The organism is Streptomyces sp. MCA2, from assembly GCF_023544705.1.
GTDB lineage: Bacteria > Actinomycetota > Actinomycetes > Streptomycetales > Streptomycetaceae > Streptomyces > Streptomyces decoyicus.
Genome location: NZ_JAMJFM010000014.1, coordinates 113743 through 170665 on the forward strand (window position 1 = coordinate 113743; position 56923 = coordinate 170665).

51 protein-coding genes and 6 pseudogenes (1 of these 57 cut by a window edge) are annotated in these 56923 nt (G+C 68.5%); 28 read left to right on the top strand and 29 right to left on the bottom strand.

Annotated features, from left to right (window positions below; all coding sequences use genetic code 11):
* Positions 1-12 precede the first annotated feature (12 nt).
* The 3 genes from M8I34_RS14345 (at position 13) to M8I34_RS14355 (ending at position 4565) form a co-directional block, all read left to right on the top strand.
* Positions 13-354: a hypothetical protein gene (locus M8I34_RS14345; protein WP_250049876.1), complete on the top strand. Its 342-nt coding sequence runs from the start codon at positions 13-15 to the stop codon at positions 352-354.
* Positions 344-2365, top strand: a complete 2022-nt coding sequence (locus tag M8I34_RS14350) for a caspase family protein (protein ID WP_250049877.1) — start codon at positions 344-346, stop codon at positions 2363-2365. Before M8I34_RS14345 ends, M8I34_RS14350 begins: the two co-directional genes overlap by 11 nt.
* A gap of 76 nt (positions 2366-2441) precedes the next feature.
* A complete protein-coding gene (locus M8I34_RS14355; protein WP_250049878.1) occupies positions 2442-4565 on the top strand; it encodes a WD40 repeat domain-containing serine/threonine protein kinase in 2124 nt (707 codons plus the stop codon).
* A gap of 409 nt (positions 4566-4974) precedes the next feature.
* Here M8I34_RS14355 and M8I34_RS14360 read toward each other — a convergent pair whose 3' ends face one another.
* Positions 4975-5421: a DUF1772 domain-containing protein gene (locus M8I34_RS14360; RefSeq protein ID WP_250049879.1), complete on the bottom strand. Its 447-nt coding sequence runs from the start codon at positions 5419-5421 to the stop codon at positions 4975-4977.
* Positions 5422-5512: 91 nt separating this feature from the next.
* Between M8I34_RS14360 and M8I34_RS14365 the strand changes: the two genes are divergently transcribed.
* The 3 genes from M8I34_RS14365 (at position 5513) to M8I34_RS14375 (ending at position 7232) form a co-directional block, all read left to right on the top strand.
* Positions 5513-6091: a TetR/AcrR family transcriptional regulator gene (locus M8I34_RS14365; protein WP_250049880.1), complete on the top strand. Its 579-nt coding sequence runs from the start codon at positions 5513-5515 to the stop codon at positions 6089-6091.
* A gap of 300 nt (positions 6092-6391) precedes the next feature.
* Positions 6392-6847 (top strand): LysE family transporter, encoded by a 456-nt coding sequence (locus M8I34_RS14370; protein ID WP_250049881.1) that lies wholly within the window; start codon positions 6392-6394, stop codon positions 6845-6847.
* The gene (locus tag M8I34_RS14375; RefSeq protein ID WP_250049882.1) at positions 6780-7232 is read left to right on the top strand and encodes a PaaI family thioesterase; all 453 of its coding nucleotides are present in this window, start codon (positions 6780-6782) and stop codon (positions 7230-7232) included. The genes M8I34_RS14370 and M8I34_RS14375 overlap by 68 nt, the downstream gene beginning before the upstream one ends.
* 214 nt (positions 7233-7446) lie before the next feature.
* Here M8I34_RS14375 and M8I34_RS14380 read toward each other — a convergent pair whose 3' ends face one another.
* From M8I34_RS14380 to M8I34_RS41620, 3 genes and pseudogenes are all read right to left on the bottom strand, one after another.
* Positions 7447-7629 (bottom strand): hypothetical protein, encoded by a 183-nt coding sequence (locus M8I34_RS14380; RefSeq protein ID WP_250049883.1) that lies wholly within the window; start codon positions 7627-7629, stop codon positions 7447-7449.
* 330 nt (positions 7630-7959) lie between these two features.
* A complete protein-coding gene (locus M8I34_RS14385; RefSeq protein ID WP_250049884.1) occupies positions 7960-8670 on the bottom strand; it encodes a reverse transcriptase/maturase family protein in 711 nt (236 codons plus the stop codon).
* A 1245-nt stretch (positions 8671-9915) separates the two neighbouring features.
* Positions 9916-10336 (bottom strand): annotated as a pseudogene (locus M8I34_RS41620) (sigma-70 family RNA polymerase sigma factor); the annotation flags it as partial.
* Positions 10337-10724: 388 nt separating this feature from the next.
* Here M8I34_RS41620 and M8I34_RS14400 point away from each other — a divergent pair.
* On the top strand, positions 10725-11810 hold the full coding sequence (locus M8I34_RS14400; protein WP_250049887.1) for a hypothetical protein: 1086 nt from the start codon (positions 10725-10727) through the stop codon (positions 11808-11810).
* 160 nt (positions 11811-11970) lie between these two features.
* A pseudogene (locus M8I34_RS14405) lies at positions 11971-12126 on the top strand (YnfA family protein); the annotation flags it as partial.
* Positions 12127-12171: 45 nt separating this feature from the next.
* Here M8I34_RS14405 and M8I34_RS14410 read toward each other — a convergent pair.
* Positions 12172-12489: a hypothetical protein gene (locus M8I34_RS14410; protein WP_250049888.1), complete on the bottom strand. Its 318-nt coding sequence runs from the start codon at positions 12487-12489 to the stop codon at positions 12172-12174.
* Positions 12490-12660: 171 nt separating this feature from the next.
* Between M8I34_RS14410 and M8I34_RS14420 the strand changes: the two genes are divergently transcribed.
* The 3 genes and pseudogenes from M8I34_RS14420 to M8I34_RS41890 all read left to right on the top strand — a co-directional run bounded on the left by M8I34_RS14420 (position 12661) and on the right by M8I34_RS41890 (position 14365).
* On the top strand, positions 12661-12816 hold the full coding sequence (locus M8I34_RS14420) for a helix-turn-helix domain-containing protein (protein ID WP_250049889.1): 156 nt from the start codon (positions 12661-12663) through the stop codon (positions 12814-12816).
* A gap of 426 nt (positions 12817-13242) precedes the next feature.
* Positions 13243-13865: pseudogene (locus M8I34_RS14425) on the top strand (histidine phosphatase family protein).
* Positions 13866-13876: 11 nt separating this feature from the next.
* Positions 13877-14365, top strand: coding sequence for a transposase (locus M8I34_RS41890; RefSeq protein WP_374210906.1), 489 nt, complete (start codon positions 13877-13879; stop codon positions 14363-14365).
* On the opposite strand, the gene M8I34_RS14435 is transcribed toward M8I34_RS41890, so the two are convergent.
* From M8I34_RS14435 to cseB, 6 genes and pseudogenes are all read right to left on the bottom strand, one after another.
* Positions 14274-14864 carry a choice-of-anchor C family protein gene (locus M8I34_RS14435; RefSeq protein WP_250049890.1) on the bottom strand — a complete coding sequence of 197 codons (591 nt, stop codon included), beginning with the start codon at positions 14862-14864 and terminating at the stop codon, positions 14274-14276. The genes M8I34_RS41890 and M8I34_RS14435 overlap by 92 nt on opposite strands.
* Positions 14865-15561: 697 nt before the next feature.
* Positions 15562-15837, bottom strand: a pseudogene (locus tag M8I34_RS14440) (HNH endonuclease); the annotation flags it as partial.
* Between the two features lie 110 nt (positions 15838-15947).
* Entirely contained in the window at positions 15948-18476 is a 2529-nt protein-coding gene (locus tag M8I34_RS14445; protein WP_250049891.1) for an ABC transporter permease, read from the bottom strand.
* A gap of 85 nt (positions 18477-18561) precedes the next feature.
* A complete protein-coding gene (locus tag M8I34_RS14450; protein ID WP_250049931.1) occupies positions 18562-19314 on the bottom strand; it encodes an ABC transporter ATP-binding protein in 753 nt (250 codons plus the stop codon).
* Between the two features lie 156 nt (positions 19315-19470).
* A complete protein-coding gene (locus M8I34_RS14455; RefSeq protein ID WP_250049892.1) occupies positions 19471-20739 on the bottom strand; it encodes a HAMP domain-containing sensor histidine kinase in 1269 nt (422 codons plus the stop codon).
* Positions 20739-21437 carry a two-component system response regulator CseB gene (gene cseB / locus M8I34_RS14460; RefSeq protein ID WP_308372284.1) on the bottom strand — a complete coding sequence of 233 codons (699 nt, stop codon included), beginning with the start codon at positions 21435-21437 and terminating at the stop codon, positions 20739-20741. Before cseB ends, M8I34_RS14455 begins: the two co-directional genes overlap by 1 nt.
* Positions 21438-22028: 591 nt before the next feature.
* Here cseB and M8I34_RS41895 point away from each other — a divergent pair.
* The 5 genes from M8I34_RS41895 (at position 22029) to M8I34_RS14485 (ending at position 26794) form a co-directional block, all read left to right on the top strand.
* The gene (locus M8I34_RS41895) at positions 22029-22637 is read left to right on the top strand and encodes a transposase (RefSeq protein ID WP_374210907.1); all 609 of its coding nucleotides are present in this window, start codon (positions 22029-22031) and stop codon (positions 22635-22637) included.
* A gap of 271 nt (positions 22638-22908) precedes the next feature.
* Positions 22909-23316 carry a hypothetical protein gene (locus M8I34_RS14470; protein ID WP_374210909.1) on the top strand — a complete coding sequence of 136 codons (408 nt, stop codon included), beginning with the start codon at positions 22909-22911 and terminating at the stop codon, positions 23314-23316.
* Positions 23317-23638: 322 nt separating this feature from the next.
* On the top strand, positions 23639-24781 hold the full coding sequence (locus tag M8I34_RS14475) for an LCP family protein (protein ID WP_250049893.1): 1143 nt from the start codon (positions 23639-23641) through the stop codon (positions 24779-24781).
* A gap of 661 nt (positions 24782-25442) precedes the next feature.
* Positions 25443-25757 (top strand): hypothetical protein, encoded by a 315-nt coding sequence (locus M8I34_RS14480; protein WP_250049894.1) that lies wholly within the window; start codon positions 25443-25445, stop codon positions 25755-25757.
* 263 nt (positions 25758-26020) lie between these two features.
* Positions 26021-26794 (top strand): DUF5707 domain-containing protein, encoded by a 774-nt coding sequence (locus M8I34_RS14485; RefSeq protein WP_250049895.1) that lies wholly within the window; start codon positions 26021-26023, stop codon positions 26792-26794.
* 794 nt (positions 26795-27588) lie between these two features.
* Here M8I34_RS14485 and M8I34_RS14490 read toward each other — a convergent pair.
* The gene (locus M8I34_RS14490; protein ID WP_284050332.1) at positions 27589-28278 is read right to left on the bottom strand and encodes a recombinase family protein; all 690 of its coding nucleotides are present in this window, start codon (positions 28276-28278) and stop codon (positions 27589-27591) included.
* A 229-nt stretch (positions 28279-28507) separates the two neighbouring features.
* Between M8I34_RS14490 and M8I34_RS14495 the strand changes: the two genes are divergently transcribed.
* Complete coding sequence (locus tag M8I34_RS14495) at positions 28508-29356, top strand: oxidoreductase (protein WP_250049896.1); 849 nt, start codon at positions 28508-28510, stop codon at positions 29354-29356.
* On the top strand, positions 29356-29970 hold the full coding sequence (locus M8I34_RS14500) for a TetR/AcrR family transcriptional regulator (RefSeq protein ID WP_250049897.1): 615 nt from the start codon (positions 29356-29358) through the stop codon (positions 29968-29970). Before M8I34_RS14495 ends, M8I34_RS14500 begins: the two co-directional genes overlap by 1 nt.
* 217 nt (positions 29971-30187) lie before the next feature.
* On the opposite strand, the gene map is transcribed toward M8I34_RS14500, so the two are convergent.
* Positions 30188-30955: a type I methionyl aminopeptidase gene (gene map / locus M8I34_RS14505; protein ID WP_250049898.1), complete on the bottom strand. Its 768-nt coding sequence runs from the start codon at positions 30953-30955 to the stop codon at positions 30188-30190.
* A gap of 57 nt (positions 30956-31012) precedes the next feature.
* Here map and M8I34_RS14510 point away from each other — a divergent pair, with 57 nt between their 5' ends.
* The gene (locus tag M8I34_RS14510) at positions 31013-31360 is read left to right on the top strand and encodes a helix-turn-helix domain-containing protein (protein ID WP_250049899.1); all 348 of its coding nucleotides are present in this window, start codon (positions 31013-31015) and stop codon (positions 31358-31360) included.
* Between the two features lie 624 nt (positions 31361-31984).
* Positions 31985-32995 carry an aldo/keto reductase gene (locus tag M8I34_RS14515; RefSeq protein ID WP_250049900.1) on the top strand — a complete coding sequence of 337 codons (1011 nt, stop codon included), beginning with the start codon at positions 31985-31987 and terminating at the stop codon, positions 32993-32995.
* Positions 32996-33001: 6 nt separating this feature from the next.
* On the opposite strand, the gene M8I34_RS14520 is transcribed toward M8I34_RS14515, so the two are convergent.
* Complete coding sequence (locus M8I34_RS14520) at positions 33002-33205, bottom strand: lipopolysaccharide assembly protein LapA domain-containing protein (RefSeq protein ID WP_250049901.1); 204 nt, start codon at positions 33203-33205, stop codon at positions 33002-33004.
* Positions 33206-33338: 133 nt separating this feature from the next.
* Between M8I34_RS14520 and M8I34_RS14525 the strand changes: the two genes are divergently transcribed.
* The 3 genes from M8I34_RS14525 (at position 33339) to M8I34_RS14535 (ending at position 35452) form a co-directional block, all read left to right on the top strand.
* Positions 33339-34178 (top strand): IS5 family transposase, encoded by an 840-nt coding sequence (locus M8I34_RS14525; RefSeq protein WP_250049902.1) that lies wholly within the window; start codon positions 33339-33341, stop codon positions 34176-34178.
* A 94-nt stretch (positions 34179-34272) separates the two neighbouring features.
* Positions 34273-34494 (top strand): hypothetical protein, encoded by a 222-nt coding sequence (locus M8I34_RS14530; RefSeq protein ID WP_250049903.1) that lies wholly within the window; start codon positions 34273-34275, stop codon positions 34492-34494.
* 295 nt (positions 34495-34789) lie between these two features.
* Complete coding sequence (locus M8I34_RS14535) at positions 34790-35452, top strand: hypothetical protein (RefSeq protein WP_250049904.1); 663 nt, start codon at positions 34790-34792, stop codon at positions 35450-35452.
* Positions 35453-36554: 1102 nt separating this feature from the next.
* Here the strand turns inward: M8I34_RS14535 and M8I34_RS14545 are convergent.
* From M8I34_RS14545 to M8I34_RS14555, 3 genes are all read right to left on the bottom strand, one after another.
* On the bottom strand, positions 36555-37313 hold the full coding sequence (locus tag M8I34_RS14545) for an SDR family NAD(P)-dependent oxidoreductase (protein ID WP_250049905.1): 759 nt from the start codon (positions 37311-37313) through the stop codon (positions 36555-36557).
* Positions 37314-37414: 101 nt separating this feature from the next.
* Positions 37415-38194: an SDR family NAD(P)-dependent oxidoreductase gene (locus M8I34_RS14550; RefSeq protein ID WP_250049906.1), complete on the bottom strand. Its 780-nt coding sequence runs from the start codon at positions 38192-38194 to the stop codon at positions 37415-37417.
* Between the two features lie 186 nt (positions 38195-38380).
* Positions 38381-38608: an Atu4866 domain-containing protein gene (locus tag M8I34_RS14555; protein ID WP_250049935.1), complete on the bottom strand. Its 228-nt coding sequence runs from the start codon at positions 38606-38608 to the stop codon at positions 38381-38383.
* Positions 38609-38722: 114 nt separating this feature from the next.
* Between M8I34_RS14555 and M8I34_RS14560 the strand changes: the two genes are divergently transcribed.
* Positions 38723-39640, top strand: a complete 918-nt coding sequence (locus tag M8I34_RS14560; protein WP_250049907.1) for a site-specific integrase — start codon at positions 38723-38725, stop codon at positions 39638-39640.
* Positions 39641-39771: 131 nt separating this feature from the next.
* Here M8I34_RS14560 and M8I34_RS14565 read toward each other — a convergent pair whose 3' ends face one another.
* From M8I34_RS14565 to M8I34_RS14580, 5 genes and pseudogenes are all read right to left on the bottom strand, one after another.
* A complete protein-coding gene (locus tag M8I34_RS14565) occupies positions 39772-40647 on the bottom strand; it encodes a GNAT family N-acetyltransferase (RefSeq protein ID WP_250049908.1) in 876 nt (291 codons plus the stop codon).
* A 272-nt stretch (positions 40648-40919) separates the two neighbouring features.
* Entirely contained in the window at positions 40920-41549 is a 630-nt protein-coding gene (locus M8I34_RS14570; RefSeq protein ID WP_250049909.1) for a class I SAM-dependent methyltransferase, read from the bottom strand.
* A 353-nt stretch (positions 41550-41902) separates the two neighbouring features.
* A complete protein-coding gene (locus M8I34_RS14575; RefSeq protein ID WP_250049910.1) occupies positions 41903-42196 on the bottom strand; it encodes a hypothetical protein in 294 nt (97 codons plus the stop codon).
* A gap of 484 nt (positions 42197-42680) precedes the next feature.
* Positions 42681-42890: pseudogene (locus tag M8I34_RS41625) on the bottom strand (hypothetical protein); the annotation flags it as partial.
* 2 nt (positions 42891-42892) lie between these two features.
* On the bottom strand, positions 42893-43294 hold the full coding sequence (locus M8I34_RS14580) for a helix-turn-helix domain-containing protein (RefSeq protein ID WP_250049911.1): 402 nt from the start codon (positions 43292-43294) through the stop codon (positions 42893-42895).
* A 149-nt stretch (positions 43295-43443) separates the two neighbouring features.
* Between M8I34_RS14580 and M8I34_RS14585 the strand changes: the two genes are divergently transcribed.
* A complete protein-coding gene (locus M8I34_RS14585; protein WP_284050335.1) occupies positions 43444-44412 on the top strand; it encodes an NADPH:quinone oxidoreductase family protein in 969 nt (322 codons plus the stop codon).
* Positions 44413-44527: 115 nt separating this feature from the next.
* On the opposite strand, the gene M8I34_RS41295 is transcribed toward M8I34_RS14585, so the two are convergent.
* Positions 44528-44662: a hypothetical protein gene (locus tag M8I34_RS41295; RefSeq protein ID WP_284050319.1), complete on the bottom strand. Its 135-nt coding sequence runs from the start codon at positions 44660-44662 to the stop codon at positions 44528-44530.
* 863 nt (positions 44663-45525) lie between these two features.
* Between M8I34_RS41295 and M8I34_RS14590 the strand changes: the two genes are divergently transcribed.
* Positions 45526-46926, top strand: a complete 1401-nt coding sequence (locus M8I34_RS14590; protein WP_374210908.1) for an MFS transporter — start codon at positions 45526-45528, stop codon at positions 46924-46926.
* Positions 46927-47267: 341 nt separating this feature from the next.
* Here M8I34_RS14590 and M8I34_RS14595 read toward each other — a convergent pair whose 3' ends face one another.
* From M8I34_RS14595 to M8I34_RS14605, 3 genes are all read right to left on the bottom strand, one after another.
* Positions 47268-47591, bottom strand: a complete 324-nt coding sequence (locus M8I34_RS14595; RefSeq protein ID WP_250049914.1) for a hypothetical protein — start codon at positions 47589-47591, stop codon at positions 47268-47270.
* A gap of 427 nt (positions 47592-48018) precedes the next feature.
* Positions 48019-49743: a styrene monooxygenase/indole monooxygenase family protein gene (locus M8I34_RS14600; protein ID WP_250049915.1), complete on the bottom strand. Its 1725-nt coding sequence runs from the start codon at positions 49741-49743 to the stop codon at positions 48019-48021.
* A 76-nt stretch (positions 49744-49819) separates the two neighbouring features.
* A complete protein-coding gene (locus tag M8I34_RS14605; RefSeq protein WP_250049916.1) occupies positions 49820-51040 on the bottom strand; it encodes a styrene monooxygenase/indole monooxygenase family protein in 1221 nt (406 codons plus the stop codon).
* A gap of 525 nt (positions 51041-51565) precedes the next feature.
* Between M8I34_RS14605 and M8I34_RS14610 the strand changes: the two genes are divergently transcribed.
* Positions 51566-52546 (top strand): AraC family transcriptional regulator, encoded by a 981-nt coding sequence (locus M8I34_RS14610; protein WP_250049917.1) that lies wholly within the window; start codon positions 51566-51568, stop codon positions 52544-52546.
* 193 nt (positions 52547-52739) lie between these two features.
* Here the strand turns inward: M8I34_RS14610 and M8I34_RS14615 are convergent, their stop codons facing one another.
* Positions 52740-53495, bottom strand: coding sequence for a hypothetical protein (locus M8I34_RS14615; RefSeq protein WP_250049918.1), 756 nt, complete (start codon positions 53493-53495; stop codon positions 52740-52742).
* A 263-nt stretch (positions 53496-53758) separates the two neighbouring features.
* Between M8I34_RS14615 and M8I34_RS14620 the strand changes: the two genes are divergently transcribed.
* Positions 53759-55387 carry a hypothetical protein gene (locus M8I34_RS14620; RefSeq protein WP_250049919.1) on the top strand — a complete coding sequence of 543 codons (1629 nt, stop codon included), beginning with the start codon at positions 53759-53761 and terminating at the stop codon, positions 55385-55387.
* Positions 55388-55445: 58 nt separating this feature from the next.
* Here the strand turns inward: M8I34_RS14620 and M8I34_RS14625 are convergent, their stop codons facing one another.
* Both M8I34_RS14625 and M8I34_RS14630 read right to left on the bottom strand, forming a co-directional pair.
* Entirely contained in the window at positions 55446-56297 is an 852-nt protein-coding gene (locus M8I34_RS14625; protein WP_250049936.1) for a hypothetical protein, read from the bottom strand.
* Positions 56298-56811: 514 nt separating this feature from the next.
* A pseudogene (locus tag M8I34_RS14630) lies at positions 56812-56923 on the bottom strand (winged helix-turn-helix domain-containing protein) (its annotated part continues 110 nt past the right edge of the window); the annotation flags it as partial.

Genomic DNA, 56923 nt, shown 5'->3' on the forward strand with positions numbered 1-56923 from the left:
AGCGGGGGCACGGTGACGGGAGAGAACAGCGGCGCGGTCGAGATCAGGGCCGGCCATCCGGACGACCTCGACGCGGTCTACAACGAGCTGCGGGGCGTACCGGGGCTGCGCGCGCAGGCCGCGTCCGCACCGGCGACCCCGGGCGAGCAGGGCTCGGCGCTGGAATTCATCACCGTCGCCTGCTCCGGCGGGGCGATCACCATCCTGCTGCAGATCGTCAAGTCGCTCGTCGAATCCCGCGTACCGCAGATCACCCTGAAGTTCCGCCGCGGCCAGGACCGCCTGGAGGTCACCGCCGACACCGTCGACGAGATCCTGCCCCTGATCGAGCAGCTCTTCGACGATGAACGGTGATCGCTCCCGCTCGCGGGCGATCCTGATCGGCACCTCCTACTACCGCGACCCGGGCATCAGGCCGCTGCCCGCCGACACCTGCATCAGCGCCATGGTGGACATGCTCACCGGCGACGCCTGCGGGTGGCCGCGCGAGCGCATCACCATGATCGAGGACGTGGACAGCCCGCGGGACGCGGTCATGGAGCTGGTCGCGCAGGTCCGGGATGTGACCGATCTCCTGCTGGTCTACTACGTGGGCCACGGCATGCGCACCCGGGACGGGCAGCTGGCGCTCGCCCTGACCGGCACCGTCCGCGACCCGGAGGTACTGGCCGACTCGGCGCTGCTGCACCCTCGCCTGATGGAGGTCCTGCGCGGCTCGCCCGCCGCGACCAAGCTGATGGTCCTGGACTGCTGCCACGCCGAAATGGGCATGGACGCCGACTTCCTCTTCCAGTCCGGACCCGCCGACCTGACCGACGGCTACCCGGTGGACGGCCTCTACTTCATGGGCGCCAGCACCCGCTACCAGAAGGCCAAGGCCCCCATCGGCGGACGGCTGACCCACTTCACGCACACCTTCGTCGACGTGGTGCGGACCGGTATCCCCGGCAAACCGGCGGAACTGACCCCCCAGCAGATCTTCGTCGAGGCGCGGGTCCGGCTGCTGCGGGCCGGCCTCCCCCAGCCGGTCGACGGCGGAGTCCGCGACGCCTACCAGTTCCCCTTCGCCCGCAACGCTGCCTTCCGCGCACCCCCGGACACCGGTGCGGCGCCCGATGCGCGCACCCCCACCGGAGCGGACGGCGACCAGGAGGACGGGGAAGGGCCGCCCCGCAGCACCACCGCTCCGCCCGCCGTGCCACCGGACGCCCTCCCCGTCGCGCCGAAGGCGCCGTCCGGCCGGTGGCGGCCCGGGCGCCGCGCCTTCCTGCTCGCCGGTCTCGGTGCCACCGCCGGCGCCGTGGCCGTCCCGCTGGGCCTGTACTCCGGCTCGTCACCCGGTGGCACCGCGGACGAGCCGGAGAAGGCCGCCGCGAGCGGAGGGCCCCGGCGGGCGCCGGAGCGGTACGCCACGCTGCGCGAACGAGGCGTGATGGACGTGGCGTTCAGTCCCGGCGGCTCGCTGCTCGCCCTCGGCATCGACGACGGGACGATCGCGCTGTGGGACGTCGCCTCCCGGCAGCGCAAGGCCACCCTCACCGACTTCACCGGCCCGGCGCACCTCGGTGTGACCTCGGTGGCGTTCAGCCCGGACGGTGCGGTCCTGGCCGGCGCCGACAGCAAGATGCGCGGCAAGGACGCCGTCCGCGACGGCACGATCTCGCTCTGGGACATCGCCACCCGCAAGCGACTGGCCACCCTCACCGACCCCGACACCGTCTCGGTCAGCGCCGTCGCCTTCAGCCCCCGGGGCGCGATCCTGGCCAGCGCCAACGGCATCGGCACGATCTCCGTCTGGAGCGTGGCGGCCCGCGCGAGAATCGGCACCCTGACCAGCGTCGTGGCCAAGGCGCCCACCACCACCAAGGAGGTGAACTCGATCGCGTTCAGCCCCGACGGGACGGTCCTCGCCGCCTCCACCGTCGCCGGTCTGGTCGAGCTGTGGGACGTCGCCACCTACGAGAAGATCGCCACTCTCGCTGGGTTCGCCTCCGGCGTGGGCTCGGTGGCCTTCAGCCCGGACGGCAAGGTCCTGGCCGGCGCCACCGCCGCCTACGCCGTCCACCTCTGGGACATCGCCGACCACAAGGAGATCGCCACCCTCACCTACACCGACGAGCGGCCGGAAGGCGCCGCCGCCGTCGTGAACTCCGTGGCGTTCAGCCCGGACGGCACGGTCCTCGCGGGCGGCACCGGGGCGGGCATGCTCGTCCTGTGGGACGTTGCCACCCGCAAGATCGCCACCACGCTCGGCAGGTTCACCACGTTCGGCAACTCCAGCAGCGTGCTCGTCACGTTCAGCCCCAAGGGCAGGACCCTGGCCGCCGCTCTCGTGGGGAAGGTCAACCTGTGGAAACTGCCCTGACGGCCGGGGCCGGCCCGCGGGGTGCCGGCGGGCGGCGCCGGGTGCCGCGCCGCGCCGGGGGAGCGGGGTGAGGCCGTTGGGCCCGTCCGACCCGGAGACGGTCGGACGGTACCGGCTGTACGCCGAGCTGGGCAGCGGTGCCATGGGCCGGGTGCTGCTGGCCGCTGCGCCGGACGGGCAGCTGGCCGCACTCAAGCAGGTGCGCGCGCACTTCGTCGAGGACGAGGGGTTCCGCGCGCGGTTCCGTCGCGAGGTGTCCGCCGCGCGGGCGGTGTCCGGCCCGCACACCGCGGCGGTGCTCGACGCCGACGCCGACGCCGAACTTCCCTGGCTGGCTTCGGAGTTCGTGTCCGGGGTGTCACTGCGCGAGGCGGTGCACGTGACCGGCGAACTGCCCGAGGAGCCGGCGCTGCGGCTGGCTGCCGGGCTCGCCGCCGCGCTGACCGCCGTCCACCGGGCCGGTCTGGTCCACCGGGGCCTCAAGCCCGCCGATGTCCTCCTCACCGACGACGGGCTGCGGGTGACCGACTTCGGTGTGGCGCGGGCGGCCGAGAGCGACGGCGGCAGCGCCCTGACGCACACCGGCTGGCTGGCCGGTGCGGTCGGATTCATGTCCCCGGAGCAGATCGAGGGGCAGCGGCTCACCCCGAGAAGCGACGTGTTCTCCCTCGGCGCGGTGCTCTTCGCGGCGTGTACCGGCAGGGGGCCCTTCGCCGGGCCCTCGACCCCGCAAACGCTGTACAACGTGGTGCACACCGAGCCGGACCTCGGGATGCTCCCGGAGCGGCTGCGCGACCTCGTCCGGCCCTGCCTGGCCAAGGACCCGGTCCGGCGGCCGACATCGGCCCAGCTCCTGGAACAACTGGACCCGGCCGCTTCGTCCGCGCGGCCGTGGCCCCCGCCCGTGCACACCCTGATCGCCCGGCGGCGCGAGGACGTGGCGACGCTGCTCCAGGAGGCCGCGGCGGCACCGGGCGACGAGCGAACCGGGGCCCCCACGACCGGGACGCGCACCCGGCAGCCGTCCGCCCCGGACCGTGGATCTGCCGCCACAACTCCCGCAGCGCTTCCGGCCGGGCGGCCCGCACCACCGAGCAGGACCGCCCGTCCCCGCCGGCGGCGCCTCCTCCGCGCCGGCCTGCCCGCCGCACTCGCCGCGCTGCTCAGCGCCGTCGTGCTCTGGACCCTGCGCCCCGCACCGCCCGGCACCGTCGCCCGCCCCCGGCCCCCGGCGTCCTCCCCGGGCCGCCCCGAACCATCGCCCGGGGACCACGAATCCGCGCCCACGGCTCCGGTGAAGCAGCCCGTGAACCTCTTCGGCCACACCGGCTTCATCACCGACGTCGCCTACAGCCCGGACGGCCGGACGCTGGCCACGAGCAGCAGCGACGGCACCGCGCGGCTGTGGAGCGTGTCCGGCCACCGTCAGCTCGGCCGCCCCTTGTCCCACGGCTCCGGCGCCGTCAACGGCGTGGCGTTCAGCCCCGACGGCCGGACGCTCGCCACCGGCGGCAGCGACGGCACCGTCCGCCTGTGGAGCGTCTCCGGCCGCCGTCAGCTCGCCGGCCCCCTGTCCGCCGGCTCCGACCCGGTCGCCGGCGTGGCGTTCAGCCCGGACGGCACCACCCTGGCCGCCGGAGGCGATCACGGCGCCACGCAGCTGTGGGACGTCTCCGCCCGCCGGCAGCTCGGCCGGCCGTTGCAGCGCCAGTACTACGGCAAGGTCAACAGCGTGGCGTTCAGCCCCGACGGGCGCACCCTGGCCACGGGCGAATCCGACGGCACCGCACGCCTGTGGGACGTGGCCGGCCGCCGCCAACTGGGCCGGCCGCTCGGGCCCTTCATCCACGTCAGCGGCGTGGCGTTCAGTCCCGACGGCCGCACCCTGGCCGTCGGCGCCTGGGACCGCACCACGCGGCTGTGGGACGTGGCCAGCCAACGGCAGGTCGCCGAACTCCGGGACAGCGACATCGTCTCCGGGATCGCCTTCAGCCCGGACGGCCGCACGGTGGCGACCGCGAACACCTACCACGTGCGCCTGTGGGACGCGTCCGGTCACCGCCGGCGCGGCCGGATCGACAGCGGCGCCGTCACCAACCCCGACTGCGTGGCGTTCAGCCCCGACGGTCGCTCCCTGGCCACGGGTAGCGGCGACAACGACGGCGCGGTGCAGTTGTGGGACATCAGCGGCTTCGACTGAGCGCGCCCGCGCACCGCCCCGGCGACGACAGACAGCGCGGCACACGTCACCTCTTGAAGCGGATGGCGGCCAAAGCGGCCGGCGACCGAGGGGTTGCCGAGTGCGCTATGAATTTCTCCCGCCCCGACAGGCCCATCGTTGGCGGGGCGGGGCTGGGCGCGCTCATCCACGAGCTCACCGGTGGCCGGCCAGCCACTTTCGAACCATCGGCCCTCACTGCCCTTCTCGACCGCGTCCGCGAGGCTCACCAAACTGAAAGCGGCCATGCCGGGCGAGCCGCGTCCCCGACGCGATCACCTGGCCGCAGACTGCGGCCTCATCCATGCCTGAGCTGGTTGTAGATCGCGTCTTACCGCAACTACTACGAGCGGCGCATCGCGGAGGGCAAGACCCGGCGTGCCCCGCGGGCTCAGGTGAGGGCGGCGACCAGCAGGGCGAAGGCGGCGATGATGACGGCGACGCGGACGTAGTGGAGGCGGTCCCAGCGGTTCATCTGCTGCTTCCAGTCGGCGGGCCGGTTGTCAGGGGTCCACGTCTTGCCCCGGTTGTTGATCGGGACGAGCAGCAGGATCGACATGATCACGCTGAGGATCAGCAGCGCGGCGGAGGTGGCGACGAGGCCGGTGCCGTGGTGGTGCCATCTGGCGATGGCCCAGACCGCGACGAGGATGAGCGAGGTGATGTACCAGACCGGCATCACGGCGCCGAGCATCCGGCCCCCGTGGGCACGGCCGAGTTGGCCACTGTCCTCGGGGAGTGCGTTGAGGATCGGGTTGATGACGAAGGCGACGGAGAACTCCACCCCCACCATCACGCCGACGACCACGGTGGTGATGACCTGGAGTGCGTTGAACATGATGACCCCTCCTGGAATCTAGCATCGCTAGGTGATGAGGCAACGCTAGTGCTGCTGCCGCTCGATTGTCTAGCGGTGCTAGGATCGAATCATGTCGGTACAGGAACGCAAGGAGCGCGAACGGGCGGGCCGCGAGCGCCTCATCGTGGCCACGGCCCGCGAACTCGCCGAGCAGCAGGGCTGGGACGCGGTCACCACCCGCCGGCTCGCCGAGCGCATCGAATACAGCCAGCCCGTCCTCTACAGCCACTTCCGTGGCAAGCGCGAGATCATCGGCGCCGTCGCCCTCGAAGGCGCCGCCGAGATGGCCGCGGCGCTGCGGGCCGCGACCTCCGCCGCAGACGGCCCCCGCCCCAGGGTCACCGCCCTCGCCCACGCCTACCTTGACTTCGCCGCAGGCAACCCGGCGGTCTACGACGCCATGTTCCAGCTCGACGGCGGCCTGGCGTTCGCGGACGAGGACACCCCGGAACCTCTCAAGGACGCCTTCGCCGCGCTGCTGGAGAGCCTGGGCGAGGTCGCTGGGGACGGCGTCCACCCGGGACTGTTCACCGAGGTGTTCTGGGCGGCCCTGCACGGGCTGGCCACCCTGACGCGAGCGGGACGGCTGCCGCCGGAGGACACCGAGCCGAGGGTGGAGCTGCTCGTGGAACGGCTCGCCATGGTCTGACACGCCATCCCGGCGGGCACGCAGCCGGGGCACTCGGCCCCCGCCGCTGCCTGCCTGCGGCATCGCTTTTGGCCACTCGCGCCTACACGGCGCAGCCCCAGATCGCCGGGCCCCGTACCTCAGACGGTCACCCGCCCCGGAAGCTGCGATGCTCATTGATCACGACCCGATACGCGCCCTAGCCGTGGCCGGTCTGGTCGTGATCGTGGCGAATTCGCCGACCGTCCTCACCGCCCTGACCGTCGTCGGGCCGCCTACTTGATATGGCTCGGCTGGGGAATCCTGCGGCAGCCCGCCGCTGTGACCGCGTCCGAGGATGCCCTGGCCTCCTCGCCTGGGCGGATCGCACTCAAGGGCACCGTCATCAGCGGTCTAAATCCCAAGGTGCTGCTGCTGTACTTCTCGCTGTTCCCGCAGTTCATCGATTCCGCGTCGGGCTGGCCCGTAGTCGTGCAGACCGGCCTCCTTGGCACGATCCACGTCACGTCCTGTGCCCTCGTCTACCTCGCCGTCGGCCTCTTGGCGCGCACGGTGCTGAAGACCCGTCCCTCGGCTGCGCGAGTCGTGACACGGGTCTCTGGCGCCATGATGATCGCTATCGGGGGGGCCTTCTGGTCAGCGCCTGTCCGTCTGATGCACAGCCCCCGCACCAGTTCCCCGACTCTGATGTCCGGCGAAGGAGAGTTACGTGCGAGACCACACCCAGCAGGAACAGGTGAGCCCCGAGGTGCACAAGCGCATCCAGGACAGCTTTGACCGGCAGGGGCTGATGAGTCACCTCGGTGCGCGCATTACGCACATCGGGCCCGGTCGCGTGCACATCGTGCTCCCCAGCAGGCCCGAAGTCACCCAGCAGCACGGCTACTTCCACGCTGGCGCCACCAGCGCCATCGCGGACAGCGCCGGCGGGTACGCGGCCCACACACTGTTTCCCGAGGGCACCGAGGTGCTCACCGTCGAGTACAAGATCAACCTTCTCGCGCCCGCGGTCGGGGACCGCATCGAGGCGGTCGGAACTGTCTTGAAGCCCGGACGCACCCTGACCGTATGCCAGTTGGAGGTGTTCGGCGTCCAGGGCGGGCAGCGGAAACTCGTCGCCAACGGTCAGCAGACACTGATCCGCGTGACGGTCGAGCGGTGAGTCCGCGTCTGCTGTCGATGAGTCAATTGCTGAGTACCGGTCGAATTTCGAGTACGGCGATGACCTCGTCTTCAATCCGGCTCCACGATGAGGAAGTGACGGCAGTGGATCTCCTCGAACGGCTCGCCGACGTACGGAGGCGCATATGGCTTGACCACATTCGGCGAGGTGGCGGCATTCGTGATCGGCATGGATGCCGCAACCGAATGGCAACTCACACCACCACCCCAACCTGGCGCGACGCATGACCGACAACCCGCAGCTCAACCCCATCCTGGAACAGATCGACACGCGCGAGCAGGCGCTGAGCGAACAGGCCGAGCAGACCCGGACCCGGATCGAGGAACTGGCCGCGCACCCGCGAACTCGACGAAGAGACCGGCAACCTGCGGATCACCCGAAAGACCCTCCTGGGCATCGCCCACCACCTCGCCGTCGCCGAAGCGGCCCCGCCGCCCGCCACGCCGGACCATCCTGCCTACCAGCAGATCCTGGCCGTCTTCGCCGACACCAGACGCCCGATGCGGGCCCGCGACCTGTGCGAAGCCCTCCGACCTGCCCATCCTGCCGAAGAACACCGAGGGCATCCGCTCCAAACTCAAGCGCATGGTCAGCCGCGGAATCCTTACCGAGCCCGAACCCGGCCTGTTCACCCAGCCCCATCCGTAGCACCAGCAACGAACCCTCGACCAGCGAAACTCACCCAACCCCAAGAATGAAACGGCCATCAAGACTCATAATGCCCTCTCAAGGACCGGATGGGCCGGTCCGCGATGAAGGTGTAGACGTGCCATTTGTTCGTGCCTCCTTTGCGTTTCCACTGGATGCGGAAACCCCAGGAAGTCGAACCATCACTCATGTGCGCGATCCGGGTTTTCGCCTGCGGCAGGCGCAATCCCAGGGGTTCGAGCACGTCAGCGACTTCTTCGCGCAGTGCCGCGCTGTCGGTCTCGGTGCCGTGCACCAGGACGACGAAGTCGTCCGCGTAGCGGACGACCCGCCACGTCGGCCGACCTTTGCGGCGCCGGTAGGCGCGTTTACCTTCGGTGGACATCGTCCCGCTCGGCTCCCACGACTCGTGCAGGTGCTCATCGAGCGCCGACAGAGCAATGTTCGCCAGCAGCGGGGAGAGGATGCCGCCTTGCGGGGTGCCGGTCAACGCCTCCTTGGTCTCGTCGAGTTCAGTAAGAATCCCGGCCTTGAGGAAGGCTTTGATCAACATCAGGACACGCTTGTCCTTCACCCGGTGACGCACTCGGTCCATCAGGGCCGTGTGGTCGATCGAGTCGAAGCACGCCTCGATGTCCGCATCCAGCACCCAGCGATATCCCCGGGTGCCGAAATAGTGGATCTCGGCGATCGCGTCCTGGGCCCGCCGTCGGGGCCGGAACCCATAGGAGACCGGCTCGAAGTCGGCCTCGAAAATCGGTTCCAGCACCAGTTTCAGCGCCGCCTGAACGACCCGGTCCGCGATCGTCGGAATCCCCGAGCTTGCGAACCTTCCCCGAGCCTCCCGGCTTGGGGATACTGCGTTCCCTCACCGGCATAGGACGGAATGAACCACGCTTGATGGCGGCCCGCAGATCGTTCAGAAATCCAGGGACACCGATGGACTCCTCGATGTCGGTGGCGGTCAGGCCGTCGACGCCGGGAGTCCGGGCTCCCCGGTTGCCCGCGACCCGGTCGAACGCCACCAACAGCGTCGCCGGATCGTGCACGAAGTTGAACAGGTCATCGAACCGGCGGCCGGGATCGGCCACCGCCCAACGGTGAAGCTTGGCCTGCATCTCCAGTACCCGGGCCCGAGGGCCCGGGGCTCCGCCATTCGGCGGGGCGTCTTCCGGCATTGCAGCGTCCTTCCCTTCTCGATACCGCTGCCGCCCTTCCCCGTGCAGCCGGCTCTCCCGACCTCGGAGTACTACGGCGGCTCCGCCCCGTCCCGGACCGATCGGCGGTCGATGCGCCCATCCCCGGCACCCTGCTGGAGGCAGGTGACAGGGCAAGATTCGGGACGGTTCCCGTGTTCACTGTGGCTCGCTCGACGAAGTAGGAGCCCGACTGTGTCCCTGCGGCATCGCCACGAGTACGCCGCAGGCTTTCCTCGTGGCCTCCCGGCCAGCTTTCGTAGACCGACCCAGGAGTTGTCAGACCACCCGGCAGGATGACCCGAGTACGCGCCGCTTCTCGCCCAGATCCACCAGGTTCGAGCCGTAGGCACTTTAAGAGACGTAGAACGCCGGTTCCTCACGTACTCCTCTCCATCACGCTTGCCGGACCCGCCCCATCTGGCAGTACTGGTCACGTCCCGGCTTTGTCAGGGCCGCTCTCGCCCTCCCTGGCATCACCCGGCTCAGGCTGCCCTCAGGGTTGCAGCCCACCTACGCGCATTTCGGTATCACCCCACATCATGAGGTGCCCGGCGCCTGGTGAATGCACGCCCGAGGGGAAACTGGGTGCGCAGGTGGGCGAATGCGCCAGAACCCGTCGTCGGTGGCGGGCCGATCCAGGCGTCGCAGCCGTTTTACACGTACGGGCGAGGTTGCCCTCGGTGATCTGAGCCGTGGCAGTGCGAGCACAGGGTAAGGAGCAGCTGCGGCGGGCCGTCGGCCGCTCAACCCCTTGCCCAGGCAGGCCATACGGAGACAAGCGGCAAGCTTCGCCCAGTAGTTGAGGTGCTGTGCAGTCAGGCGGTGTCCAGCATCTCTTCCCGCAGGTGTGTGCAGATGCGGGTGATGAGGCGGGAGAGGTGCATCTGGGAGAGACCGAGTTCCTTGCCGATCTCGGTCTGGGTCATCTCGGCGCCGAAGCGGAGTTCGAGGAGGGTGCGGTCGCGGTCGTCGAGCTCGGCCAGGTGCGGCTTGAGGGCCTGGATGTCTTCGGCAAGCGCGAGGGCGGGGTCTTCGGTGTCGATGAGGTCGGCGACAAAGCCGGTCTGCTGCTTGGAGCCGGAGGCTTGTACGGGCCGGTCTATGGAGTCACTCCCGTAGCCGGTGGAGGCAGAAGAACCGCTTGATCTCACCCTGGATGTAGGGGACGGCGAGCGTGGTGAACTCCACGCCGCGCGAGACGTCGTAGCGGTCGATGGCCTTGATCAGACCGATCGTGCACTCTGTCGGGGATGCCACAGTGCGCCAGAGCCAATCGAGTCGGTACTGCGCCTTTTGACATGGCACCCACAGGATGACGTCTGTCCTTTTAGGCTTGGCCCAGCAGTTCGTCCAAGGCGAAAGGGGTGGGTCGGTGTATCGCAGGATCAAGGTTGCGGCAGCCGTCATGCTGGTCTGTGCACTCGGGGGCTGCGGTGGTGGGGGCGGGGGCTCGGATGCTGCCGATACGCACGGCTCTCGGACGCCGTCTGGGGACGCAAAGGCGACACCAGACGTGCCCCGACTTGCTGTGCCTGCCGCATTCGATGGGACGAAAGGCTGGGTGCAGTCACCCGCTCCGAAGGGAACCGTCGCTGTCGCGCCCACGGCCGGCTTAGCCGTTACCGTGACCAAGGCTGCGGACGGATATGTCCTGAAGGCCAAGGACCTGGGAACCGGCGCGGTCCGCTGGTCCACGAAGCCGTGGTGGCCGTTCGACTCCGTCCGGGGCGAGCTGCCGAGCCCGGAAGTCGTGACCACTGGTGGCAAGGACTACGTTGCGCTGTCGATCAGTGGGACTCCCGGCGAGGATGCTCTGACCAACAGCAAGCCGACGGTCCGGATCGCGATCTACCCGGCGGACTCTTCGGGGGATGCGCTGACCCCTGTCCGGACGGTTGACATTCCGGCGGCGGAGCCGAACGCGCTACCCTCCGCTCAGGGTGCTCAACTGGTCTACTTCGGTGATCAGCAGGCCGTCACAGCCGTGGACGTGGTCTCCGGCAAGACCACATCGTACGCCGATGATGCACTCAAGGCCCCTGACTCCAGCGCATGTTGGGGTTGCGGACACGGGATCAGAACCGCGGGTATCACCTCGCGCGGCCCGCTCGTCCAGGGAGACAAGCCATACCACTTCTGGGTGCCCGGAGCGTGGTACGGCGATTCCAACGTCCCCCCCGGCGCGGAGGCTCCCGGCAACTTAGACATGGCGAAGATCCTTGGGACAGTCGATGACCTGGTCATCGCCGGCTGGCCGGCGACGGGCGACGAAACCGGCCCGCGCGTGTGGGCGGTACATGAAGCGTCCACAGGCAAGGTCAAAGCATCAGCGACCTGTGCCTCTGAGGTGGGCAATCCGGGCGGCTCCAACCCGCAAGACATCCATCCCGCCCTCTCGGCCGACCACCGCTACCTCGTGGACGGGGTGCTGGCCTTCGACCTCACCACCGGCAAGGGGCATTGCTCGTCAGGTACAGCGGACAAGAAGGAGGCCGTCTTCACCGCTGTCGACAACGACGGTACTGCTTACGGGCATACGGTCGCGGCGAACGCAGGCTCCACATCCCCGGTCAGCCTTTCCATCTCCACCGGGACGGCTGCCCCGCTACCCTCCGGTACCAAAGTGCCTACCTTGATCCTTAAGGATCAAGCGGTCTATATAGGGGAGGATGGCGATGCGTACAGCGTGGTCGTGTACCCGCGCCGGTGAGCTCTACCAGGTCCACGAAGCGGGGGAGCTTCCTGTTGCTCCCGAGTGTCGTCAGACAAAGGCGAGCTCAAGGGTTCGACGCGCTTCTCCGCAACGGCGTCGAACGCGACAACATCCACGTCGACGTCGCCAGCGGCGCGAAAGCCTCCCGCCCGACGCTCGGCCTCTCGCCGCGTACGGCGGGATCTTCGTCACCGGGTCGATCGCCTGGTGCATGATCGCTGACGGCTACCGCCCCGACCGCTTCGACATCATCGGCGCCCTGGTCTGCCTCGCCGGAATGGCCGTCATCATGTACGCGCCTCGGAGCCACTGACACTTTCGCTGCGGCAAGTACTGACAGTCTCCTGTCGCCCGACAGCTATGACAGTGGGATCGCAGAGACCGTGTCAGTAGGCGGTGACGGCTCGGGGATCATCCGGAGGCTGTAGAGCACGTTGTCGTGGAAGCGGTCGATGATGTCGCCGCGGGTGACCATCTCGGCGGCGGCGAGGTCTTTCAGGGCCTGGCGCTGGGCGGCGTCGTACGGGTCGATTCCGCCGTCGACCCAAACGCGGAGGAGGACCTCGGCCTCGGCGGGATGGATCGGGCCGCGTACGGACGCGTGGGGCCTCTTCTGCCCACTGAGGGAGTCGACCTGGTACGAGTCGAGGATGTCGAGGCGCGGGGTGATCCGCACCGGCCCCCTCGCGAGCACCTACGACCCGCACGGCGCGGGCAAGGTCCTCTTCGTGGTCTTCGCCGCGATGGCCGAAGCCGAGCGGGAGTTCATCCACGAACGCACCCTCGTCGGCCTGGACACTGCCGCGGCGAACGGCAAGCACGGCGGCCGCCTGCCGTCGACGGCGACATGCTCGCCGTCGCCCTACGCCGCCGCGACGCGAAGGAGTCCGTCACCGCCATCGCCGCGCACCTCGGCGTCGGCCGCTCCACCCTGTACCGCACCCTCGCCGCGTACGACGAAGCCGCCACCACTACCGGCGAGCGAGACTCGACCGACCGCTGACTGTGTAGGAGACACCTCTCACCTTGCGCGGCGAAGCCGTGCTGCCACCTGTGCATGGAACGCGAGTACATCCGCGACCGCACCCTGGAAGGCCACGAGTCCGCCCGCAAGCGCGGCAAGACCTTCGGCGGTGCCGGCGTCACCGACGACTCCATACTCTCCATGGCTTCACCTGCGCGGCCAGGAAATGAGCCTGCTCGACATCGCGGCCCGGCTCGTCATCACCAAGGGGAAGAAGAAGGGACAGCACCCGTCCCCCGCGACCGTCATGCGCATTTGAACGAGCACGACGAGCAGACATCCGGCTCCGAGCCGGATGGGGAGTTCGCTGGCATGCCGTTAACCGCACGGCAGAGGGAACCGCCACTGAAGGGGGCAGCCTCCACCAATGCAACAAGATTGATAGCGGGTTCGAAGGAGCCTGGAATGACGGGCACAGCCACCCGATACCTCTATCTCGCCCGGCACGGCGAGGCATCGTCGGACGAGAGTGGGCTGACAGAGGACGGCTGCCAGCAGGCCATACTGCTCGGCCACCGCCTCCAAGACATCCCCTTCGCGGCTGTTCATCACGGCCCGCTGCCCCAAGCAGAGCAGACCGCACGCCTGATCAACGACCAGCTGAAGAACGTTCCCTACACCCTTCGGAAGCTGCCGGTGACTACGTCCCCTACATGCGAGAAAGGGACGAGCTCCCGGCGGAATCCGCGGACTTCTTCGTCCGCTTTCTCGACGGTGCCACTGCCGAGGAGCGAGAGCATGGACCCGTGCTGGCCCGCCAGGCGCTGGATCTGTTCACCGGGCCGGTGGACGGCGAAGAAGACCGGCACGAACTGGTCGTCACCCATAACTTCCTGGTCGCCTGGCTCGTCCGGGACGCCATGCATGCGCCGAAGTGGCGCTGGATCGGCCTCAACCACTGCAACGCCGCCCTGACGGTCATCCGATACGCGCCCGGCCGGCCCGCCTCCGTCCTCTTCTCCAACGACATGCGGCATCTGCCCGCCGCGCTGCGCTGGACCGGCTTCCCGCCCGAGTTGCACATCTGAGTGCACCCACCATGGCTTGCTCACTGACACAACCCTGTGCCGCACTGACATCTACTCTGCGCACGACACCTGTCGAGCGTTCCTCGGGCAGTCGGCAGTGCCGTCGCCTCAACCGCGGCGGCGACCGGCAGGCCAACGCCGCCCTGCATCGGATCGTGCAGAGCCGCCTGCACTTCGACCCACGCACCCAGGACGATGGTGCGGGATCCCGGTGTGAAGCCGACGATGGCGTGTTGGCCCCGGCCTCCACCCTCGGAGGCCGGGGCTCGGTGCTGTTCGGGCGCGGACAGAACAGCACGCCGCCCCGCAGGATCACGTTCGCGTACGGCGTCGTCTCCTCGGGCTCGGCCTCCTGCCAGCCTTTCAGCCATGATCGGCGGCTCGCCCGCGGACGAGTCGTGGCTTCGGTCAGCCGGAGCAGGAAGAGCAGGAGCAGCAGGATCCGACCCTCACGTGGTCGATCACCGGACCGTAGGCGCCGCTGGCAGTGGTGCTGGTGAACGACAAGGTCGTGGAGGCACCGGTGGCCACGAACGTCACCTGACGTCCCACGTACCCCATCCGGGCAAAGGTCTTGCCAGTGGTGTCGAACGAGAAGTCCTGGAAGTTCTGTCCGTCAACGAGAACCTGACCTGTCTTCACGCCCTGGTTGCCCGCCGGGTTGCCGGCCAGCGCGTAGGAGACCGTGTACGTCTTGCCCGCTGTCGTCGTGAAGGTCTGCGACACCTTGCCTGGGCCCTGGCCGTTGAGGTCGACGGACTGCTGCCCGTCAGCCGCCTGCCAAAAGCCGCTGCCGATCAGGTCTACCGAGCCGCTGTCGACCGTCCAGGGACCGATGGACTGCCCCGCCGTCAGGGCACTGAAGGAGTTCGCAGGCGCGGTCGGGTATTCGAAGCTGCCGTCATCGAGCGCGACCGGGGCCGCCAGCGCGGTACCGGGCATGAGAGCCAGCAGGCCGGCAGCGGCAACGGTTGTGACGGATGCGCGTAAGGCCACCATGAGTTCCTCCAGGTGAAGAGAGCGTTCGGGCGTACTGGTGGAGCACACGAAGTCTGTAGCGTGGGCCTCGCCGGGGATAGATCGTGAAGGCGGCGCCCGGGGGTAACGGCCCTGGTGAGTTCACCGTCGCGCGCCGCGCTTGCGCATCAGCGCGCCGATAGAAATCAGCCAGGGCCGGCCGCGGGCACAAGTCCGCCAAGGCGGGGGCCTCGACGCGCCGACCTCGTCATGAGACCGAAGAGGCGCATTCGCTCGATTGTGCCCAGCCGTCTGGGGGCAGCTCTGCCCCTGCCCGTCGTGGGGGCTGGCCTGTACGTCGTCGGATCAGTCAGTCAGTCGCTTTGCTACCACCGCCAGGAGGTGCAGTACTTCGAATCCCGAGAGACGAGCGTGGACTCCAGCTGAAGGAACCCGGTCCGCACGATGGCGGGGCACTGGAGCTGCCCATCCCCGCAGTGTCGCCCTCGGGCCGGCACCGTCGGGCCTGTCCCGCTGCAGATCTGAGCCACGGCCACGTTGCTTAACGCCATCGTCCGCCGCAACCCGGCGGTCGAGACCGCGTCGGATCGATCTGGCAGGACCACACCCGCCTTCGCCGTCTTCGAGGCGGCGGCACTCAACGCCCTGCTGGCCCCGTGAGTCCGCTTCGGGGCCAGCAGAAAGCTGGGAGGAATCCCAGCAGGACCAGACGTGTCGGCTACACCCGCTCGAACTTCACGTCGGTGCTCTCGCAGTCGGCGGCGAGCCGGCGCAGGGTGTCGCGCTCGGTGTGGTCGACGGTCAGCGACCAGCGGAGCTTGGTGCTCACCCAGTCGGAGAGGTAGGTGCACTGGGCGTCGGCAGCCGGCGGCATCCACTGGGCGGGGTCCTGGTCGGCTTTGGAGCGGTTGCTCTTGGCGGTGACGGCGACCAGGGAGCGTTCGGCGCCGAGGTCGTTGGCGTAAGTCTGGCGCCGGGCTGCGGTCCACTGGGAGGGGTGGTGGGGTTGGTGGCAGGTGTTGCCGCCGGTGCCGCCGTTAAGGGGGGCGTTGCCGTTGCCGCCCAGGAGGGTGTCCTCCCGGCGGGGCAGGCCGCTGGCGGGGTTTACTGGGCTGCTGTCGCGGCGGGGATGTCGACGCGGGCGGCCCTGCGGGCGGGCCAGAGCGAGGCGAGCAGCGAGCCTGCCAGGGCGATCAGGATGGTGAGGGCGAGGCGGCCCCAGGGCAGGACCAACTCGTAGCCTGCGACGTTCGCTTGGAGGGTGCGTCCCAGTGCCCAGCCGAGGAAGACGCCCATGACCGTGCCGAGGGTCGCGCCGAGCGCGCCGAGGAGCAGGGCTTCCAGGCGGATCATCCGGGTCACTCCGGCGCGGTCCAGACCGAGGGCGCGCAGCGTGCCGAGCTCCTTGCGGCGTTCGAGGACGGACATGGCGAGGGTGTTGGCGATGCCCAGTGCGGCGATCACCAGGGCCATGCTCAACAGGGCGTAGAAGACGTTGAGCTGGTCGCCGATGCCACTGCTGTCCTGGGTGCGGATGTCTGCCTGGTCGAGGACGCTCAGCGTGGGGTTGTCGCCGAGGGCGTGGGTGACGCCTGCGCGCGCGGCCCGGCTGGGTCCGCCGTCCGTGGCGACGAGGATCCCGGCGGTGCTCGGGGTGGAGTCGTAGCGGGCGACGAGGGAGTCGGGTGCGGTGATGCTGGGCATCAGGTCGCTCTGCTCGTCCGCCTGGTAGATGGCGCCGATGGTGAGGCTGCCGCGCTGGTCGTTCTGCCTCTCCAGGGGCAGGGTCTGCCCGACGTGCCAGCCCGCCTGCTCGGCCTTGAAGTCGGCCACGGCGATCTGGCCCTTGGCAAGGCTGTCGAGGGAGCCTTCGACCACGTCGTACCGCAGCAGTTTGCCGATGGTGGCGGGGTCGACGCCGGTCAGGACGGACTCGCTGCCGCCCAGGCGGTATCCGGTGGACTGGTTGAGCGGGCTGTTCGTGGCGCCGGCCAGCTTCTTCAGGGGCGCGGCGGTGGTGGGGGTCATCCGCTGGCCGCCCGCGGACTTCACCACGTAGTCGGCGCTGAGGGCGTGGGTGGTCGCGCGGTCGAGGTACTGGGTGGCGGAGGCCCCCAGGACGGACAGGCCCGAGGCGAGGGTGAGGGCGATGGCGAGCGCGGCAGCGGTGGCGCCGGTGCGGCGCGGGTCGCGCACGGTGTTACGGACGGCGAGGTCGCCGTGCACCGGGGCCAGGCGGGTCAGCAGCGGCCGGAACAGGGTGACGACCGGCCGGGACAGCAGCGGGATGAGGCCGATCGTCCCGGTCAGCGCGATGGCCGCGCCGAGGCCGATGACGGTCCGGGCGTCGTTCCCAGTGGTGAGGGCTCCGTACACGACTGCGGCGGTGCCGGTGAGCACCAGTGCGGCGCTGAGGCCGCTACGCAGGGAGCCGGGGCGTGCGGGGGCCGTGTGCTCGGCGGCGCTGAGCGCGGCGACGGGCGGGATGGCCATGGCCCGGCGGATCGGGAGCCATGCGGCGACCATGGGCAGGAGGGTGCCGACCAGCATGGAGATGATCACGGTGGTCGGGGTGAGGACGAGCGGCGCGGCCGGGGTGTCGGCGAAGAGCGTCTGGAGCAGGGCGGCGACCCCGGTGCCGACGGCGAGGCCGGCCACGGAGGCGATCGCGCCGACGAGGAGGGACTCGGTGAGCAGGATGCGCCGCACCTGCTCGCGGGTGGCTCCGACGGCCCGCATCAGGGCCAGCTCCCTGGTGCGCCGGGCGACCAGCATGGTGAAGGTGTTGGAGATGAGGAAGGTGGCGACGAACAGGGCGACCGCGGCGAAACCGACCAGGATCTGGCTCATGGTGCTGGTGCCGCTGGTGGCGAGGTTCGCCTTGATCTGGGCGAGCCGGGCCCCGGTGACCGCACTGGTGCCCTTGGGCAGCACCGATTCGACGCGGCTGAGGAGCTGCGTCACGTCAGTGCCGGGTGTGGCCGTGAGTTCGATGTTCTGGTAGCGGCCAGGTTCGAGGAAGAACTTCTGGGCGGTGGCTCCGGCGAACAGCGTCAGGCTGCCCCCGGCGGGGAGCTTGGTCCCGTCGGTGCGGAAGATGCCGCTGAGGGTGTAGGAGGAGGCGCCCTTGTTCGTGCCGACGCGCACGGTGTCACCGACGCGGTAGCCGCCCTTGGCGGCGGTGGCCTCGTCGAGGGCGATCGTGTCCTTGCCGGTCGGGCCGGAACCCTCGGTGAAGCGGTACGCGGGGTCCTTGCCGTCCGCCGCCGGGGCGAAGTTGCCGCCCTGGGCGTCCTTGCCGTTGCCGAGGGGCTTGCCGTCGCGGTCGGCGACGGCGGCGAAGCCGTCGACCCGGCCCGCGGCGGCGGCGACGCCGGGGAGCTTGGCCAGCGCGGTCGCGGTGCGGGCGTCGAGGTCGCCCGGTCGGCCGCCGTTTGCGGGGTCGGCTTCGGCGGCGACGTTGACGGCGATGCGTTCGTAGCCGTCGGTCGCCTTGGCGGTGGTGGCCTGGTTCAGGCTGTCGCCGTAGACGAGGCTGCCGGTGATGAAAGTGACGCCGAGCATGACCGCGAATGCGGTCATCAGCAGGCGGGCCTTGTGCGCGAACACGTTGCGCAGGGCGGTACGGAACATGGTGTGCGGATCCTGGGAGGCGGGCTCGACGGAGGCGAGCGGATGGGGTGGCTGGCTGGTGCGGTGCCGGTGTACGAGCTGGTCGTCAGCTGGTGCGCGAACGGGTGTCGAAGTCCTTCATCCGGTCCAGCACCCGCCCAGGGGTGGGACTCGGCATGTCGTCGACCAGGCGGCCGTCGGCGAGGAAGACCACGCGGTCCGCGTAGCCGGCGGCGACCGGGTCGTGGGTGACCATGACCACGGTCTGGCCCAGCTCGCGCACCGAGTCGCGCAGGAAGCCGAGGACCTCGGCGCCGGAGCGGGAGTCGAGGTTTCCGGTGGGCTCGTCGCCGAAGATGATCGCGGGCCGTGAGGCCAGGGCACGGGCCACCGCTACGCGCTGCTGCTGCCCGCCGGACAGCTGCGCGGGCCGGTGGCCGAGGCGCTGGGAGAGGCCGACCATGGAGATCACACGGTCCAGCCACTGCTGGTCGGGGCGACGACCGGCGATGGTCAGCGGCAGCGTGATGTTCTCCAGGGCGGTCAGCGTCGGCAGCAGGTTGAACGCCTGGAAGATGAAGCCGATCCGGTCGCGGCGCAACTCGGTGAGCTGTCGGTCGCCCAGCGTGCTCAGTTCGGTGGTGCCGACGCGCACCGAGCCGGAGCTGGGCGAGTCGAGCCCGGCGGCGCAGTGCATCAGGGTGGACTTGCCGCAGCCCGACGGACCCATGATCGCGGTGAACTCGCCCTCCCGGAAGGCGATGCTGACCCGGTCCAGGGCGACGACACGGGTGTCGCCGCTGCCATAGACCTTCGACAGGTCGGCGGTGGCGGCCGCGATCCCGGTCGTCGTACGCAGCTCGTGCGGGGCAAGGGAGTGGGCGGTCACAGGGGACTCCTCTTCGGGTGCGGAAGGTGCACTTCGAAGGGTGTCCGGGGAACGTATCGGCGTCTGGGCCGCCGTGTATCGGCGTCCGCTTCGCTGCGTATCGGTTCTGTAGCAGGGACCGGGCGGTCAGGCCGGCAGGCGCAGGGTGGCGACGGCACCGCCGTCCGGGGCGTTGTCCAGGCGCAGTTCGGCGCCGAGGAGCCAGGCTTGGCCCAGGGCGATGGTCAGGCCCAGGCCGTGGCCCGAGCCGCGCTCCGTCGCGCCCGTGTGGAAGCGGCGCGGGCCGTCGCGTAGCAGGTCCGGGGGGAAACCGGGGCCGTGGTCGCGGACGACGACGGTACGGCCCTCAACGGTGACCTGCACCGGGGTGCCCCCATGTCGGTGGGCGTTGACGACGAGGTTGCTGACGATCCGCTCGAGGCGGCGCGGGTCGGTCTCCACGGTCTGCGCGGCCTCTTCGCCCGGTGCGTCGGCGACGGTGACTTCGGCGTCGAGGCCGGTGCGCGTCACGGCTTCGGACACGACCGCCCCGAGGGGGACACGGGCGCGGACCGGCTGCTCAGCCCCGGCGTCGAGCCGGGAGATCTCCAGGAGGTCCTCGACCAGGGCGCGCAGGTCGCGCACCCGGGCCCGGAGCAGATCCTCCGTCTCACCGGACGGCAGCAGGTCGGCGGCGGCCAGCAGACCGCCGACGGGGGTACGCAGCTCATGGGCCACGTCCGCAGTGAACTGCCGCTCGGTGCGCAGCCGTCGGCCGAGACTGTCCGCCATGAGGTCGACGGTGGCGGCGATGTCCGCCACCTCGTCACGGCCCTTGGTGTGCCCGGTGCGGGCGTCCAGATCCCCGGCGGAGATCCGGACGGCGGTCTCGGAGACCCGCCGCAGCCTGCGGGCGAGCAACCCGGCCCCGTAGAACGCCAGCGGCACGGCCCCCGCGAGCGCGACCAGCGAGGCCAACGTCATGGTCACGTCGAGCTGGCGCAGGGTGTAGAGCTCCGAGCTCATGTTGACCTGCACGGCCAGCACTGGGCTGCCCGGCCCGCCGATCCGCTGGGCGCCCCAGACGCTCGGGCCCACATTCCCGTCGACGCGCCCGTCGTAGGCCGTGTGCCGATTGCCGTCGGCCGGGTGCCGCAGTGCGGCGGGAAGGTCGGCCGGATCGAGCTCGGCACCGTCGGTGAGGGTTCCGGTGCGCCGGTAGACGTCCATGGCCGCGTACACGCTGTTGGTGGCCTGTGCTTCGGCCCGGTCGCGGATGTCCTGCGCGGTCCACATGTGCACGAGCACGCCCACAGCCGCCGCGACCAGGCAGGCCGTGGCCGCGGCCAGCCCCGCGATCTTCCAGCGCAGGGACGCGCGGGCCGGACGCAGCAGGTGGAACGGAGGCACCGGCATCAGCGCCTGAGCTTGTAGCCGAAGCCGCGGACCGTCTCGATCCGGTCCCGGCCCAGCTTCCGGCGCAGCCGCTGCACACACAGGTCCACGACCCGGCTGTCGCCGTCCCAGCCGTACTCCCACACCTCGCGCAGCAGGGTGTGCCGCTCAAGGACGATTCCCGGGTGGGCGGCGAACTCCAGGAGCAGCTTCAGCTCGGTCGGGGTCAGCGCCACTGGGCTTCCCGAGACGGACACCTCCAGGCCGCCGGTGTCGATGGTCAGGTCCCCGAAGACCAGCACCGCTTCCTCAGCCGGCGGCAGCTCGTCGCCCCTGGCCCGCGCGGGTTCCGGTGCGGGTGGTGCGTAGGTCGCCCGCCGCAGCAGCGACCGGATGCGGGCCACGAGCACGCCGGTCTCCACCGGCTTGACCACATAGTCGTCCGCTCCGGCCTCCAGGCCGGCGACGACGTCGAGCCCGTCGCCGCGAGCGGACATCATCAAGACGGGCACCAGGCTGGTCTCCCGGACTCTGCGGCACAGACCGATCCCGTCCAGACCGGGCAGCATCACGTCCAGAATCAGCAGGTCGAAGCTCTCTTCGCGGAAGACCTCAAGGCCCGCGAGACCGTCGGCCGCGGCCGCCATCTCGTAGCCGTAGCGCTCCAAGGCGACGGTGAAGGACCGGCGCATCAAGTCGTCGTCCTCCACCAGCAACACGCGGACAGGGCGCGGAGATGCCGGAGCCGGGGCGGACCAGGACACGGGCGGATCACTCCTGCTCAGACAGTTCAGACGATTCAGGTGAGGCATCGGTCCCGTACGCAGTGAACGCGCGATCGGCGACCTGAAAGGAACGATAAGGCAGACACCGGACCCGGCAACCGCGTCACACGGCGGACCCGCATCGCACCCTCACCACCCCTTCCACCCGTAAACCTCCAGGCCAGATGGGGTGGAACGGCTCCGGCCCGTGCCGGGTCCACGGCGTGTCGGCTCGCGGTCTCCCTTCGCCGCGGCCGGGCTCACCGGCCGATTCGATGGGCAATGAAGCGTTCCCTGATACCCGCCTGATACAAATCCCGAGTTCAGTCCGTGACGACCTGTCGGCCGGGCGGCGGATAGACCGGGGCGCCCGGCCCCCGAGACGTACGCCCCGGCTCTCGTCCGATACGACGACGACCGGGGCACCAGCGGCTGAAACGTGCGCCTGCCCGGGTGAGCCGCGTCTCCTGAAGGGCTTCGGAACTCTTCCGTACCTGCGCACGGCTCGCCGACGACAGCAAGAACGACGAGGGCGGTGAAGAGGCGGTGCTGCGGGCCACCCGCATCACCCTGTGCCTGCTGGCCCAACGAATCGAGCAACTTACCGAGCAGATCCAGGACCTGGAACGCCGCCTGGTCCCGCTCGCGGAACGCCACGCCCCGCAGCTGCTCGCCTCGGTGGGCATCGGCCCGGACACGGCCGTCACTTTGCTGATCACGATGCGGGACAACCCCGAACGTCTGCGCAGTGAGGCGTCCTTCGCCGCGCTGTGCGGGGCCAGCCCCGTGGAACGCTCCTCGGGCACTCGGCAGTACCGTCGCCTCAACCGCGGCGGCGACCGGCAGGCCAACGCCGCCCTCCACCGGATCGTGCAGACCCGCCTGCGCTTCGACCCGCGCACCCAGGACTACTACGAACGCCGCACCAAGGGCTACGCCGGCCAAGGCGCGGTCACGAGCCCCGGGGGAGCCGTGGGCACCGGCCCCCTGCCCGTCACCGTTGCGCCTGACCGTCACCAGCTCCGCTACAGCAGCCGGGGCACCAGGCAGAACGGCGGCTGCGGCCCACTGGCCGCAGCCGGGTGTGACACTTTCGCCCCTCGAGCCGCAGTGGGTAGTGCCGACCAATTGTCGGCAGCACGGTGCCTTGAGTGAATGCGGTCCCCCCGCCCTCAAGTTGCTGCGCGCGGCGCGGGAGGTCCCTGACGGACCTCCCGCGCCATTGGTCCGCCGACGAAGCAATGGTGGCCCGAGGGGAATGTGAATTAGCGGTGAAGGGAGTTTCGGAATCGTCCGACGGGTAATGTGCAGGACCGTGACTTACCCCAATGACGGCATACCGCAAAATCGCCCGTACAGCGCCCCTCCAAACCCTCCCTACCGCGGCGGATCAAACTCGCCAGGCGGCGATACGGCTCCGCTGCCAATGGGTGTGGAGGGTGCCCCGCATCACGGCAATTCACCCTCGCCCTACAATCCTGCCCCAGCGTCGGAGTACAACCCTGCTCCGAATGCAGCCCCCCATTCCAGAAGGAGCGGGGGAGGGGGGCAGCGAGGCATCGGAGCGGACCGATTCGCCTTGATCATTCACAGTCTCGCGGATGTCGCCGCGGCATTTCTCGGGCTGTGGATTCTGCTGTATCTGCTCGAAGCGAATCACGCGAATGTCTTCGTCGACTTCGTGCACGGTGTCGCCGACTGGCTCGCCGGCTGGTCGCAGGACATCTTCATCATGGACACCGAAGGGCTGCGCGTCTTCTTCAACTACGCCCTCCCCGCGCTGGTCTACCTCGCGGTCGGCCATGGCGTAGCTGCCTGGCTGCGGCGCCTTTGACTGTACTTCCCCGGCACTCAGGGGGTGCAGGTCGCCTGCGCCCCCTGAGTGGCGACGCAGGGATACCGGCCGTTTCGGCCGCCGCATCAGATTTTCTTCTGCAACTGCGCAGCGATGGCGCCGAGTCGGGGAGCGGTGACGCCTCTTCAACTTGCCCGAATTCTCGTAATCGGCCCTGACTGCCCCTTCGGTCGCCCCCTTGCGTATTTGACGGGACATCACAACCGGTTCCCTCGGGCGCTATGCATCAGGTCGGAAACATTCTGCCCGGAGCTCCTCGCTGGGTTTGCGTTCAACGCAATCTGACAATGAACTGTCGGGCATGCATCAGAACCCTCACGGCAGGTACGCCGACTTCCAGGAACCGTACGAGCGCGCAAATGCCGCGCGTCCCCCGAATTCCGTCCGCGGCATCCCCGCCCAACGGCCCCCGCAGCCGCCCCGATCCGGCCCCGGCGAGCCCTACGGCTCCGGGCCGCGCACACGCCGCCGCGGCAAAGTCAAAAGGATTCTGATATCCGCTCTCGTCGTGCTGCTCGTGGTAGCGGCCGGCACATATTTCTGGGCCGACTCCAAACTGCGCAAGGAAGTTGACCTCAGCAAGGTGATCGACCGCCCGGCCGGGGGCGAAGGCACCAACTACCTCATCGTCGGCTCGGACAGCCGCAAGGGCATGTCAGCCGCCCAGCGCAAGAGCCTGCACACCGGCGGCAACGCGGAGGCCGGCCGGCGGACCGACTCGATGATGATCCTTCACACCGGCGCCAGCGGCCCGACGCTGATCTCCCTGCCGCGCGACTCGAACGTGACCATCCCGAAATTCCGCGGTTCCGAGTCCGGCACGATTAGGGCCGCGATGGGCGCGAACAAGCTCAACGCCTCCTACGCCTTCGACGGCCCGCAGCTGCTGGTGCGCACCGTTGAGTACAACACCGGGCTGCACATCGACCACTACGCCGAGATCGGCTTCACCGGCTTCGCCGACATCGTCGACGCCATGGGCGGCGTCGAGATGAACCTCGACAAGGGCTTCACGGACAAGTGGTCAGGAGCCGACTTCCAGACCGGCAAGCAGACCCTCGACGGCACCCAGGCACTCGCCTACGTCCGTACCCGGCACGCCTTCACCGGCAGCGACCTGGACCGCACCAAGAACCAGCAGAAATTCCTCGCGACGCTCGCGAGCCAGGTGGCCACGCCCGGCACCCTCCTGAACCCGTTCACGCTCTACCCGGTCATGAGCGCGGGCCTGGACACCCTCGTGGTCGACAAGGACATGAACCCGTATCTGCTCGGCAAGATGTTCTTCGCCATGAAGGACGTCTCCGGCGGCGACGGCAAGTCCCTGAACATGCCGATCTCCGGAAGCGTCGGTGGCAACCTCCAGTGGGACCGGCCGAAGGTAGAGCAGCTGGTCGACGAGCTGAAGAACGACGACCCGGTCACCGTCAAAAGCGACCGCTGACCGACACCGATCCGGCCGCGAGCGGTCCGTGCGGAAGGCACCGTACGGAAGGCACCGTACGGACCGCTCTTTGCGGGGTGCCGGGTGCGCTGCTGATCCCTAGCCGTGGGCGGGCTGCGGGTCGGCGTACGGCGGGGCGCGTGAGTAGGTGGACGGGCGTGCGGGCGTCGAGGAGTCGGCGGTGCGGGCCAGAGTGTCTGCCGTGCCGCCGGTGCAGGGGAGGATGGGGGAGCCCACGGCGGTCGAGACCGCGCACGGTGCGGCCGCCGCGGCGCCGGTGAGGCCGACGCGGGCGGGCTCAGAGGTAGGTAGCGCCGCCCGCGCCGGGTGGCGGATCCGCCGGCACGGGGGGAGCCGTCGGATCCGTGTGCCGATGACCAGTCGGCTGCTTTCTACTGCGCCACCAGTTGGCCGAGTGTCACACCCGCACGATCAGGCGCCTGGAAGAGTGCATATGTCCGCGCACATGGGATGTATCGCTTGGCCGGGTAACGCGGCAGCATGCTGCGGCGCAGAACTGCATACGGGCGCGCTGGTCGCCCCGTATGTGAGCACGGCCAGGGTGACTCCTGTGGGGGGTGGCCTCCCTGGCCGTGCTCGCGCCCCCGCCGCCGAGGCGCCGCGTCAGATGGCGACTCCCATGAGCCACAGGTTCGAATCCATGTCTGTAGATGATCGGTACCCCGGCAGCGGGGGCGGCACCCCCGCAAAGCGGACAGCCCTGATCATCCATACGATCGCCGATATTGCCGCCGCGTTCTTGGGGCTTTGGACCCTGCTTTACCTGCTGGAAGCGAACCAGGGCAACGTCTTCGTCCGGTTCGTGAAGAGCGTTGCGGCCTCGCTCGCCTGGTGGGCGCGGGACATCTTCACCATGGACACCGAAGGGCTGCGCGTCGCCCTCAACTACGGTCTGCCTGCCGCGATCTATCTGCTGGTCGGACACCTGATCGCCGGGCGGGTGCGCCGCCTCTGACCAGCGATGCGTCGGGAGGGGGCTCGCCCCGGCAGACCGGGTGCCCCGTCAGGCGAGGGCGGCGGTTGTAGACGCAGCCTGGAAGGCTCGCAGTAATGGTTGGTATGCGCAGAACCGGCCTGTCCCCCCGGAGCGGCCCGGCTTCCCAGGGGTCGGGTGTGATCGACCAGCCGTTGTGAGGGTGCGGCCGTCTGCTTAGAGTTGGCGCCTCATTCTTCGCCCGCCGTGCAACCGGCGGGCTCATCTGCACACTGGGGAGATTCATGCGCAAGCGCGCAATCTTCGCTGTACTCGGCGCTGCCGTCGCGCTGGGCGGGTCCACCGCCGTCGCATACGGGGACGAGACCGTCGGTGACGTCCAGATCACCACTGTCGCCGTCAGCGGTGGCAAAGACATCGCGATCGGCCTCGCCGACAAGACGGTCACGGTGTCGGTGACCGCCACCGACCCCTCGGGCATCTGGGACGCCGACTTCCACCTCTGGCGCGGCACCGACCCCGACAATCCCGGCGGCTACATCAAGCCGAACGAGGACACCACCCCGGCGGACTGCGTCGCCTCCTCCGCGACCACCTCCACCTGCTCGAAGACCTTCACCTTCGAACCGGACGCGTGGCTGACCAACGCCGACGCCGGAACCTGGAAGGTCGGCGTCGAGGTGTGGGCGAACGACGACAGCCGGGCAGTGCGGGACGCCTACAGCACCGTCCGGCTCCAGCGCTTCTCCAAGCTGACCATCAACGCGAGCCCGGAGCCGATAGCCGCCGGCAAACCCCTCACGGTCACCGGGAGGCTCACCCGGGCCAACTGGGACACCGACACCTACGCGGGTTACACCGCCCAGCCGGCCAAGCTCCAGTTCCGCAAGGCGGGCACCAGCACCTACACCACCCTCCAGACGGTGAACACCTCCAGCACCGGTGACCTGAAGGCCACGGCCACCGCGTCCGTAGACGGCTACTGGCGCTGGAACTTCGCCGGCACCTCGACCACCCCGGCCGTCAAGGCGACCGGCGACTACGTCGACGTGCAGTAGCGCCCAGCAGTCGGGCGCCGGGTGCCGTGGAGGCCCCGGCGCCCTGCCTCTTGCGGCACTTGACGGGAGCGGCGAGGCCACCGAGCCGGCGCGCCCCGAAACGTCACGGCCGGCGAAGAGTTTTGCATTGCGTTCCACAACCTCGTCTGCTCCTGCACCCGCCGCCACGCCAACCAACCGTTCGCCCGAGCCGGCGGAGCGGGTGCGGACAGTCTGACCTGGGGCGGAGAGAGGCGTTCGGCTGTTGCAGTCGGAACGGAACCGAACCCGGGCAGGGACACCTTCGCCCAAGACGTCGCTGTAGGGAGTGCCGACCAACGGCCCGCAGCCTTCTGGGTGTACCCGCCGGGCGCCGCCGCCGTATTGTCGGCGGGTGAACCTGCCGGAGCAGCCGGGAATGCGGATCCGCCCGCCCTTATGACCGGTTGACATGAATCCGGAGGTCAGGACGTGATCATCGCCTTCTTTGGCTTCATGGCTTTGGGTCTGGTCGTGACTGTCACGCCACCGCGGTCCTGGGGTACGTATTCGTCGTGGTGAGCGGCAGGCTGTCACTCGGGGCCAGGGTCCCTTGCTGCTGGTCCTGGCGACGGGGTCGGCAGCGATCTGGCTGGCCGCGGTAGAAGCTTCCAACATCTGGCGGATGGCGGAATCGTTCCACCGCATCGGGTACCGCGTGCGGTCCAGCAGCAACTTGACGGCGACTTCGCGGCCCAGCGCGGTGTCCTCGGCCCGCCAGACATCGCCCATTCCACTGCGGCCCAGCACCTCCAGCAGCCGATACCGGTCTGTAGTCAGCTCACGCACCCACACCAGCCTCGGCCGGACCTGACACCGTGCAAGGGCGGCGGGTGGGAGGGGCGCGGGCGGAGGGTGCGCAGAGGAGCCGGGACGTCCTGGTGGACGGCGGTGTGTTCGGGCATGAGGTCGGCAACGGCCGTGCGGATGGCACCGCGGCTGACGTCGTGTTCGCGGGCAAGACTGGCGATGGACTGGCCGTCCAGGTACGCGGCGCGTACGGCGGCGGCCTTCGTTGCCGTGACGACTGGGCGTCGGCCGCCCTTGTGGCCCTTCACCTCGGCGGCCCGCAGCCCGTCGTACGTCAGCTCGCGTTGGAGGTCGCGCTGGAGTTCGCCGGCTGCGGCGAGGGTCTGCACCATGAACTTCACGGTGGACAGCAGTTCTCCGGCGCGCGGGTGGTGGGCGGTGAGGTCCATCGCGGAGAACGCGCCGTCGTGGATGTGCAGGGCGAGGCGGCCGGTGTGGAGGACGTCGAGCACGTCGAGGATGTGCTGGGTGCCGCGCACGAGGCGGAACATCTCGGAGATGTGCACGGTGTCGCCCGGCCGTGAGTAGGGGAGCAGCTCGCCGAACTTCGTTCGTTGCAGCGGGTGGAGGCGGCTGGAGGTGCCGGCCTCTTCCTCGAAGACGATCGGGTCCTCGATCCCGGCCTCGTCGAGAGTTTGACGACAGCCGAGTGGCAGCCTGCCGTCAGGCCCCGCATCTTCTCTTAGGCCCGTGCGGTTCTGGTTGACGGCCTGGCTGCGGGGACTTGACGGCGCCGATCCGGGCGGTGCGCGGCACGCGGATGGCCTGGGGGTTCCATTCCGTGAGCGCTACCAGAATCGACGCGGTAACGATAAAAATCGACACGGTGTAGACTTTTGCTGAAGAGAGCGACCCGGCTCCTCGCGAGACCTCTCTGGAGGAACAATGGAGAAGCGGAACTGGCTCATCACCGGCGTCAGCACGGGCCTGGGGCGCGCCTTCGCCCAAGCCGCCCTGGCCGCCGGGCACACCGTCATCGGCACCGTCCGCTCCGAGAAGGACCTGCGGGCCTTCGAAGAGCTCAGGCCCGGGCACGCTCACGGCCGTATCCTGGACGTGACGGACGGTGACGCCGTCTCCGGCGCGGTCGCGGAGGTCGAGCAGAGCGTCGGCCCTCTGGACGTCGTCGTCGCCAACGCCGGCTACGGCCTGGAAGGGACCTTCGAGGAAACCCCGCTGGCCGAGGTGCGACGGCAGTTCGAGGTGAACGTGTTCGGGGCGGTGGCCACCCTGCAGGCGGCGCTGCCCCACATGCGCCGCCGCCGCCGCGGACACCTGATGGCCGTTACCTCCATGGGCGGGCTCATGGCCGTGCCCGGCATGTCCGCCTACTGCGGCAGCAAGTTCGCCCTGGAGGGAATCCTGGAGGCGCTGGGCAAGGAAGTGGCGCAGTTCGGAATCCATGTGACGGCGATCGAGCCCGGCTCCTTCCGCACCGACTGGGCCGGACGGTCCATGGCACGTGCCGCGCGGACCGTCGACGACTACGACGAGTTGTTCACCCCCATCCGCGAATCGCGGCAGAAGGCCAGCGGGAACCAGCTGGGCAATCCGGCCAAGGCGGGGGAAGCGGTCGTGCACATCACGACGGTCGAGCAGCCGCCGGCCCACCTCGTCCTGGGCTCGGACGCGCTGCGGCTGGTCACCGCCGCGCGCACGGCCGTGGACGAGGACATCCGCGCGTGGGAGACACTCTCGCGTACGACCGACTTCGCCGAGGGCGCTCAGCTCTGATGCCCGGCCACCATTCCGCGCGCAGCCGTCGCACCACCGAGCGCAAGGGGGATGTCCGGGAGCGGGCCATCCTCGACACCTGCGAAGCCCTGCTGGCGCACAAGGGCTACGACGCCATGACCGTCGGCGACATCGCCCAGGGCGCCGGCATCACACGCGGGGCCCTGTACTTCTACTTCGGCTCCAAGCAAGAAGTGGTCACGGCACTCGTGGCCCGGACCGTCGAGCACCTGTGGGAACGGTCCCGGGTCACCGCGCAGACCGACGAGCCACGCCAGGCCATCGCAGCAGCCATGCAGCGCACGGTCGAGCTGTGGAACGAACACGGCCCGGTCATGCGCACGGCGATCGACCTGTCGTTGACCGTGCCGGAGATCGGTGAACTGTGGAAGCACACGGCTGACCTGTTCATCGCGGCCATCACCGCCGTCCTGGAACGCGCCGGCATCCAGGCCGGCGCTGCACCGGACCAGGCCTCGGCGATGGCACGCGCCCTGTGCTGGATGATCGAGCGGACCTTCTACCACGCTTCACAGGAATCCCGCGAGAAGCTCCAAGAGGCGTCGGCGACGTGCGAACACATCTGGCTGACCAGCGCCGGCCTGATCACTTGAGGTATCTGCCATGGACGCGGTGAGGCGCTTCTGGAAGCTGCCCCAGTTCGGAAGGTTGACGGCAACCAGGACCTCGCCATCGTGCGGGTGGCTGTTCGGTGTGCAAGCGGCGAGCAGCTCGGACGTGGTGACCTCCCGGTTCGAGGCGGCCGGGATAGTTGAGGCCCGGCCGCGCCTGGCAGCCGGGTCTGCTGACGCGGCAGCGGTGTGGGCTCCCTTACGGTCGGGTGAGAATTTCGGCTCCGCTGTCGGTGATGGCGATGGTGTGCTCGCTGTGCGCGGTCCGGCAGCCCGTCGCGCTGCGCAGCGTCCAACCGTCGGCGTCGGTGACGAGTGTGGCGGTGTCGGCCATGACCCAGGGCTCCAGGGCGAGCAGCAGTCCGGGGCGCAGCTTGTATCCGCGGCCGGGCCGTCCGGTGTTCGCGATGTGTGGGTCCTGGTGCATGGTCGAGCCGATGCCGTGGCCTCCGAACTCGGTGTTGATCGGGTATCCCGCCTTGCTGAGGACCGTGCCGATGGCGTGGGAGAGGTCGCCGATGCGCGCCCCAGGCTTGGCGGCGGCGATGCCGGCGGCGAGTGCACGTTCGGTCGTCTCGATCATCGCGACGCTCTCCGCTGGCCTGGCCTTGCCCACCAGAAAGCTGATCGCGGCGTCCGCGGCCACCCCGCCCCTGGTTACGGCGAGGTCGAGAGTCAGCAGATCCCCGTCTGCCAGCGTGTAGTTGTGAGGCCGCCCATGGAGCACTCCGTCGTTGACGGCCGTGCAGATGTAGTGCCCGAACGGGCCGCGCCCGAAGGAAGGCGCGTAGTCGACGTAGCAGGACTGCGCTCCCGCCTCGGTGATCATCTCCTTGGCCCACTGGTCGATGTCCAGCAGGTTCGTCCCGACCCTGCTGCGCTGCTTCAGCGTGTGCAGGATGTTTCCGACCAGGGCGCCGGTGTCCCTCGCCCGCTCAAGCCGCGCGGAGTTCAGGATCTCAATCATGGGGGACCTCTCATGTGCGTCCAATAACTATACCGGTATAACTGTACCGGTATTAGAATGGGGTCATGGTCAGTCAGGTTGCCGCTCACCCCCGCCGAGGTAGAACGCGGACAGCGCCTTGGCGCCCTGCTCCGCCGAGCCCGGGGCTGCCGCTCAATGCTGGACGTGGCGCTCGCTTCGCACATCTCGCCGGAAACTCTGCGGAAGATCGAATCCGGCCGTGTGGCTACCCCCGCCTTCTCGACCATCGCAGCGATCGCCGACACCCTCGGCCTGTCTCTCGACGCCGTCTGGGCCGAGATGAGCCAGGCGGAGCGAACCGTCGAGGATCAGTCGGTCCTGCCTGTCACCGGCATCGATCGCTGGTTTCGTAACGCCGCACCCAGAGAGTCAGCGGTTCACTGACCGCGCTGTGCCGGTACGCCTGCGTGCACGCTGATCACCTCGTCGACCAGCCCGAGCACCGCCTGGCCTGTCGTTTGCGGGCGGCATCGAGTTCCGCGTGAGTGGTCCTGCGCCGGCCGTCGTTCCGAACTCCACCGGCCGCAGTCCCCGGTACTGCGTCGACGCATGCTGGCGCGCAGCCACACACCGATGCCCTGTTCACATCGGGCGCCGATCCGGCGCACCCCGGGGCTTACCGCAGGCGACCACTGCGCCTGACCGGCACATCCCCGACACCGCCGGACGGGACCCCGTGTGCCGCTCGCGGCACAGTCCCAGGCGCCATAACTAAGAGATGCCGCGGGTAGGGGCGCCGTCGCGAGCGCCGTGATACCGCCGCCCGGACCAGCGGAATCTCTTAGTGATCGAGCGATGATCGGTCGTGGCGACGGACCCGCGAGGGCGGTTTGCCGTCGGGGGGCTGAGTAGTGCCCCACGCGCTCGGCCGAGAATTGACAGTTTGTTACTCGCTACTACTGAGTTCTCTGGTATGTCTGGCCGAAACGGTCGAAACCTGACAGGGCGCGCATGCCCCACGCCTCCGAAGTTGTGTTGGAGCGCACTCCAATTCCTAGGTTCGGAAGCATGCGATACATCAAACTCGGAACGACCGGACTGGAAGTCTCTGCCATCACCCTCGGCTGCATGAGCTTCGGCGAGCCGGACCGGGGCGGCGAGCCCTGGTCGCTGGGCGCGGACGCCAGCCGGGACATCATCAAGCAGGCCCTCGAGGGCGGCGTCAACTTCCTCGACACGGCCAATGGGTACAGCGCCGGAAGCAGCGAGGAGATCGTCGGCCAGGCGGTCAAGGACTTCACCCGGCGCGAGGAGGTCGTTCTCTCCACCAAGGTCTGGATGCGGATGCGCCCCGGCCCGAACGGCGCCGGGCTGTCCCGCAAGGCGATCTTCGCCGAGCTCGACGCCTCCCTGAAGCGACTGGGGACCGACTACATCGACCTGTACCAGATCCACCGCTGGGACTACGACACCCCGATCGAGGAAACCCTCGAGGCGCTGCACGACGCGGTCAAGTCCGGGAAGGTCCGCTACATCGGAGCCTCTTCCATGCACGCCTGGCAGTTCGCCAAGGCCCTGTACCTGGCTGACCTGAACGGCTGGACCCGGTTCGTGTCGATGCAGGACCACTACAACCTCATCCACCGAGAAGCAGAGCGGGAGATGCTCCCGCTCTGCGCCGACCAGGGCATCGGCGTGATCCCGTGGAGCCCGCTGGCGCGGGGCAGGCTGACGCGGGCCCGGGACACCGCCACGGCGCGTGCCGAGACCGACGAGGGCGGCAAGATCCTCTACCGCGACGAGGACCAGGCAGTGGCCGAGCGCGTCCACGAGATCGCGGGCAAGCGGGGTCTGTCCCCGGCCCAGGTCGCCCTGGCTTGGGTCATGCGCAACCCGGCGGTGACCTCGCCCATCGTCGGGGTCACCAAGCCGGCCCAGCTGGCCGACGCGGTCGCCGCGGTGGACGTCGAACTCGACGAAGACGAGACCGCCTACTTGGAGGAGCCCTACCAGCCGCACGAGGCCGCCTACCTGGAGGAGTCCTTCTACAAGCCGCACCCTGTGGCGGGCTCACGGTAGTCCGGGCTACCGCCGGACCTTCGACGAGTCCTTGGCCTCGGCCTTCACAGCCCTGTGGTGGGCCCGGCGGTGCTTGCGGGCGGTCGCGCGCAACTGCATGATCTGCGCGCTGCCCGCCAGCGCGGTGAGCAGGATGCCCGCCACCGCGGCCAGCAGCAGGGCCACGCGCAGCGGAACGTGCCCGTGGGCACCGAAGTAGCTGACGTCCACCGACTGCTCCTGAGTTTGGTCAATTGGTAAGAGATTTCGCGGGTAGGGGCGTCGGGCTGATGTGACGTGGACACCGGGATCCGTTTTGACGTGGGACTCCTATTACATCTCTACATCTGAAATCGGAGCACCGGTGCCCGCCGTCGAAGCATGGGCGATCGAGCCCTTGTGGGTCCAGTTCGAGGACCTCCTGCCACCGCATCTCGAGACACATCCGTGGGGCTGTCACAACCCACGGATCCCGGACCGGATCGTGTTCGACAAGCTCGTCGCGAAACTCGTCTTCGGCGGCTCGTACGCGAAGCACGCCGATCAATCGTGCTCGGCAACCACGATGAGAACCCGACGCAACGAGTGGATCGCGGCTGCTGTCTTCGCAGGGCTGGAGCAGATCGTGTTGGAGGCCTACGACCGTGTCGTGGGCCTGGACCTGGCCGACATCACCGTCGACGGGCAGATCACCAAAGCACCCTGCGGTGGCGAGGTCGCCGGGAAATCACCGATTGACCGGGGAAAACTCGGGATCAAGTGGTCGCGGATGACCGACGGACGCGGGATCCCGCTGGGCTGTGTCGTGACCGGCGCGAACCGGCACGACTCCCCGTTCCTGCGCCCGACGCTAGAGAAGCTCGGGCGTATCGAGCTCGCGTTGCCTGAGCAGATCACGGTACACCTGGACGCGGGCTACGACTCCACGGTCCCCCGCAGACTGCTGACCGATCTCGGCTGCGAGTGGCGGATCCAGCCCCAGGGCGTCGTGATCCCGATCAACCACACTCGCCGCTGGGTCGTCGAGCGCACCAACTCCTGGTACAGCCGCGGCTTCAACTTCACCCTGTCCTGCACGGAACGTCGAGCGGTCGTCATCAACGCACTGCTCGCGTTGATGACTGCGATCATCGTGATCCGACGCCTCATCCGCGAAGCCTGGACCAGCCAATGCTGGGACACACGGCCAGCCCGTCGACCATGACGCCTTGCCCTCTACCCGCGGAATCTCTAAGTATTGCCCCGACTCGCGTGTCCACCGGGGCCTGTTCGGCCGGACGTACCGGCAGAGCGCGGTCGTGTCCAAGGCGTTCGGCATTCTGGCCGACCGGCCCGAGCACTACGTCTACTCGCCCGCCGTCGGCTGCGTCACCGCCGGAGTGCCCAGCGAGGACGTCGTCACCCACTACTCCTGCCGCCGCGCCCCGGGCGCCCTGCACCAGTCCCCGGAGCTGCTGGACGGCTCACCGGTCAGCAAAGGCCACCTTTCGGCGACGGCCGCGCGCGGACGACACCTGTGAGCGGTTTGTGAGCCGAACATGAGCCATGTGGCCGAATATCGGTGGTGTGCCGGTCGCAGCGGCAGCCCCTCAGGGGCGCGTGGCCGGCGGCACTCCGTTCCTCGCCGGTTCGGAGCTGACGCACACCTCGCTCACGACGGGAGCCGCCTTCCGCTGACGGCAACACCCGGAGTCGTGAACGGAATCGCAGGACGCAATCCGCGCTTCAGGTGGAAAGTAGGGACATAAAAAAATGAACATACGAGTACGCAATGTTCTCCCGTCCGGCAGAGGCCGCCGGGCAAAGGCGGTCGCGGTGGGATCGATGGCCCTCGCGGCGACGCTGTGCCTGTCCATCACCCCGGCACAGGCGGACGGCGGCGGCGGCGGTTGGGTATCCCACCCGTCGGACGGGGTGCCCGTTTCCCAGGGCGACGGCATCTGGAGCACCCCCGAGAAGGTCGCGGAGTTCCTCTCCGACTGCGGCGAGGACTGCACCTTCACCCCCACCTCATGGGTCGGGGAGCCGACCGAGAGCACGCCGAGGTTGGTGGGGGCCTATCGCGACAACTGCACCACCTCGGACGCTGACTTGAAGCAGGGCGATGCGGAGACCACCGGCGAAACGACGGTCATCGGCATGTCGGTCGGCGCGAACCCCGTCTCGGTGCTGCCGAAGATCGAGCACACCTGGTTCAAGCAGAACACGGAGAGCAGCGATACCACGGGCCATGTGAAGCCCGGCGAGATCGGTTGGATCGACGAGGTGTCGGTCACCCGGAAGGCGAAGGGCAACTGGCACCTCAACGGCGTCGACCAGTCGAACCCCTTCGCTCCCGTGAACAAGCACAACTCCCATGGTCCCCACGACTTCACCGATATCGAGGGGGACATCACCTACAAGATCATGAGAGTCCAGTCCCGCCCCATGACCGCCGAAGAGCGCACCAACCGCTGCGGCAACACAAGTCCCAGCTAACCCAGTTGGCGCGGAAGCCGACGACCACCGACATTCCGTGAACGGCCCCAACTCGGGACGAGAGTCTACGGACCGGTGCCGATTGCGAGCTCTACACCAGTAAACAAGGGCCCTCGCCACCCCGGCCACCTCCTCGGCCGAGAACACACCAGCCCCAGGGCACTGACCTGGGGCTGGTGCCCTGGAGCGGGCGGCGAGCACGGCCCCGGCAGGAAACGGCCGATGCCGTTTGAGCCGTCCCGCGGGTGCCCGCAGTGCTGTAGCAGCACGAGAGCCGGTCGAACTGATCGAGGCCCTCAGCGGCCGCCGTAAGGGCACCTGGATCCTGACCACCCGCCACCCGCGTAGAGCCGGCCCCGTAAAGCCGACCGCAGGCAACAGCGGACCCCCGCGCACGGTTTCTGGATCTACGACGACCGGCTCGTGACCGTCGAGACCATCAACGCCGAGCTGTGGCTCGACGACTCAGACAGGGCCGTGCGGGCAGCGGATCCGTGAGCGATGATCCCGCCATGACGAGCCTTCCCTGGCGCCCAGTGCGCATCGTGAGGGTGAGATGTCGCACCCTCGGGTGGCGACGCCCAGGCATCCCTTCAGTGTTCGTAGCGACTCGAGACCACCGAAACATTCGGCGAGCCCTCCGCGATAGCGTCAGGTATCGCGCTGCCGGTGCCGGGGCAACTTCGCCTCTGTTGTTGGATTTTGCACACTACTCACATCCCGGGCATTCCCGCTGCGGGTATCAAGAGTGCCGGGCACGCGGGAGTAATGCGGCGTGTGTCGGCGGCGGTTGCCCTCGTGGGCGCGGCCCGTCCCCGTCAAGCCAGGCCAGATGAAACCCACGCCCTCTTCGTCCCGAACGACGTGTTCAAAATGCCCTGACCTGCTCCGATGGGAATCTGTGCAGGTCAGGCAGTCGGTATGGATTGATCTCGCTTGGTCTCGGCCGGCCTCGGAGATCAGAAATTCTCCCAGGTTTCTCCCATGTGCCGAGGGGTTTCTAGGCGGTCGACGGACCAGTACGGCACGGGACTGCCGCCGCGCTTGTTGCGCTGCTCGTCGAGCATGTCTGTTTGATCTTCTCCGTCCGCATGGGGAGGGGTCAGTGGGCGGTGAGGCCGCCGTCGACCACCAGCTCGGTGCCGGTAATGAATGAGGACTCGTCGCCGGCGAGGAAGAGCATGGCCGAGGCGATCTCGTCGGCGCGGCCCGCGCGGCGCATCGGGGTACGTACGATGTCCGGCTGCTGGTCTCCCTGCTCGTCCAGGAGGTCCTGGATCATCGGCGTGGCGATGACTCCGGGGTGGAGGGAGTTGACCCGTACTCCCTGGCGGGCGTACTCGACAGCCGCGGTTTTGCTGAGCAGGCGCACCGCGCCCTTGGATGCCTGGTAGGCCGCGGCTGCTCCGCTTCCCACGAGGCCCAGGACGGACGAGGTGTTGATCACCGAGGCGTTGCCGCCGGCGCGCAGCAGGGGCATGGCCGCCTTCATCCCGAGCCAGGTGCCTTTCTGGTTCACGTCGATGACGCGGTTCCACGCGTCTTCCTGGGTGTCCTCGATGCCTGGCCAGTCCAGGATGCCCGCGAGATTGACGAGAATGTCCAGGGTGCCGAACCGCTCGCGGACGGTGGTGATCACCCCGTCCCATTGCTGGGCGGAGGAGACATCCAGGCAGGCGGAGACGATTTCCGCGCCGGTCTCCTCAATCTCCTCCGTGAGTGCTGTGAGGCGCTCCTGGTGGACGTCGGTGACGACCAGCCGCGCGCCTTCGCAGGCGAACAGCTTGGCGGTCGCTGCGCCGATTCCTCCCGTCGCGCCGGTGATCAGTGCGACCTTGCCGTCAAGTCGTTGTCCCGTCATTGCGGTGTCGTCCTCTCTCGGTCGGGACTCGGGTGGGTCTCGGTCGTGGTTCGCTGGGGCAGTACCGCCCCGCGCTCGAACGGGGCGGGCGGTGTGTGGGGTCAGGCGGCAGTGAAGCCGCCGTCGGCGGCGACGACGGCGCCGGTCATGAAGCTGGAGCGCGCCGAGGCGAGGAATCCGATGATCTCGGCGATCTCCTCCGGCTGGGCCACGCGGCCCAGCGGGTGCGCGCCGGCGAAGGAGCGCAGGTAGGCGCGGCTGTCGTCACGGATGTTGTCGAGCATGTCGGTCTCGATCACGCCCGGTGCCACGACGTTGGCCCGGATGTTGTGGGGGCCGCCCTCCAGCGCGATGACCTTGGTCAGCTGTGCCAGGGCTCCTTTGGACGCGGTGTAGGCCGACCCCTCTGGCAGCGCGACCGTGCAGGTGTAGGAGCCGACGTTGACGATCGCCCCGCCTCGTCCGTGCTCGCGCATGGCGCGGAACGCCTCCCGGGCATGGAGGAACGCGCCGCGGGCGTTGACGGCCATCAGGGTGTCCCAGTCTTCTGCCGTGGTCTCGGTGAAGGGTTTGTTCAGCGTCCGCCCCGCGTTGTTGACCAGAATGTCCAGGCCACCGAAACGCTCCTGCGCCAGCTCTACCGCACGCAGGGCCGTCTCCTCCCGGGAGACGTTGCCGACCAGGGTGGTCACACCGTCGAACTCCGCGGTCAGGTCCTCCACCTCGGGCCGGATGTCCTCGGCCAGGACGCGTACTCCACGGGCGTGCAACCACGCCACGGTGGCCCTGCCCACGCCGCGCGCGGCGCCGGTCACCACAGCAACCGTGCCACGCAGGGCGTCACCATCCCGCGTGGGGCGTCGGTCCGTGTCTGTCGTCATCTTCGTTCTCCCGCTCAAGGGCCTGTACTGGCGTCCATGGGCGCACGCGTACTGTCCGCTGTGCCCGAGGTCGCTGCTGCTGCGCACTGGCGACGGGGACGGCCCCGATCTCGTCGATGTCGCCCCCTGCCGGCCGACTGACTGAGCGGGCCACGGCCTTCGCGACCGCCGGCTTGCCGATGCCCCTCATGACTGGTACTCCTCCTTGCGGTGGAGCACCAGGTGCTCGTGGTAGAGCACGCCATCACGCACCTCACCGGTCGCGGTGAATCCGGAGTCATCGACGTACTGCAGACGGTTGCCGGTCACTGTGTAGCGGCCCGTGTACGCGCTTGGTCGCTTCCCGCGGGCTTCGTCGTAGCGACCGTCCGCCCGTAGCTCCTGACGGATGTCACCGTCCGCGGTCACCCACATCCCGACCACGTCAACACTGTCCTCACTCGCCTGCGGCACGAGGCCCTCCTCCCGTCCGATGTCGTCCCTTTCGCCACCGAGTCTGGACGCCCCAGAAGCCGCCAACCAGGACGTTTGCTGTCCGGGTGCCACACACCCAGGCAGCTCCTGCAGATCGCCCCGTCGAAGACGGACCAAGAACGACTTGTCCTGGTCACACCAGAACTGGCCGACGTGCTGAGCGCGATCGTCTCCCGAGTCCGCGCTCCCGACGGGAGAGTTCCCCTGGTTCGAAGCTACGACCATTACGAACGGGTCTGGAACCCGCCGATGCCCCTCCTGCTTCAAGATCGCATGAGTGGCTATCCGCGTCCGCTGTCTGAAGCGTCGATCCGCAGGGGACTCGACGCGACTCTGCTGGCCTCAGGATTGGTGGACAGCGTGGGCGAACCCCTCATCTTCCAGCCCCATGACTTCCGACGAATCTTCATCACGGACGCCATCCTCAACGGCTTGCCGCCCCACATCGCCCAGGTCATTGCTGGTCACGACCACATCGGAACGACGATGGGATACGCCGCCATCTACCCGACGGACGCCATCGAGGCACATCGAGCATTCATCGCCCGACGCCGGGCCCTGCGGCCTGTCGAGGAGTACCGCACCGTCACCCCAGAGGAATGGGACGAGTTCCTCGGGCATTTCGAGCGCCGCAAGCTCGCCCTAGGCGAGTGCGGCCGCGCATACGGAACCGACTGTGCTCATGAACACGCCTGTGTCCGTTGTCCCGTCCTCATCGTTCACGCGACGGAACGTCCTCGGCTCGTAGAGATCCGCGACAACCTCCTCGCGCGCATCCTGGAAGCCGAACGCGAAGGTTGGCTCGGCGAGATCGAAGGCTTGCAGAGCAGCCTGACCCACGCCGAGGAGAAGCTCGCCCAACTCGACGCGCGGATCTCCCGGCAGCAGGAGTCCGTCGATTTGGGAATTCCCACCTTCCGGGAGATCGTTGCTCGCACCACTGCCGCGGTCACACCGCCGGAGCCTTTGTGACCTGGACGGTTGTCACCTCCGGCGATGCTCAGTAGGTGTTTTTCTCCCTGCGCTGTTCACCGAAGCACAGGCCGGTCTAGGCGACGGAGTTCTGGTGGTGCTGCGGTGTTGTTTGTGCCTGTCGTGTCAGTTCAGCTGGCTTCCGGTTCGGTGTACGCGAAGTCGTACGGGGCCCAGTCGGTGACACGGCGGTAGCCGAGTCGCTGGTAGAGGGCGTTACTGGTGGGGTTGCCCGCGTCTGTGTACAGCACGACCTCCGTGGCACCTGCAGCGAGCGCGGCCCGGCTCACCTGGGTGGTCACGGCGGCCGCGTAGCCGCGGCCACGGAGGTGGGCCGGGGTGTAGACGGGGTCTACCCGGACCATCCCAGCGACCATTGGGTTCAGACCGGCCATGGAGACGGGGGTTCCGTCCGGGGTCTCCCAGAAGGTGTAGCGCTTCTCGGCGAAGCGGGTGCCAGCCCAGGAGGCGGCGTCGATGGTTACGGTCTCCCCGAGGTCGGCGGCGAGTTCGCGGCACCAGCGCATGAGGTGCTCATGGTCCTGCTGGCCGACCAGGCGGCTGCGGCCGTCCGGGTGCGGCTTCGGCGGGGTGAGGGTATCCAGGCGGTACAGGTGCATCCGGACGCGGAGCGTAGACGTCGCGCCGGTGTGCTGCTGCCAGGCTTTGGCGAACGCGGTGGCGGTGTCGTGGTCCGCGGTGACGCCGGACAGCGTGTGGCCAAGGCCGGTCAGATGGGCAGCGAGGGCGTCGCCCTGTTCGGGGGAGAGCGGAGTGAGGGTCAGCCGGCGAGTCGGCGGGCGGTAGAAGATCGCCTGGGTCTCACCGTCCGACTCCAGTCGGCCGAAGAGGACGGTGCCGGGCGTGTACGCGCCTGGGTGGGTCCGCCACTTATCCAACGTGGTGAGCGGCGTGTTGTGCAGGGCGGGGCGCGAGCGGAGGAAGTCTCCGGCGCGGGTGAGGAAGTCGTCGATGTCTTCGGTGAAGTGCCAGGCATCTGGGCGCATGCTTCATGATCCCGCATGCACGAGAAGCCGGAGAGCCGATGCCCGAAGATGAGTTAGGAAGCGGATCACCGCACTTCCGGCAGTACCGCCGAGCCGTCCTGTCAACCCCCACGGGCCAGATCATCCAGCCGTACCCACCTCACGGCCAGGGATCAAAAACACCTACCGAGTGGACGCTGGCACCGATCGAAATCGATCGGCCAGAACGCGGCGCGACGAGCTTCATCCAGGCGAACGATCTGCACCACCCGGCCCAGGCCACGGGCCACGCTCTACGGGCGGCGGGCCAGCAAGTGGGTGTCGAGGAAGCCCCGCTCGGACGCTGGGTCGTGGAGCAACCGAGCCACCGTGACGAGTCCGGCCCCGGCCAGCAACTCGGCGAACCTCTCGGCCGGCCAGCTATAGGCGGGCGCCACCTTGTGATCGAAGCGGACTGGTTCCGGCCCCTCGGTCCCGAAGAAGGACACCAGGAGCAGGCCCCCTGGTGCCAGGACACGCACCTGCTCGGCGAGCAGCGCGGGCAATTCTCCAGGTGGGGTATGGATCATCGAGTAGTGGGCCAGCACTCCGCCGAGCGCGCCGTCCTCGACCGGCAGGGCTTCCATTCGCGCTTCGTCGAACCGCAGTGCCGGATGGGCCCGCCGAGCGTGGTCGACCATGGCCGGGGAGAGGTCGAGCCCGAAGGCGTCCAGCCCCAAGGCGTGCAGCATGGCCGTCAGATGACCGGGTCCGCACCCGACGTCGGCTGCCCGCCGGTTCCCCGTGCCACGCACGAGCTCGGCGAAGGTGCCGATCATGTTCCGCGCGAACGGCTGCGTCTCCAACCCATTAGCGAACATCGACGCGTACAGCTCGACGACCCCGTCGTAGGCCGCCCTGGTCTCGTCCTGGTGTTTTAACACGGGAAGGAAAGTAACACCCGCGCCGTACGCAGCCGTTCTCCGGCCCCATACCGGCCCTTCCCCTCAGGACTGATCGTCCCGTCACCTGATCACGGGACGCCTCGGTAGTCCGGAGAAGCCAGGTGTAGTGCCCCACCGGCTCGCCGTCCTCCCCGGTCCAGGCCAGGCCGCTCAGAGGGAAGGAGACCCAGGACATCATCGGGCCGCCCGACAGCCTCTGGCAGTGCGTGTAACTGCAGGTTTCCCTGTCAAGTCCATGTGTTCAGGTCTTGTGCTCCTCTGTGTTGTGGCGTGCGGTGGTAGCCGTCGAAGGAGTGGGACGGCCACCCAACGGTTCGGACGAGCAGCTCCTGTCAGGCTGACTGTGCCTCGTTCACCGGCGCGATGCAGGCCACTTCGATGGAATTGATGGACCTGTGTGTGTTCTCGTCGCCGAGCATGTTCCCGATGCAGAGAACTATGTCGCGGGCGACTCTCAAATTCTCCGCCGATGTCCCGATGTTCCACTCACCCAGATTCTTCGAAGCGGCCCGCAGTTCTCGAAGTCCTGGGATGTGGTCGTGCGCTTTCTTCACGTCAGGTAACGACGGCCCGAATGCCTCTAGGAAGTCCTCCAGTTCCTTTCTGAAGTCGTCCTGGTTGAGCATCCCCTGAACCGTCTTGGACTCCCGCACGGCTCTCGCAGAGTTCTCCGCATCCTGGCCGAGCAGGTCCCGCTGCGGGCCCCAGCCCGGGAGTTCGCGCCCTGCTGGCGGGCGAGGACAGGATGCCGGCCGGGACCATCGAGGGTGCGGGTGAAGGGGTGAAGCCGCCGGCCAGTGGACGGGCGGTCAGCCAGCCGCACTGTGCTCGGTCTCCGGCACCGGGGGCAGTCAGTGCACCGCGTTGTCCTTGAAGGACGCGTGGATGGGCACAAGGTCTGCGCCGCTCGTGTCGTCGAGGGCGGTGGCGTTGATGCCGATCTCCGGGGTGTCGCTGTCGATCGCCGCGACACGGCTGCCACAGGTCGGGCAGAAGTCGCGCTTCGCCTCGCCTTGGAAGGTCTCGTACCAGGTCGGCTCGCTCTCGCCGGTCCAGGTGACGGTCTCGAATTCACGAATGGACGGCGACCTGCGAGGACCGCTTCGGCACTCACCCTGTCCATGTGGTGCACGAATGGAACACCGCGGTGCACGTCCAGGACAACGAGTCCGACCCGAAGAAGCGCGCGTTCAAGGCTGCCAGTGCGTGTGGTGCGAGCCCTTCCGCGTCATCACGATGGCTTTCGGACCACTGGGCGTAGCCTCGCTTGAACGCGAGGACTCCCAGTTCACCCGCGAGATGCGCGGTCGGGTCGGGAACGATCAGCTGTGACTCTTGACGGCTTCGGCGGGCTGGGCGTTGGCGCGGGCGTCGTATTCCGCGCGGGCGTCGTCGATGTGCGCCAGGTGCTCGATGGTCCACTTCCGGAGGGGCGCGGTGGCTTCGTAGAGCGTTCTGCCCATCGGGGTGAGCTCGTAGGTGACGTGAGGCGGCATGACGTTGTGGACGGTGCGGATCAGGATGCCGTCCCGTTCCAGGCTCCGCAGGGTCACGGTGAGCATGCGCTGGCTGATTCCGTCGACGGTTCGCTTTAGTTCGGTGAAACGGCGCGGCCCCAGATCGAGGCGGCACACGACCAGGAGCGACCACTTGTCCCCGACCATGCCGAGGACGACGCGGGCCCGGCCCGCGTCCTGCTGCGACTGGCTATCAGTCGGGGGCATCGTTACCTCCAGAGAACCGGGACACCAAAAAGTGCCTTATTGATCGGGATGCGGCTGGTACACCATGCTGGTCACGGTTCTTGAAGAGTACCGAGGCGCGAAAAGTAACCGTGCCGTTCCTTCCTGTTGCCCCATCCCAGGAGCCCCCCATGCGTGCTGTGCACATCACCACCCTCAAGGGTCCCGACGCCATAGAGCTCGTCGAAGTCGATGAACCGACGGTCGATGCCGAGTCGGTCGTCATCGACGTGCACGTCGCCGGCGTGACCTTTCCGGAGGTCTCGCAGAGCCGCGGTGAGTACCACCTGCGGCGGACCCTTCCCTTCATCCCGGGCACCGAGGTCGCCGGAGCCGTCAGGTCCGCCCCCTCGGACAGCGGCCTGACAGCGGGGCAGCGGGTCGCGGCCTTCCCCGGGGTCGGCGGATACGCCGAGACGGTGACCGCCCCGCCGACGGCGGTCTTCCCGCTCCCCGACAATGTGTCCTTCGACGCGGGCGCGGCCCTGCCCATGAACTATCTGACCATGCACTTCGGCCTGGTGCGCCGGGCGCAACTGAAGCCGGGTGAGACCGTTTTGGTGCACGGAGCAGCCGGCGGCGTCGGCACCGCCGCGGTGCAGTTGGCCGCCGCACTGGATGCCAGGGTGGTCGCGGTCGTGTCCGCACCGGGAAAAATCGATACGGCGAAGGCTGCCGGCGCCGATGAGGTCGTCTTGGCCGACGCCTTCGAGGACGCGGTGCTGGAACTGACCGGAAATCGCGGCGTTGACATCGTCGTGGACCCGGTCGGAGCCGGCCGGGTCTCCGGCTCGCTGCGCATCCTCGCGCGCGAGGGCCGCCTTCTGGTCGTCGGCTCAACGGGCGGCGACGTTGCCCAGATCAAGGTCGACAGCCTTATGCGCAACAACCTCAACGTCTCAGGAGTCGGCTGGGGCGCGTTCTGGGTGGAGCAGCCTTCCTATCTGCAGGAGCAGTGGGCCGCGCTACTGCCTCTCCTGCGGGCCGGCAAGCTTCAGCCCGTGATGGGGCGGCGCTTCCCGCTTGAGCAGGCATCGCAGGCTCTGCTCGAACTCGACGAGCGCCGCGCGCAAGGGAAGGTGCTGCTGGACGTCCAGTGAGAGACCGCCCTCGTGGTCTTTGCTGGTCAGCGGGGCTGGTGTGATGTTCGGGTGGCGGTGCTCGTGCTGATCGGGAGTGTGATCGTGGACGCGTGATCGTCCGTCATCGCTGGACTTAGTTGGTCGCAAGGACGAGCAGGGCCCGCAGGAGGGTGATCGCGTGCCGGGCGTTCATGCGGTGTTTGTAGAGCTGGGTCAGAGCGGCTGCCTCACGGTTCCACTTCGTTCCACCGATCCGCTGCGGATTCAACGGCGAGTAAAGTCGTCAGCCCTCCCGAAGCCCGCACGGAGATGGCCCGCGCCATCGCCGAGTTGGCCGGACTCTACGGCGCTGCCTGAACCACGGCTGCGGGGTTGCACTGCAAGCCGCCTCGGGCCTGGCTCTTTCGGCGGTCCCCGGGCCCGCGGGGATGGTCCCTGTACGCGGGGCGGCCGGCCGAGCTTGATGATGTTGTAGGCCAGGTCCGTCAGGCCACTGGCTTGCGGCTCCCGGAGGGCCTGCCGAAGGACGGGCTCGGTGGTTCCGGGGCGAGGCTGGAGCGCCGTGGACCTCACCCTGCGCCCGGAGAACCACGCGGTGTCGCCGAAAGGACCGACAGACCGAAGGCTCCCCGTGGGCCGAATAGCCCGACCAGCGAGCCACGATCACGTGGTCGTGGTAGGCACCCGCTATGTCGTACGAATTGTCTCTCCTGCCGGGGTAGCCCTGGCGCCAGGCCGCCGCCATGACCGCAGATCGTGCCACCACGCCCATGATCAGGTGATGATGGCTCGGTTCGCCGTCACGATCAATGATGCTTACCCGTGGTGAATGGCCCTGCTGCTGTACGACGGTAGCTCCAGGTTTTGGGGCTCTGGCAGTCAGCATGCCTGATTCCGGTGCTGGTTTTCCTCCCCTTGGCCGGGAAACCGCAGGGGCCTATCTGATCGGGTGAGTAGTTGTATTTATTCACGTAATGTCTGGTCTGTCGTGTGCACGGACACTGGGTCGTGACGCCGTCGAAAGGGGCCCCCGTGGGACCGAGTAGGCGACCACCAGGCACGGCGGCGTCAGCAGGCCGGCTGGATCCGAACCGTTGGCGGGCCTTGTGGGTCACGCTGGTGGCGGGCTTCATGATCCTGCTCGATGTGACGATCGTCGCGGTCGCGTTGCCCTCGATGCAAAGGGATCTGGGCGCCTCCCCGGCCGCAGTGCAATGGGTGGTGTCCGGGTATGCGCTGACGTTCGCGCTTGCGCTGGTGCCGGCCGGGCGTCTTGGCGATGCGATCGGCCGACGCCGGATTTTCCTCGGAGCGCTCGCGGCATTCGTCTTGTGCAGCATCGCAGCGGGGGCGGCGCCGACGATCACCCTGCTCGTCATCGCCCGCATGGCGCAAGGAATCGCCGCAGGCTGCCTTGCTCCGCAGAATTCTGCGCTGATCCAACAGATGTTCAGTGGAGCCGAGCGTGCTCGTGCCTTCGGCTTGTTCGGCGCCACCGTCGGCATTTCCAGTGCGGTCGGTCCGATCACCGGAGGCCTCATTCTCGCCCTGGCCACCGGGCCCCAGGGCTGGCGCTGGATCTTCCTTGTCAACTTTCCCGTCGGTGCTGTGGCACTTGTACTCGGCTACCGGCTGCTGCCCCGTGTCGCCCCGGGGAAGAGGGGACACCTGGATCTGTCGGGGGTTGCTCTGATCGGGTGCGGTGTCCTGGCGGTTCTGCTGCCGTTGGTCCAAGCCGACTCCGGCGGTGTGCGCCATCTGTGGTGGCTCTTCCCAGTAGGGGCACTGCTGCTGGTCGGCTTCGGGAAGTGGGAGCGCCGAGTCGCAGCCCAAGGCGGCGAACCGCTGCTGCATCCACGGTTGATTACCGGAACCCGCGGCTATGCGACCGGTGCCAGCCTGGCGACGCTCTACTTCATGGGATTCAGCGGTGTGTGGATCGTGTTCGCCCTGTTCTTCCAAAACGGCCTGGGCTATTCGCCGCTGCAGTCCGGACTGGCCGTGACACCGTTCGCGGTGGGCTCCGCGGGAGCGGCCGTCGTAGCCGGACGGCTTGTGGAGCGGATGGGCAGGCTGCTGACCGTGCTCGGCCTGGTCGGTGTCGTTGTCGGGCTCGCCGCAGCGGCGCTGCTGCTCAGGTTCGCCCCGTCATCGGTCGCCGTCTGGGCCGCTGTCCCCGCCCTCCTCGTGGGCGGTATCGGCAGTGGCTTCGTCATCTCCCCGAATGTGACGATGACGCTGCGGGATGTTCAGGTGCGGATGGCGGGCGCCGCCGGCGGTGCGTTGCAGACCGGACAGCGACTGGGCGGGGCAGTGGGGACGGCCGCGCTGCCCGGCACGTACTACCTGGTACTGGCCTCAAGCGGGGACGACTACCGGCTGGCCGTGGCAGCGTCCGTCGGCGTCGGCATTGCCGCCATCTTGTCGGCGTTGGGCATCGCGCTGATCGAGTGGCGTCACGACCGCGGCGCAACAGTGGCCCCGTGCCCGCCCGAAGTCGCCCACGGGCACTGTCATGGCGCCCAAAGCTGAGACTCGTCGGACTCCGCCCCGAATGGCGACACGCCCAAGTGCACGGACGGTACCTGGTCCTACGGCAAGCACTTCTCCTGCTCCCTCCACCACAGCGTGACGACGGGCTATCCCTCCCACACGGTCCTTGAGGTCTCTCAAGTACGGGCGTGCCGCGTCATGCACGGGCAGGGCGAATTGGGTGCGGAGGAGCCGCTCCGCACCCACAGCTTCTCGCCGGGTCGTGGGACGGGACCTACGCGAGTTCCTTCCGCATCAACGTGCACGTGGTGTTGTAGCGGCGCAACGATCCATCAGGGACTTTGCTCGTCCCACGAGTCCGGCTGACGGCCGTAGGTGGCTCACACAGGACGCAAAGCCGGTTCCTCAGCCCGCGATCCTGGCTCACTGGCCACCGCTCCGGTAGCAATCAGAGGAGCGTTGCTGAAAGCGAAGGAAGCCTGACGTGTGAGGCCACCGCGAAAGGCCGGCAGTTGCGCGCTCGCTTCCACCGAGACCACGCGGTGACCGAGCGGCTCGCCGCTGCGCAACAGTGGCTGGCCAACGATGAGGAGGCGGACACCCGGGAGACTCAACAACGCTAGCCAGTACGGGTAGTCAAGGCCGCCCGTCAGGTCGAGGGGCTCAGACTCGATGGGGCTGGCGCTCATCACGGTGGCGGCCATGACAGCGGCGGCACGCCTGGCCGCCGTACCGCCCGGGACGGTGTGGTCCTCGGCCTCCTCCTGACGTACCAGATCTTCCTCGGTGAGGAGGCGCTGCTGCCAGACGCTGCTCGCCGCGGCAGCGATATGCAGGGGGGCTGATCCGCAGCCGCGCGAGGTTGCGCACCACTGAGCCCGGTTATCCGCTTGCCGGGCGCTCGAACGGTCTCGATCGAGCTCACCTTGCTCGTGACGAGCTTACCTGGCCGGGACATAGGCGGTCTGGGGCGTGGCACAGCGTCACGATCGATGCTCCGGGCGCGGACGCCGTCGCGCTCGGGGCGCCAGTGCGCTGCGGTGGTGGTTCAGGGGAAGCCCGGTGTCATAGGACAGCCTCGGGAAGTCTCTCTCCACCGCGCAGAAGAACGGAACGGATCCGCATGCGCGTTCACAGATCTGGATGCTTCGTCGCCACGTGGTAGTACCCCGAGTGGAACACCAGAGGGGTACCGCCATCGGCCTCGTACTGTTCCACCTCACCGAGGAAGATGACGTGGTCGCCGGCGTCCAGGCGTTGGACGGTGCGGCATTGGAAGCGGGCGACCGCGCCGTCCAGGAGAGGGGTGCCGGCGATGCCGGGGGTGGTGGGGGTACCGCGGAATTTGTCGTCGGCCGGGGTGGCGAACTGGCGGGAGAGGTGGTGCTGGTCGGCGGCCAGTATGTGGACGGCGAAGTGCGAGGCGTCGGTGAAGTCCGGGAGGCTCGGGCTGTTTTTGCCGGGGCACCACAGGACGAGGGGCGGGTTCAACGAGACGGAGGTGAAGGAGTTCGCGGTCATTCCGACGTTGCGGCCGTCGGGGGCGCGGGCCGTCACCACGGTCACGCCGGTGGCGTACTGGCCCAGCGCACGGCGCAGTTCGCGGCCGTCGAAGCGGGCGGCGTGCTGGGCGCGCTTCTCGGCGAGGAAGCGGTGCGCCTCGGCCTCCTCGAACCACCAGCGGTAGAGGGTGCGCGGGTCGTCGAATCCGGCGGCGAGGGCGTCGGCGACAGCGGGGAGCTCGGCTGCCGCTGCCAGGAGGTCGTGGTGGTGGGGACTCAGGTCGGTCAGGAGAGAGTTGGTCCAGCCGACGGCCCATTGAGCCCAGCCGAGCCAGAAGCTGTCGAAGGTGCGCTGCATCCACTGCGGGGTGAATTCGGCGGTGCCGTGGCGGAGGATGCTGTCGAGGTAGTGGGCCGCGGCCTGGGCCGCGTTGTTCGAGCCCTGGCCGGTGATCGGATCGTTGAGGACGACGGCGTCGGCCATGCCGAGGACGTGCCGGCCGGAGGCCAGGCGGGCGACGGGGTGCCGGACGGTCGGCGTGATCCGTCCGCGCAACACGCCGCCGTTGTCGGTGAGCAGGGCGTGCCGGCAGCGTTCGTATTCGTCGGGGAAGAACCGGTGGAGGACTTCCAGTGAGCGGGTGAGGTGGCCTTCAGGCGTGCGGATGTCGTCCCAGCAGTCCATCGGGCCGCCGGGGACGCCTTCGAAGACCATGATGTCGCAGGGTCCGGTGGCGGTCAGGGCCGGGAAGGAGAAGTATTCGCCGACGCCGGGGACCAGGCGGTAGTGGACGGCGCCCTCCCCCTCCCGCGGTGCCGCTCCCGTGACGTACGTCAGGGCCAGCGCACGGCGCGGCCCGTCGTACGGGGAGAGTTCGGAGTTGCGCGGGAAGAGTTGGCTCAGCTCGCCCTTGCCCGTGGAGACCACGACGAGATCGTGCGTACGGGCGTACCATTCGAGGTCGTTGACGCCCGCCTCGTGCAGCACGATCTCACCGCCGTCGCCCTCCGCGAACTGCTCGACCCAGGCAGCACACTTGACCCGTTGATCGACGGAGTGGGCAGGGCCCTCCAGCGGCGCGCGCCAGGAGACGTTCGGAGTGCCGTGCGGACCGATGAGAGAGAACGCGATGCCGGAGATGTCCGGGGCCTGATCCTCCCAGTGATGCAGTCCGAGTTCGCGCTCGCTTTGCAGCGCGGTGTCGAACATGCACTGGCTGGACATGACCGGGCCGCGACGTATCTCGTCGGGGTCGCGGTCGGTGACCAAGGTGACGTCATAACCGTGTGCCTGGAGTCCCAGTGCGAGTTGGGCACCCGCCTGCCCGGCTCCCACCACCGCGATCCTTCTCATGTCCCGCTGTCCCGATCTCGTTACGTGGTATCGCTGACGTAGCGCCAATTGGCGTTGTCTAGGTCCTGACGGGCACTCAGGCGCTCGTCTCCGTCAGGTAGTTCTTCGCGGCGACCGGGTCCAGGAACCAGTGGTGCAAGTCGCGTGGGTCGTCAAAGCCGTTGACGAAGCGGGCGGCGATACGGGGGTTGGCGCTTGCCGCGCCGAAGATCTCCAGGACGTGCTGCGGCGGGGCGCCGAGCATCGCGTTGGTCCAGGTTGTGGCGGACTGTGCGTTGTCCCAGAAGCGGCCGAAGGCCAGCTCCATGAACGCGGCGTCGTACGGGTGCTCGCCGTGGTCCAGGATGGTGGCGAGGTAAGAGGCCGCGCACTTCGAAGCGTTGTTGGACCCCTGACCGGTGATCGGGTCGTTGAGGACGACGACGTCGGCGAGGCCGAGCACCTGAGCGCCGGAGGGCAGTGTGGCGACGGGCTTGCGGACGGTCGGCGCGAAGCGGCCCGCGAGGGTGCCGTTCTGGTCGGTGAGCGTGACATCGGTGCAGCGCTCGGCCTCCCACGGAACGTACGTCCGCAGCAGTTCCTGGAACTTCGCCAGCTGCTGGTGGGGGGTGAGCCGGTCGAAGCAGTCGAGCGGGCCGCCCGGGATGCCCTCGAAGAACATGATGTCGCAGGGGCCGCTGGTGGTGAGGCTGGGCATGGTGAAGTACTCACCCACACCGGGGATGACGTTGAAGCTGACGCCGGGGCGGTCGGGCAGCCCTGCCATGGCGGTGACGTACGCCAGAGCCAGGGCGCGCTGCGGAGCGTCGTACGGGGAACGCATGGCGTCCCGCTCGAACAGCCCGGCGATCTCGCCCTTGCCGGCCGCGACGATTACCAGGTCGGACTCGGCGGCGTAGCGCTCCAGGTCCTCGATGCCGGCCTCGCAGAGCTCCAGACGGCCGCCGCGGCGCGCGAACTCGCCCATCCAGAGTGGCATTTTGACGCGCTGGTCGATGGAGCGGGCGGTGGCCTCAAGGCGGGCGTCGAAGGAGAGCGCCCGGCCGCCCTGGCCGTCGGCGATGTTCACGCCGAGCCCGGCGATCGGCGGGCAGGCGTCGCCCCAGAAATCGAGGCCGAGGTTGCGCTCGTGGGCCAGCGCGGTGCCGAACATGGCCTGGCTGGACATGACCCGGCCCTCGCGGATCTGGTCTCCGGTGCGGTTGGACACGAGGGTGACGTCGAAGCCGTGGCTGAGCAGGCCGATACCGAGCTGGAGGCCCGCCTGGCCGGCTCCGACGATGGTGATCTTGCGCATGAGGGGGATCTCCGGGGGTTGGAGTGTGCGGTTTCTTGAGCGGTGCCGTGCAGTGCCGTGCCCTGTGCAGCGCTTCGGCACGTGGCGGCGTCAACGAGTGGGCGGCGGTTGTGTGGAATGCGGCTGCCCGCCGGAGGGGGCTGGCGGGCAGCCGCGGGAGGCCGGGTCACCCGTAGGGCCGGGGGATGGGCCCCGGGTAACCCGGCCGGCTAAAGGGGCCCGGCCGAATCGGCGGGCCGGGGCAGCAGAGGCAAGGGTGCCGCGACACGTAGGGGTACGGTCTTGGCGGCCCGCGCCGCGCCGGTCGCGCGTAATACGCGCAGCGCGCAGGCGACGGGCTGTCCGCTGGGCGTGACTCCGCCTCTGACGAGCGCAGTCCGGCCCGCACTCCCTGCATTGTTGATTCCCAGGATTCTCTCGGGGCCGCGGCGGTCAGGGATCAATCTTGGTATGGCAAGATCACCTGCGCTATCCGGATCACGCGGGTTGCTGTCCCGATCGCGCATCTCGGCGGTGGAGGTTCCTATGCCCGCTGAAGAGTCCCCTCTCGCAAATCACCAGCGGTTCCATACAACGGACATTTGGGAGGCGCGGGCCGAGGTCGGCCGCGCTTTCTGTCCGCATGACCTGCGCATCATGCGTCGCTCGGCGACGCTCGACGCCCGGCTGCACGGCGCACCCTTCGATCGGACAGGTCTCTATTACCTCGATTACGGAACGGAAGTCCGCATCACACCGGGCGATCTGGAGAGCTTTTTCCTGGTCCAGATCCCGCTCGCCGGTTACGCCGAAATCACCTGCGGCCGCGAGGAGATCATTTCCTCCCCGGAACTCGCTTCTGTCCCCTCTCCGACCGGAAAGTTGGACATGCGCTGGGGTGACGGCAATCCGCAGCTGATCGTGTGGTTCGACCGATCGTCGCTGGAATCGCACCTGGGCAGCTTGCTCGGCCGCACCGTGCGCCGCCCGCTCCTCTTCTCGCTCGGCATGAACCTCACCACACCGGGCTCCCGATCCTGGCTCAACATCGTCGACCTCATGCGCCGGGAGGCGGAGGGACCTGGTGGCATGACAAGCCGGCCCGTCGTGACAAAACAGCTTGAATCACTCCTCATGACCCAGCTGCTGATGGCTCAGCCCAACAACTACACATCGGCGCTGCTCGGTGAGCAGCCGCGCGTCGCACCGCCCGCGGTCCGCCGCGCCATGGAGGTCATCGAGGGACACGCGGCTGAGCCGCTCACGGTCGCGGAGATCGCGGAATGCGTCGGCGTCGGCGTACGGGCCCTTCAGGAAGGCTTCCGCCGGCACCTCGACACGACACCGCTCGCGTACCTGCGCGAGGTCCGCCTGGACCGCGTACGCAAGGAACTCCTGGCCTCCGACCCGGGTGCCGCGACCGTCACCGCCGTCGCCTCCCGCTGGGGCTTCCTGCACCCGGGCCGTTTCTCACTCGCGTACCGCCAACAGTTCGGGGAGTCGCCTTCGGAGACATTGCGGTCATAGGGAGAAATCGGTCGTTCGACCGCCCTGTCGATCAGCGGGCGGCAGGCAGAACGATGCAGGCCGTGGATGATCACCATGCGCATCGGCTTTGGCCCCGCTGCCAAGCGGCGGCGTCGTAGCAGGCACCATGAATCCGGGAACCGGGCGTACGCTGCCTCCCCTTCGTGCCGGTGCGCACTCGCCGACCTGGGGGTCATGGCGTCAAGTCGAGAAATTCCCAGTGCGCCCGGGGTTGCGCGCCGCTGAGCCATTTCCCGCAGTTCTGAAGGACCGTGGGGCTTGAGGTGATGTGCTGGGTACCTGTGCCGAGATCACGCAGAAACCGGTCGACCGGCCCGCGCCGGATCGCCGCTGTCCCCGCCCATCGGTGCACCGTCTGACCCACGTCCTGCACGGTCCACGTCGCGTGGTTGAGCGCCAGCCTGAGCAGAGTGTCCTGCTCGGTACTCGTCAACTCACCTGCATCCAGGGTGTCTTCAATATCTCGCCATACCTCCATCGCCCACGCCCGTGCCGAACGAAGTTTGGCTTCGGCGGTTGCGTACGCCGCGTGGAACTGCGCGGTGTCGACGGCGGCGTTACGTGTGCCGGATTTGGCCGCGGCGACCAACTTCAGTTCATCGAGCAGGCGCCGCCCGACACCGAGCGCCCACCCGGTGTGCCCGACTGCGGACGTGTTGACCAACCCGAGGCGGTAGATCGCGCCGCCGTTGGCCGGGTTCGTCGTCGTGGCGAGATACGTGTGCGTTGCCGGGACAAACACATCGGCGCAGTGGTAATCAATACTGTGCGTCGCACGCAGCCCGAGCACATCCCAGTTGTCGACGAGCTCCACCTGCGACTTCGGCAGCGCCAGCACCCGCAGCTCCCCGGTGCCCGCTACCTGGATCGCACTGTGGATATGGGTGGCGTGCGCCATACCGGAGGCGAACTGCCAACTGCCGCTCACCAGATAGCCACCCTCCACCGGGACGGCCCGGCCGGGCCGGAGTCAGCGGAGTTGGGATCAGCCTTCTGGCAACGTGCCGCACGGAGGAGAACGGCTGGAGCGGTTGCAGGCGCAGTTGCAGGGGCGGCCGGTGGGCCGGCGGACGCCGAGGGCGGCGCCCGCGCCGGAGACCGGGCTGCTGTACGGGGTGATGCTGCGCGGCGCGGCGCGGCTCGGCTCGGCTGGATGCGGGGCTGGAGCTGACCGGCCTCGAAGAAGAGAGGGTGTCGTTCCTGCGGCGGCTGCTGCTGCTCTCGGAGGAGGAGGTCTGCGAGTTCGGGCGGGCCTTCCGCAAGGAGGGCGCGGCATCGCCGATGTTCCCTTCCACTCTTACCTCACGGGACCTCGCCGACGGATACGCGTTCGAGGATCTGGTCGCGGACCTGCCAGGGATGCGCGGGCAGGTCATGGCCCAGCCGACCATGAGCCTGCTCGACCTGGACCGGCTGCCCGAGGACGGGTCCCTGGACAGTCCGGAGTTCGTGAAGGCGCTGGGCGACTACGGACACGGGTTCACGATGGTGACCGCCTCCGACCACCGCCCGGACGCCGCCAGGGCGAGCGCGCCGGAGCGCGTGGATGTGGAGCTCAAGTACTTCAAGTGCTACCGGGAATCGGGCGAGTGGGGCCGCGACGAGATCTACTGGGCCCTGTCCGCGGCGTCCGACACCGGGGTCAAGCAGACCTCGGTCACCCGCGAGTACGGCGGCATCAGCAGCGGCGACTACCGGGACTTCGACGCCGGGACCATGCTGTTCACGGGCGAGGTGCAGGAGTTCCTCACCTCGCGGATCATCATGTGGGAGGCCGACCACAGCCCCGGGGAGTGCCACGCGGAGATGCGCCGCACCCTCGGAAGGATCTCGGACCTGCTGTTCGAGATGGCCGAAAGGCTCCGGCAGTACGGCGGGCACTACCCCGTCCCGGAATACCACGACATGATCGACTTCATCGAGATCGCCGGGATGATCGCATTGGCCATCGCCGCGTTGATCGAACTGTTCACCAACTACGACGACCTGGTCCTTGAGCGCACCTTCGTCTTCGACCGCGCCGCACTGGTGAGCTGGATCGACCGCGGCGAGGTCTGGGGCTGGGACTTCGACGGCGGCAGCGGCGGGCACTCCGTCCTCGTCGCGGCAGCTCGCGGCCCCCTCGGCTCCCACCCGCGGATGACCACGGCGATCTCCGTGCTCACCACCAACTGGGGCCCGGACACGGCCCTGCCCGCCACCTGGACAATCAGCGGTGCACCGGCCCTCGCAGCCAGGCCCGACACGCTCCTGTGCGTGAGCCGCGGGCACGACGCGCCCCTGCTCACGCGGGGACGCCTGTACTGGAGCACCTACAACGGGAGCTCCTGGAGCCCGGTCCGGCAGGTCCCCAACGCGCAGAACGTCCGGTCGTCGGCCGCCCTGGCCACCTACGGCCAGATGACATACTGCGTCTACACGACCACGGACAACAAGCTGCACGCGACCGTCTTCGACGGGACATCGTGGACGCACCTGGGAACCCACAGCGTCACCGCATACGACACCCCGGCCCTGGCCTTCCACGGCACCTCCCTGATCTGCGTCATCAGAGGCTCGGGCGGCCGACTGCTCTGGGCCAATGTGCGCGACGGCAACCACTTGTCCTTCACCTCCTGGCCTTTCCAGCCGATGCCCGGCCCCGACGGCTACAGCCGGCCGGCACTCACACGCGGCCAGGACGGCGCGGCGTACGCCACAACCACAACATCGAACCCCAGAGAACCCGCTCTGCTCGACGTGCCATGCCAAGGTCGACGCATCCCGAAAGAAAGCCACACAAAACCCTTAGCAGCTCCTGCTCTCAACCAACGTGCCTGATCGTCGGCTCGCTCAAGGGGCTGGCAGCCTCAGAGGACGTCACGGAGGGGGAATGCGATCAACGGCTCGAATCGTCTTCAGGGCCGGTGTCGTTGCTGGCGGCATCTGGGGCCACACCCGCCGAGGCGGTCCCACCAGGTCTCACGTCCTGCCTCGAGGCGTTGTCAGGACCAGAGCCCTGACCTTTCGCTTCACTTCCCACACTGCGACCCCGCTGGACACCGCGGCGCAGATTGCTCAGCCTGCCCCGTACGTCGTCAGGGGCGCGGGAGACCTCGCCCTGTCGCCACCGCTCGTCGTTCACGGAGTACCTGTCGCGGCCGCTCGAGGCGCGCCGGGGCAGTCCGGCAGCGGTCCGCCCCTCGGTGAGCAGTCTGTTGTCCGTGAGAACCGGATGGGCGATGAGCCTTTCAGCCCACTGCCGTGTGCCTTGGGCCTCTGTGCCGGACAGTTCGACGCGGACGGCCGGGGCCTGCGCGGCCTCTACGTCGAGGTGAGCGCGGAAGGTGATCTTACTGCCGGGCGCGGAGTACAGGCAGGTGCGGACGCTGTCGTGCGACTCATCGGTCATGACCTGTCTGCTGCCCACATACAGCTCCACCTTCACGTCATCGAGTGGCACGCCGGTGATCTGCGCAACCTCAATTACCAGTCGCCCTCCGCCGCGGGGGAGCAACATCGTCGTAGTGTGGGTGACTTCAAAGCGGGGCCTCATATGCTCCAGCACGATTTGGTCGCGCATCACGTTGACCTGTTCCTCGGCCGCCTTGACTTGGTCGCGCATCACGTTGGCCTGTTCCTCGGCCGCCATGACAGCGCGTTTGGCACTATGCGCCTGCCACCAGCCCACCCCCGCCGCAACAGCGGCAACAAGCGCGCTGACAGCAGAAATCAAGTCGCCCGCATCCAACGGCCCGCCCCTGTCTCGCGTCCACCCGGCTTCCCCCCACAGACGATGAGGAGCATCAGGTTCTCAGCAGAGACGGGAGTCCGGGGCCATTACGGGCGAGCCGGTTCGCTCGGATCGGTGATGGCACCACACCTGTTGCACTGATTACGCTCAACCACATCACCGCTGAGCTGCACCAACCCGGTTCGCGGCACCTCTCAACCCCAGAGAACCCGCTCTGCGTCGCGTGCCTGACGGAAGTCCGGCAGAAACAGAAGCCGGCATCAGCCGCCTGAACTGTCCTAGCCGCCGGGGCGCGGCTCGGCGGTGATTGCTGCTGAGAGCTCCGATGGCCGGTCAGGGCGAACGTCGCGGACCGTCGCCTCTTCAGTCGGGTTGGACTGTAATCGTCATTTCACGTGCTGCGATCGCAGCTTCACTGAGGGCGTTGCGTTCCTTCCCATTCCTTGGAGCCCTCATGAAGCGTTACGCCTTATTGGTCGGCTCCGTAAATCCTTCGGGGGTTGACGCGAGGTCAGGCGGAGACGGCTTGGAGAAGGGCTTCGGCTGCGGTGGTGCGGGCGTAGAGGACGGAGCGGCCGGCGCGGTGGGCGCTGACCAGGCCCGCGTTGCGTAGCGCGGTGAGG

Bases quoted from the DNA above. Each gene is read 5' to 3' on its own strand.
- M8I34_RS14550 (WP_250049906.1), bottom strand. From the start codon at position 38,194: ATGACGACAGACACGGACCGACGCCCCACGCGGGATGGTGACGCCCTG.
- M8I34_RS14565 (WP_250049908.1), bottom strand. From the start codon at position 40,647: ATGCGCCCAGATGCCTGGCACTTCACCGAAGACATCGACGACTTCCTC.
- M8I34_RS14480 (WP_250049894.1), top strand. From the start codon at position 25,443: ATGTCTGTAGATGATCGGTACCCCGGCAGCGGGGGCGGCACCCCCGCA.
- M8I34_RS14435 (WP_250049890.1), bottom strand. From the start codon at position 14,864: ATGGTGGCCTTACGCGCATCCGTCACAACCGTTGCCGCTGCCGGCCTG.
- M8I34_RS14575 (WP_250049910.1), bottom strand. From the start codon at position 42,196: ATGCTCAACCAGGACGACTTCAGAAAGGAACTGGAGGACTTCCTAGAG.
- map (WP_250049898.1), bottom strand. From the start codon at position 30,955: ATGATTGAGATCCTGAACTCCGCGCGGCTTGAGCGGGCGAGGGACACC.
- M8I34_RS14605 (WP_250049916.1), bottom strand. From the start codon at position 51,040: ATGCGCAAGATCACCATCGTCGGAGCCGGCCAGGCGGGCCTCCAGCTC.
- M8I34_RS14365 (WP_250049880.1), top strand. From the start codon at position 5,513: ATGTCGGTACAGGAACGCAAGGAGCGCGAACGGGCGGGCCGCGAGCGC.
- M8I34_RS14585 (WP_284050335.1), top strand. From the start codon at position 43,444: ATGCGTGCTGTGCACATCACCACCCTCAAGGGTCCCGACGCCATAGAG.
- M8I34_RS14360 (WP_250049879.1), bottom strand. From the start codon at position 5,421: ATGTTCAACGCACTCCAGGTCATCACCACCGTGGTCGTCGGCGTGATG.
- M8I34_RS14510 (WP_250049899.1), top strand. From the start codon at position 31,013: ATGGGGTCATGGTCAGTCAGGTTGCCGCTCACCCCCGCCGAGGTAGAA.
- M8I34_RS41890 (WP_374210906.1), top strand. From the start codon at position 13,877: ATGGCTTGCTCACTGACACAACCCTGTGCCGCACTGACATCTACTCTG.
- M8I34_RS14590 (WP_374210908.1), top strand. From the start codon at position 45,526: ATGATCCTGCTCGATGTGACGATCGTCGCGGTCGCGTTGCCCTCGATG.
- M8I34_RS14580 (WP_250049911.1), bottom strand. From the start codon at position 43,294: ATGCCCCCGACTGATAGCCAGTCGCAGCAGGACGCGGGCCGGGCCCGC.
- M8I34_RS14515 (WP_250049900.1), top strand. From the start codon at position 31,985: ATGCGATACATCAAACTCGGAACGACCGGACTGGAAGTCTCTGCCATC.
- M8I34_RS14595 (WP_250049914.1), bottom strand. From the start codon at position 47,591: ATGGCCGCCACCGTGATGAGCGCCAGCCCCATCGAGTCTGAGCCCCTC.
- M8I34_RS14545 (WP_250049905.1), bottom strand. From the start codon at position 37,313: ATGACGGGACAACGACTTGACGGCAAGGTCGCACTGATCACCGGCGCG.
- M8I34_RS14350 (WP_250049877.1), top strand. From the start codon at position 344: ATGAACGGTGATCGCTCCCGCTCGCGGGCGATCCTGATCGGCACCTCC.
- M8I34_RS14475 (WP_250049893.1), top strand. From the start codon at position 23,639: ATGCATCAGAACCCTCACGGCAGGTACGCCGACTTCCAGGAACCGTAC.
- M8I34_RS14555 (WP_250049935.1), bottom strand. From the start codon at position 38,608: ATGTGGGTGACCGCGGACGGTGACATCCGTCAGGAGCTACGGGCGGAC.
- M8I34_RS14420 (WP_250049889.1), top strand. From the start codon at position 12,661: ATGCTCGCCGTCGCCCTACGCCGCCGCGACGCGAAGGAGTCCGTCACC.
- M8I34_RS14495 (WP_250049896.1), top strand. From the start codon at position 28,508: ATGGAGAAGCGGAACTGGCTCATCACCGGCGTCAGCACGGGCCTGGGG.
- M8I34_RS14500 (WP_250049897.1), top strand. From the start codon at position 29,356: ATGCCCGGCCACCATTCCGCGCGCAGCCGTCGCACCACCGAGCGCAAG.
- M8I34_RS14485 (WP_250049895.1), top strand. From the start codon at position 26,021: ATGCGCAAGCGCGCAATCTTCGCTGTACTCGGCGCTGCCGTCGCGCTG.
- M8I34_RS14470 (WP_374210909.1), top strand. From the start codon at position 22,909: ATGGGTGTGGAGGGTGCCCCGCATCACGGCAATTCACCCTCGCCCTAC.
- M8I34_RS14455 (WP_250049892.1), bottom strand. From the start codon at position 20,739: ATGCCGGTGCCTCCGTTCCACCTGCTGCGTCCGGCCCGCGCGTCCCTG.
- M8I34_RS14610 (WP_250049917.1), top strand. From the start codon at position 51,566: ATGCCCGCTGAAGAGTCCCCTCTCGCAAATCACCAGCGGTTCCATACA.
- M8I34_RS14445 (WP_250049891.1), bottom strand. From the start codon at position 18,476: ATGTTCCGTACCGCCCTGCGCAACGTGTTCGCGCACAAGGCCCGCCTG.
- M8I34_RS14600 (WP_250049915.1), bottom strand. From the start codon at position 49,743: ATGAGAAGGATCGCGGTGGTGGGAGCCGGGCAGGCGGGTGCCCAACTC.